Below are 57,671 nucleotides of genomic sequence, written 5' to 3' on the forward strand. Positions count from 1 at the left end.
ACACCCTCCAGGTCCGGCAGGTCGACAAGGCCGACAACAAGTCCGAGCCGGTCTCCTACACCTTCCACGCCGGCCCCGGCGGCTTCGTCCAGCCCAGCGAGGGCGAGCGCACCGCGCGCCGTCTGCCCCTCGTCGCCGAGGCCGACGGCGCCAGGTACGACCAGGTGTCCTTCTCCTGGCGCCGCTCCGAGGCCGACCCCTGGCAGCAGATCCCGGCCGGACAGGTCACCTCCGGCGGCACCGCGCTGACCGCCTGGCCCGTCCCGATGACCGGCGGCAGGAACGCGCCGCTGGTGTGGAACGCCACCGACACCGTCGACCCCGACGGCACGGTTCAGATCAAGGCCGACTTCACCGGCCCCAACTCCGCCACCGGCAGCACCCAGCCCCTCTCCGTCGTCGTCGACCGCAGCGCCTCCGGCGCCGCCACGGACGAGATCGGCCCGGGTTCGCTGAACCTGCTCACCGGTGACTACAGCCTGTCCGCCACCGACACCACGCACTTCGACCTGTCGGTGTCCCGCACCGCGTCCTCCCGCAAGCCGGACGCCGGGGCGCAGCAGACCGGTCAGGCGGCCATCTTCGGCGAGGAGTGGGTGTCCGGCACCGCCGCCGAGGCCACCGACTCCGACTACTCGCACCTGCGGAGGATCTCGGACACGGCCGTGGCCGTGGTGGACCTGGAGGGCGAGGAGACCTCCTTCACCGCGAACGCGGCGAGGAACGGCTGGATACCGGAGCCCGGCTCGGAGGAGCTGACGCTCACGGGCAGCGTGAGCGGTTCCTTCACCCTCTCCGACACCGAGGGCACGGTCACCGAGTTCACCAGGCCGGACCCGGCCGCGACGACCTGGCAGGTCTCCAGCGCGCTGCTGAACGGCATGGCGCAGACCACGACGACCGTCGTCTCCGAGACCGTGAACGTCGCCGGCAAGACGCTGGCCCGCCCCAAGCGGGTCATCGCGCCGACGTCGGCCGCGTCCGCCTCGACCTGCACGGCCACGCCCGCCACCAAGGGCTGCCGCGCGCTGGAGTTCGTGTACGCGACGGCCACCACCGCGACCGCCTCGGCGCTCGGCGACTTCACCGGACAGGTGAAGGAGATCCGCCTGTGGTCGACCGAGCCCGGTGCCGCCGCGGCGACCTCCAAGGCCGTGCAGACCTACCGGTACGACGACGCGGGACGGCTCATCGAGACGTGGAACCCGCTGATCAGCCCCGCGCTGAAGACGCAGTACGCCTACGACTCCGCGGGCCGCGTCACCCAGGTCACCCCGGCCGGCCAGCTGCCGTGGACGTTCACCTACGGCAGGGCGGGTTCCAGCAGCGCGGCCGGTGACGGCATGCTGCTCAAGGCGTCGCGGCCCGCGCTGCGACAGGGCACCCTCGACGTGGTCGAGGGGACGGCCGCCACCAGCGTCGTCTACGACGTGCCGCTGACCGGCACCGCCGCCCCGTACAAGATGGGCGCCGCCGACGTGAAGGCGTGGGGTCAGACGGACGCGCCGACCGACGCGACCGCCGTGTTCCCCGCCGACGCCGTCCCGGCGTCGAACGCCGGCGGTGCCCTGACGGCCGCCTCCTACCAGCGCGCGGACGTCACCTACATGGGCGCCTCGGGCCGCGCGGTGAACGCCGCCACGCCCGGCGGGCACATCACCACCACCGAGTACGACCGCTTCGGCAACGCCGTCCGTGAGCTGACGGCGGCCAACCGGGCCGTGGCGCTCGGCACGACCGCCGCGGACCGTGCCATGCAGGCGGAGCTGGGCATCGCCGCCCTGGCCCCGTCCGAGCGCGCCGACCTGCTCGCCACCAAGTCCGTCCACAACGCCGACGGCACCCGCGAGCTGGAGGAGCTGGGCCCGCTGCGGCGCGTCGACCTCACCGCGGACCTGAAGTCGGGCACGACCACCCTGGTCGCGGCCGACACCTCGGTCGTGGCCCGCTCCTGGACCGTCAACGAGTACGACACGGGCCGTCCCACCGACGGAACCGCCACGGTCAAGGACCAGGTCACCCGGGTCACCACCGGCGCCCAGGTGCGCGAGCACCCCACCGTCCACGCCGAGAAGCGCGTGGCCGAGACCCAGTACGACTGGGTCAGGGGCCTTCCGACGAAGTCCGTCCAGGACCCGGCCGGACTGGCCATCACGACCACGACCGAGTACGACGCCCAGGGCCGCGTCACCAAGACGTACAACACGGGCAGCACGGGGGCCGACGCGGGCACCGTGGTGACCACCTACTGGTCGGCCACCGGCACCGGTGCCTGCAACGGCCGCCCGGAGTGGGCCGACCTGGTGTGCTCCACCGGTCCCGGGGGCGCGGTCACCGGCGGCGGCTCCCACCCGGCGCAGCTGCCGACCACCACCACCCAGTACGACTGGTGGGGCAACGCCACGGTCGGCACCGACACCGCGAACGGCGTCACGCGGACCACGACCACCACGTACGACGCGGCGGGCCGCACCGTCACGGTGAAGATCGGCGGCGGCAGCGGTCAGGCCGTCCCGGAGACCACCACCGAGTACGACCCGGCCACCGGGCAGGAGATCCGCACGACGTCGCCCACCGGCGGCACCCTCACGCGGGTCTACGACAAGCTCGGCCGGCTCGCCTCGTACACGGACGCCGACGGCGGCAGGACCACGACCGAGTACGACCTGCTGGACCGTCCGGTCAAGGTCGGCGACACCGTCCCGTCCACGGTCACCTTCGCCTACGACCACACCGCCGAACCGCGCGGCCTGGCCACGAAGGCGACGGACTCGATCGCCGGAGTCTTCCAGGCGACGTACGACGCGGACGGCTCGGTCGCCACGGAGAAGCTGCCCGGCGGATACACCCTCACCCAGACCGAGGACACCACCGGCGTCCCGGTCAGGCGCACCTACACCCGTGACAGCGACGGCACCGTGGTCATGTCCGACACGGTCACCGAGTCCGCGCAGGGACAGACGACCAGCCACGCCGGCTGGTCGGACCAGACCTACCGCTACGACGCCGTCGGCCGTCTCGTCCAGGTCGACGACACGGTGGAGTCGGTCTGCACCCGGCGCACCTACGGGTTCGACAAGCACGCCAACCGCACGTCCCTGACCACGGCCGCCGCGGCGCCCGGTCTGGACTGCCCCACCACCGGAGGGACCGGGAAGACCTCGACGTTCGACAGCGCCGACCGCATCACCGACGCGGGCTACGTCTACGACGCGTTCGGCCGCACCACCGCCCTGCCGGGCGGCGTGAGCGTCGGCTACTACGCCAACGACCTCGCCCACCAGCAGACCACCGGCACCAAGCGGCAGACGTGGACCCTCGACGCCGCGCTGCGCTTCCGCGGCTGGACGGTGGAGACCAACAGCGGCGGCACCTGGTCGCCGACCGAGAACAAGCTCAACCACTACGACGGTGACAACGACAATCCGCGCTGGATCGTCGAGAACACCGCCACCGGCGCCCTGACCCGCAACGTGGACGCCCTCTCCGGGAACCTCGGCGCGGTCACCAGCGCCACCGGCGACACGGTGCTCCAGTTCACCGACATCCACGGTGACGTGGCGCTCCAGCTCCCGCTCGCCGTGGACGAGGCGCCGATCGTCCTGGACACCGACGAGTACGGCAACCCGCGCGACGAGCAGCAGGCCGTGCGCTACGGCTGGCTGGGCGGGAAGCAGCGCTCCAGCGAGACGGTGGCCGGCTACGTCCTCATGGGCGTGCGCCAGTACAACCCCGCCACCGGCCGCTTCCTGTCCACCGACCCCGAGCAGGGCGGCAACGCCAACGCCTACGAGTACTGCTCGGCCGACCCGGTCAACTGCTTCGACCTGGACGGCAAGTGGGGCTGGAAGAAGTTCTTCAAGAAGGCCAAGCGCTGGGCCTGGCGCAACAAGTGGGACATCGCGATCACCGCGGCCGGATTCATCCCCGGTCTCGGTGCCGCCGCCTGGGGCTACCGCGCCTACCGCGGTTACCGGGCCCTGCGGGCCGCGCGGACCATCGCCCGGAGCTGCCGCCGCAACTCCTTCCTGCCCGAGACGCCAGTCGTCATGGCCGACGGCAGCACCAAGCCGATCAGCCTGGTGAAGGTCGGGGACCTGGTCCGGGCGGTGGACGAGGTCACCGGCGAGACGAAGGTCTCCCCGGTCACCGACGTGATCGTCGGCAGCGGCACCAAGGACCTCGTCACGCTGTCCGTGGACGCGGACGGCGACGGCCGGTCGAAGGAGATCACCGCGACCGCCAACCACCCCTTCTTCGTCCAGGGACGCGGATGGGTGGACGCGGTCCGGCTGACGCCGGGCTCGCGCCTGTCGGACCCCGGCGGGAACGCGCCCGAGGTCACGGCCGCCCACCGCTCGCAGGCGGTCCGCACCGTCTTCAACCTGACCGTCGCCGGCTCCCACACCTACTTCGTGGTGGCCGACGGGCAGCCCGTCCTCGTCCACAACTGCGCCCGCCGGATTCCCAAGAAGCGGGGCTGGAAGGACCTGCGTACGCCGACGAAGTTCAAGTCGAAGGCGCAGGCGATAGCGGCCGCCCGGCGCGACGCCCGTATGGGCGGCCGCTGCCGATACCGTGGAGTCTGCTCCTCCGGCAACCACGTCCACGTGGACTACTTCAACAGGCGCGGGCAGATCTCGCACACCCGCCACTACAACTGGTGACGGCATGACAGGGCCGGAGACCGGCCGGAGGACCGGAAACGAAGGAAACGGTATCGAGCACATGAGCATCTCTGCCGCGCTGAACGAACTCGTGGCCGCCTTGACCGAACACGCCGAGGTGATGTCCGGACGGGACGTCGCGCCCGAAAGGGCCGCCGATGTCATCGAGCGGGTACGGGCCGCCGCGGCGCGCTACTCCGACGAGACCTTCGAGTCCTCGGGTTGGGGGAGTCCGTTCTCCGACCTGTTCGAGGACGAGGAGGACGGGGACGGGGACGACGACATGGAGGAGAACGGGTCCGGTGACGGCCCGGTCCCCGCGCGTGCCGAGCGCGTCAGCGTCACGGGCCGCTGGGACTTCGTCGTGACGGACCGGGAGGCATGGTTCGCGCACGTCACCCAGGGGCTGGACGACCTCGGTGCCGGCGACTGTGCCGTGGAGCTGAACAGTGCCGCGCAGGCGATGCACGAGCTCCTCACCCACGACGCCCCCTTCCGTGACTACACGCGTCACGGCCTGGCCGACGGCGGCCAGGACTGGGTGATCGAGCAGGTCACCCGGACGCTGTCGGAAACACCGGACGAGGAGCATCGCGACTGATGCGCGCCGGACGTCGACGGCGCCGGAGGACGACGGCGTCGACGTGAGCAGCGGACGGTGGACGTCGGGGCGGCCAAGGTTCCTTGGCCGCCCCGATCCGTGCCGGGCCCCTTTCCGCGCCGGAGGCTCCGGCCCGCCGGACCCGGCGCCCGACCGGGGCCGCGCGCCGGGTCCGGGCGCTCCGCGTGCCCGCCCCTCGTGGAGCGGGAACGGCCGGCGAGGACGGTCCACTACCGTGGGAGCGGCCGGGGTCGCGGTCGGGCCGTCGCCCGCCGGGTCGGCCGACAGGAGTCCTCCCCCGGCGGGGAGGGCAGGAGACGGGGCCGTCCCGCGGCTCCGCGCCGCCGTCGAGGGGAGTGCGCATGGGCGGAATGAGCGCCGGGACCACGATCGGGGACACGGTGATCGCGTACGCGGTCCTGGCCGACGCGAGCAACGACTGCGACGCCGTCGACGAAGTGGTGGTGGCCGCCGACAGCTGGAAATCGGCCACCGACCTCATGCGCGCGTGCGGATACCGGAAGGTTCCCCGGCGTCCCGCCCGCGACACCGTCGACCACGGCGCGGCGGAAGCGGCGTTCGCGATGCCCGGCGTCGTCTTGCGCAAGCGCTTCGGAAGCGACGCGCCGTGGGTCCCGAACTCCCACGGCGGAAAGACGTGATCCTGGGGAACTCTCCGTCGTCCTGGAGCAGTCGGCCCCCGCCCCGTGAAACCGAACGGCGCCGCGCGGACGACGCGCGGCCCGGCCGACCGCGGTCGGGACCGGCACCCGTCGCCGGCACGGCCGGGCGGAAGGCGGAGCGACGGGCGGGGAGGCCGTCGTTCCGGCCCCCGGCGGGCGCGGGCGGGAACAGGAGCGCGAGCCCCCGGAGCCGGTTCCCCTCATGGACGACATCGCGCCACGTCTGGAGCGGTCCGGGGTGCTCCTGGTGCCGCCCGCCGGGGGCCGGGACGCGGCGCGGGACGGCGGGGAGGGCGTGCCCGGAGGCGGGAGGAGGCAGCCCCGTACGACCGGGCACCCAGAGCAACGGGCCCGCCCCGCACCGTACATGGCGCAAACAGACCGCAAGGGGGGCCGTGGGCGCGGCGGGTCTCGGAGGTACGGCCTCACCGTCGGTCCCGTGGTGCACACTTGCTGCCTGGTACAGCGCTCACGGGGAAGGCGGCCTGGCAATGCTGACGGGGATCGAGGAGGTCGACTGGGCCTCGCTGGGGCACGCGTACGGCCCCGCGGACGACGTGCCGGAGCTGCTCCGCGGACTCGCCTCCGCCGATCCCGCCGAACGGGAGTCGGCCCTCGACGGCATGTACGGCGCCGTGCACCACCAGGGCGACGTCTACGACTCGACGCTCGCCTGCATCCCCTTCCTCCTCGAACTCGTCGCCGACCCCGGCGTCCAGGACCGGGGCGGCATCGTCGAACTGCTCACCAGCATCGGCGGCATCGAACTCGGTGACGACGACGAGGAGCTGGACCTGCCCGACGAGGCGGGCGACGGGCTCACCCCCGCCGCCAACTACGCGATGGCCGCCGCCGCCGTCGCCGCCGGGGCCGACGTCTTCCTCGGGCTCGTCTCGGACGCCGACCCCGAGGTGCGGCTCGCCGCGCCGTGCGCGCTGGCCTCGCTGCACCCCGAACCCGCCCGGGTGCTGACCCTGCTGCGGGAACGGCTGACGGTCGAGCGGGACACCGAGGTGCGGCTCGCCCTGGTGGCCGCCGTGGGACGGATCGCCCTGCGGCACGCGTCGCTGCGCGCCGAGACCGTCGACTGGCTCGGCTGGCTCGCCCGCGCCGCCCAGGACCCGGGGCTCCGGCTCGCGGCCCTCGTCCAGCGGGCGCGCTGCGCGCCGGCCGAGATCCCCGACGACGTCGTGCCGCGAGTGGCGGGGCTCCTGGAGGAGATCAGGAGCACGGCGGTCCCCGGATCGGGTCCGGACGCCTTCCGGGCCGCCGCCCCGACGCTCATCGGACAGGTGCGGGAACTGCTCGAGGAGCACGCGGCCGGCCGGCCCGCCCCCTGGACCGAGGAGCTGCTGCGGACGTTGCACGCCGCGCTCGACGACCGCGTGGACGACCGGATCGCGCTGGTCCTGGCCCAGCTGCGCAGCCCCGACTGGGGGCAGCGCTCGGACGCGATCCGGCTGTGCGGCGGGCTGATACGGGTCTGGCGCGGGCGGTACGAGGAGGTCGTCCGGCTCGTGGGCGCCCAGCTCGACGACCCCGAGCCCCGCCTCCGCGAGGCCGCCGTCTCCTTCCTGGAGCGGCTCTTCGAACTGGGCGCGCCCGCCGCCGACGCGCTCGCGGCCCGTCTGGCCCAGGGGCCGCCGCCCGGATGCGCGGGGCGGGACGGGCGGGACGGACGGTCCGGACGGGACGGGCACCCCGGGTGGGACGGGCGGTCCTGGCAGGACGGGCGGTCCGGGTGGGACGGGGCGCTGCTGGCGCTCGCCCGTGCCGGGGACCCCCGCGCGGTGCCGCCGCTCGCCCGCGCCCTGGAGGAGGGCGAGGTGCGGCGGGAGTTGCTGTACGCCGTGGACGGGCTCGGCCCCTCCGGCACGATGCTCACGCCGCCGCTGCGCCGCCGGCTCGCCGGGATCGAGCTCGACGAGCGGCTGTACGACCGGGCGGTTCCGCTGCTGCACGCCCTGGCGGCCGTGCGGGGCGCGCAGGCGCTCCCGGAGGTGTTGCGGGTGCTGCGCGGGGCGCCCGCGGACCGGCGCGACCGGGTGCGGGAGGCGGCCCTGCGCACCCTCGCGGCCTTCGGGCCCGCCGCCCGGGAGGCCGTACCGGAGCTGCGGGAGTTCCTGGACGACGGGTCGGCCGCCGTGGCCGCGGCGGCGGCGCGCGCCCTGTGGGCGGCTGGGGGGAGCCCGGCGGAGGTGCTGCCGGTCCTGGAACGGTGGCTGCGGCCGGGTCTGCCGGGCGCGGACTGGTGCGCCGCCGCCCGGGTCCTCGGTGAGATCGGACCGGCGGCGGCTCCGGCGGCCCCGGCCCTGCGGCCGGGTCTGGCCTCGCGCGACCTGTGGGTCCGGGTCCGGGGCGCGGCGGCCCTGTGGCGGGTGTCCGGCGAGACGCGGACGACCCTGCCGGTGCTGCTCGCGGCCTGGGAGGAGAACCGGCACGCGCGCGTGGACGTAGCGGAGTGCCTGGCGGAGATGGGCCCGGCGGCCTCGGAGGCGCAGCTGGCCGTCCTCACCGAGCTGACGCGGCGGCGCCGTCACAACGCCCGCGAGGGCGCTTCGGGCAGCCACGACATCCACGGGGACGAGAAGCTCCTGACCCTGTGCCGGGCCGCCCTGGCGCGGATGGAGCACGGGGCGTACTGAGCGGTCACCGCCCGGCACGGACCCGCCGCGCGCCACCGCCCGGCACGGACCCGCCGCCCGACCACGGCGGGCCCGGCACCCGGCGCGTCCCGGAAGCCGGACCGCCGGTGACGACGACTGCCCCGGTGACGACGACCGCCCATCAGCCCGGTGACGGCCGTCCGCCCCGCCGCCCCGGTGACGGCCGTCCGCGCGCACCCCCACGCGGCACACCGTCACACAAAAGGGACATACCGCTTACCGCTTGCTACGTTGCGGCCATGACCGCACCGCGAACGGACGCACTCCCGCCCGGGGCGGACGTCCCGAAGCGTCGCGGCGTGGAACTCTCCCTCCTCGTCTGCGCCGTCCTCATCTCCGTCTACGGCTACGCGGCGGTCGGCCTCGCCCGCAGCGGCGCCGTGCCCCCGGACGCCGCCCGCTACGGGGCCGGGCTCGGCCTGCTCGCGCTCGTCGCCCACCTCGCGGTCCGTTTCCGCGCCCCGTACGCCGACCCGCTGCTGCTGCCGATCGCGGTCCTGCTCAACGGCCTCGGCCTGGTCCTGATCTACCGCCTCGACCTGGAGACGCCGGACGACCGGGCGGCGGCGACGCAGCTCGTCTGGTCGACGCTCGGGGTGGCCCTCTTCATCGTGGTCGTGCTGCTCCTGCGCGACCACCGCACGCTCCAGGGGTACGCGTCCGCCTGCGTGGCCGCCGCGCTCGCCCTGATGACCCTGCCGATCTTCTTCCCCGCCGTGAACGGCGCCAGGATCTGGATCAGGGCCGGCGGGCTCTCCTTCCAGCCGGGAGAGTTCGCCAAGATCCTGCTCGCCGTCTTCTTCGCCGCGTACCTCGCCGCCAACCTCGACGCCCTCGCCCACCCGGGGCGCCGCTTCCGCAGGCTGCGGTTCCCGTCGTGGCGGGTGCTCGGGCCGGTCGTGGCGATCTGGCTGCTGAGCGTCGGCGTCCTCGTCCTGGAACGGGACCTGGGCACCTCGCTGCTCTTCTTCGGCCTCTTCGTGATCATGCTGTACGTGGCGACCGGCCGGACCGGCTGGGTCGCGGTCGGCCTGGTGCTCGCCTCCGCCGGGGCCTTCCTCGTCGGCTCCCTCGAACCGCACGTCCACGGCCGGGTGCAGGACTGGCTCGACCCGTTCGCCTCGATCCGGGCGGGCGAGGGTCCGGGGCAGCTCGCGCAGTCGCTGTTCGCCTTCGCCGCCGGGGGGACGTCCGGCACGGGGCTCGGCCTCGGCCATTCCGTGCTCATCGGCTTCGCGGCCAAGTCCGACTTCATCCTGGCCACGGCCGGCGAGGAGCTGGGGTTCGCCGGCCTGACCGCGCTCTTCATCCTGTACGCGCTGCTCGTCGGCCGGGGCTACCGTGCCGGCCTCCGGCTGCGCGACCCCTTCGGGCGGCTGCTCGCGACCGGGCTCGCCTCGATCGTGGCGCTCCAGGTCTTCGTGATCGCGGGCGGGGTGACGGGCCTGATCCCGTTGACCGGCATGGCGATGCCGTTCCTGGCGCAGGGGGGTTCGTCGGTGGTGACCAACTGGGTGATCGTGGCGCTCCTCATCCGGGTCAGCGACTCGGCGCGCGCCCCGCGGCCGGGTCCCGCAGGCGCCGCAACGCTCACGCCGGTGAAGGAGGGGGCCGCGTGATCCGGCGGACGGGGAGGGGCCCGGCGGCGGCCGGGGAGGTCCGGTGATCCGGTACATCCGGCGTGCCGCCGGGCTCTGTCTCGTCCTCCTGGCGGCGCTGCTCGTGAACGCGGGCCGCGTGATGGTGGTCGAGGCCGGTTCGCTGGACGACAACCCGGCCAACCGGCGGATCGCGATCGGCCGGTACGCGCAGCCGCGCGGCGAGATCGTCGTGGACGGGAGGCCGGTGACCGGCTCCCGGGACAGCGGCCAGCAACTGCGCTGGGAACGGACCTACCGGCAGGGGCCGTTGTACGCGCCGGTGACCGGCTACGCCTCCCAGACGTACGGCACGACGCTCCTGGAGCACGCCGAGGACGCGGTCCTCGCGGGGACGGACCCGGTGCTGGCGCCGCTGCCGCTCTGGAACGACCTCACCCGGGGGCGGCAGCCCGGCGGCGACGTGATCACCACGATCCGGGGGTCGATGCAGGAGAAGGCGTACCGGGGACTCGCGGGCAGGCGGGGGGCGGTGGTGGCGGTCGAACCGTCCAGCGGCCGGATCCTGACGCTCGTCAGCTCGCCCTCGTACGACCCCGGGGTGCTCTCCGGGACGGGAGGGAAGGTCGGGGAGGCGTGGAAGCGGCTCAACTCCTCGCGGGGCCGGCCGATGCTGAACCGGGCGCTGCGGCAGACGTACCCGCCGGGCTCCGCGTTCAAGGTCGTGACGGCGGCGGCGGCCCTGGACGCGGGGGTGGTGCGGGACGTGGACGCGCCGACGGACATCCCGGACCCGTTCGTACTGCCGGGCACCCGGCAGGTGCTGCCGAACGAGGCGGAGGGGTGCGGCGGCGCCTCCCTCGCGTACGCCGTGCGGTGGTCGTGCAACACGGTGATGGCCGGGCTCGGGGTGAAGGTGGGCCTGACGGAGATGGTCGACGCGGTGGAGCGGTTCGGCTTCAACGACACGGGGCTCCGGGTCCCGTCGTGGGTGGCGGAGTCCCGCTTCGACCGGGAGATGAGTCCGGACCAGCTGGCCCTGTCGTCGATCGGGCAGTTCGACACGGCGGCGACGCCGCTCCAGATGGCGATGGTGGCGGCGGCGGTCGCCAACGACGGGGAGATCGCCCGCCCGTACCTGGTCGACCGTACGACCACCTCCGGCGGCACGACCGTGGAACGGACCGCCCGCCGCAGCTACCGGCAGGCGATGACCCCCTCGACGGCACTGCGGCTCCAGGAGCTGATGGTGCGGGCGGTGGAGGAGGGCACGGGGACGAACGCGGCGATCCCGGGGGCCAGGGTCGGCGGCAAGACGGGCACCGCGCAGCACGGCTTCGGCAACACCGGCACCCCGTACGCCTGGTTCATCGCCTGGGCGCAGGGCCCCGGCTCCGCGCGGCCGGCGGTGGCGGTGGCGGTGGTCGTCGAGGACGCGGAGGCCGCCCGTACGGACATCAGCGGGGGCGGGAACGCGGCGCCGATCGCGAGGACGGTGATGGAGGAGGCGCTGCGGCTGGAGGCCGCGGAACGGCGGGGCGGGTAGGGGCGGGGGACGGGGGTTCGAGACCGGGGCCCGAGGCCGGGGCCGGGGGTCCGGGGCCGGGGGTCCGGGGCCGGGTCCGGGAGTCCGGGGCCGAGGGGCCAGGGCCGGAGGACCGGGTCCGGGAGTCCGGGGCCGGGGGGCCTACTCCGCCGCCCCCTCCGCGATCGCGGCCGTCACCTCCGCCGCCCGGGCCCGCTCCTCCGCCGCGAAGCGTTCCGCGTCGAGGCGTTCCGCGGCCTCCTCGTCCTGGGTCATCAGCAGGTCCAGGCTGGAGTCGCCGAGGTCGAAGACGCCCATGTCCACGTACGCCTTCTGGAGGCGGGGGCCCCAGAGGCCGATGTCCTTGACGCAGGGGACGATCCGGCTGAAGAGGAGCTTGCGGAAGAGCCGGAGGAACTCGCTGCGCTCGGTCAGCTCCCGGGCCTCCTGGCGCGGGACGCCGAAGTTCTCCAGGACGTCGAGGGGCTTCAGCCGGTCGCGCATGAGGTGGCAGCCCTCGATGACGAACTCCTCGCGCTCGCGCAGTTCGGCGTCCGAGAGCTGCCGGTAGTGATCGCGCAGAGCCATCCGCCCGAAGGCCACGTGCCGGGCCTCGTCCTGCATCACGTACGCGAGGATCTGCTTCGGCAGCGGCTTGTCGGTGGTGTCGCGGATCATGCCGAAGGCGGCGAGGGCGAGCCCTTCGATGAGGACCTGCATGCCGAGGTAGGGCATGTCCCAGCGGGAGTCGCGCAGGGTGTCGTCGAGGAGGCCCTGGAGGTTGTCGTCGATCGGGTAGAGCATGCCGATCTTCTCGTGGAGGAAGCGGCCGTAGATCTCGGCGTGCCGGGCCTCGTCCATGGTCTGGGTGGCCGAGTAGAACTTGGCGTCGAGGTCGGGGGCGGACTCCACGATCCGGGCGGCGCAGATCATCGCGCCCTGTTCGCCGTGGAGGAACTGGCTGAACTGCCAGGAGCAGTAGTGCCGGCGCAGTTCGCCCTTGTCCTTCTCGGTCATCCGCGCCCAGTGACGGGTGCCGTGGAGGTCCAGGACCTCGTCCGGGGTGCCGAGCGGGTCGTACGGGTCGACCTCCAGGTCCCAGTCGATGCGGGTGGCGCCGTCCCACTGCTTGTCCTTGCCCTTCTGGTAGAGGGCGAGGAGGCGGTCGCGGCCGTCGTCGTAGTCCCAGGTGAAGCGGGCGGCGCCGGCGGCGGGCACGTCCCGGACGGCTTCGGCGGGGGCGTTCACATAGAGGTCGTGCGTCGACACCGACGGCTCCTTCTTCCGGCCTGCTTCCGTCCGTCCCCAGCAGGCTCACACGGAGGTGACGGCCCGTCAACAGGTCACGCACGGGTGTTTGCCGACCGGTGTCACACCCGTTCCGACATGCGGTTACCCAGGGTAAGGGGAGGGAGTGCGGCGGTTCTCGGTCCGATACGACCGGAACCCGCGCACGGGGCACACCGCCGGACGATCCGCCGTTACGCTGCGGGCATGACGAGCCCCGCCACCCCCGCGTACCGCAGGCTCAGCGTCGAGCAGCGGCGCGGTCAGCTCATCGAAGCGGCCCTGGGGCTCTTCGCCCACCGGACGCCGGAGGACGTCTCCCTGGACGACGTCGCCGGGGCGGCCGGCGTCTCGCGGCCGCTCGTCTACCGCTACTTCCCCGGCGGGAAGCAGCAGCTGTACGAGGCCGCCCTGCGCTCCTCCGCCGAAGCCCTGAACCGCTGTTTCGCCGAACCGCTCGCCGGGCCGCCGATGGAGCGGCTCGGCCGGGTGCTCGACCGGTACCTGCTCTTCGTGGAGGGGCACGGCGCCGGGTTCAGCGCCCTGCTGCGCGGCGGCAGCGTGGTGGAGACCCCGCAGACCTCCGCGATCGTGGACGAGGTGCGGCGGGCCGCCGCCGAGCAGATCCTCCTCCACCTGGGGGTGGAGCGACCGGGCCTCCGGCTCGACATGCTGGTCCGGACGTGGATCGCCGCCGTGGAGGCCGCCTCGCTCATCTGGCTCGGCGGGGGGAGGCGGCCGCCGGCGGCGGAGCTGCGCGACTGGATGGTGGACCACCTGGTCGCCCTGCTCACCGTGACGGGGGCGGGCGACGAGGAGACGAGGAGGGTCGTCGGACGGCTCCTCGCCCAGGAGAGGCCCGGAGGACCGGTGGCGGCCCTGGCGCACCGGCTGATTCCGGTGGTGGGCGAGGCGGCCCACCTGCTGTGACCGGGGGCGCCGCACGCCCGGCCCCGCCCCGGAACAGGCCGGACCCGGGACGGGCCGCCCCGGGTCCGGCCGCCGCGCACCGGTCCGGCGGGGGAGACTGGAGGGGTGAGAAGCGAGAACACCCCCTTCCGCGGCGGGCCCCTGGACGGCCGGGTCCTGCCGATCCTGCTCGGCCCGACCGGCCACCCGCCGAAGTGGTACGAGGTCCCGGTCCCGGCGCACGACGGACACCCGCCGAGGGTGTACGCGTACCTGCGCGAGCCCGCCGGTCACACGAAGCGGCTCGGACTCCGGCGCGGCTGGGTCTACGTGTACGCCCCCGGAGGACGCGAGCGGCGCGAGCTGAAGTGGCCGTGGTCGAAGCCGGACGGCGGGGCGGAAGGGACGGGGCCGACCGGGTGAGGACGCCGGACGCGCCCCCATCCGTACGGTAATCGCATGGAATGAACCGTCATCATCCCCCTGGAGGTGGTGACGTGTCAGGAAGGCTGCTGCGCACGGTCTGTACGGGAGCGCTCGCCGCGGTGACGGCGCTCGCGGGGACGGCCCCGGCGGCCGGGCGGCCGGTGGACCCGCCCGTGGAGCCTCCGATGGAGGCCCCGATCGCCTGGGCGGACCCGGCGCTCGAACCGGTGGGGCCGGTGGACCCGGTCACGTCCCCGGGGACCCCCCAGGACACCGGAGCACCGGTCACGACGGAGCCGGCGGACGCCCCGGACACCGCGAGCGCCCCGGACGCCACCGACCCGGTCGCTCCGGCCCGCCCCGCCGGTTCCGCAGGTTCCAACGAAACGCTCCCCCCCGACGACGCCGCCGCGCTCCCGCCCTCCGGCGGCACCTCGGTCGCCACCCTTCTCACCCGGCTGCGCACGCTCTACCGGCAGGCGGAGGAGGCCACCGAGCGGTACAACGCCGCCGAGGAGGCGCTGAAGCGCCAGACCTCGGACACGCGCGAGGTCACGGCCCGGCTCGCCGCCGCGCGGGCCGACCTCGCCCGGGGCCGGGCCGAGGCCGGGCGGATCGCCCGGGAGCAGTACCGGGGGAGGACGGAGCTCTCCTCGTACCTGGAGGTGCTCTTCGCGCCGGACCCCGGGTCGGCCCTGGACCGGGGAAGGCTGGTGGCCCGCGCCGGACGGAGCCGGGCCACCGTCGTCTCCCGGCTCGAAGGGGCCGCCAAGCAGGCCGACGCCCTCGCCGGCGCCTCCCGCGAGGCCCTCGGCCGGCAACAGCGCCTCGCGGCCGAGCGGCGGACCCGGCGCGACGAGGTGCGGACGAGGCTGGCGGAGGTCGAGAAGCTGCTGGCCGGGCTCTCGCGGGGACAGCTCACCCGGCTCACCGAGCTGGAGCGCGCGCAGACCGCCGGCGCGCAGCGCGAACTGCTCGGCTCCGGGGTCCTGGACGGCCGCCGCACCCCGTCCCGGGCGGGCGCGGAGGCCCTGCGGTTCGCGGTGGAACAGCTCGGCAAGCCGTACGAGTGGGGGGCCGAGGGACCGGACGCGTACGACTGCTCGGGGCTGACGCAGCGGGCGTGGGCGGCGGCGGGCCGGGAGATCCCCCGGACCAGCCAGGAGCAGTGGGCGACGCTCCCCCGGGTGCCGCTGCCGGAGCTGCGGCCCGGGGACCTGGTGGTCTACTTCCCGGGCGCCACGCACGTGGCGCTCTACCTCGGCGGGGGCCTGGTGGTGCAGGCGCCGCGCCCCGGCGCGAAGGTGAAGGTCTCCCCCGTCGCGGCGAACCCGCTGCTCGGCGCCGTGCGTCCGGACCCGGACGGCACCGCCTTGACCTCGTACGTCCCGCCCGAGCTGCCGGAGGGCGCGAAGGACGGCGGGGACGCGGGCTTCGACCGGGGGTGACGCGCCCGGTCGAAGGACATGCCCGCACGGCCGAACGGACCGGGCCGCCGCCACGACCGCCGAAAACCGGTCGTGGCGGCGGCCCGGTCCGTTCCTCCGTCAGCTCCCGGCGACCGAGGCCAGGTACGCGTCCGCCTTCTCCGGGTCGAAGAAGAAGTTCTCGAAGTCGGACGGGTCGTCGAAGCCGTTGGCGAAGCGGTCCGCGACCGGCTGGAGCTGTCCGGCCGCGCCGAGCAGGTTCAGGACGTGCTCCGGCGGCGGGGCCAGCATCGCGTTCGTCCACTTGGTGACGTGCCGCGCCGTCTGCCAGTAGCGGTCGAAGGCGGAGCGCATCCACTCCTCGTCGAAGGGCTCCTCGCCGCGCTCGACGATCGCGGCGAGGTACGCGGCCGCGCACTTGGAGGCCGAGTTGGAGCCCTGGCCGGTGACCGGGTCGTTGGCGACCACGACGTCCGCGACGCCGAGGACCAGGCCGCCGCCGGGGAGCCGGCCGACCGGGTTGCGGACGGTCGGCGCGTACCGGCCGGCGAGGGTGCCGCCCGCGTCGGTCAGTTCGACCTTCGTGGCGCGCGCGTACTCCCACGGCGTGAACCGCTCCATCAGCTCCAGCGTCAGCGCCAGGTGCTCGGAGGGGTCCTTGACGCCCTTGAAGACGTCGAGCGGGCCGCCCGGGACGCCCTCCCAGAAGAGGATGTCGGCCCGGCCGCCGGTCGTCAGGGTCGGCATGACGAACAGCTCGCCGACGCCCGGGACGACGTTGCAGCGAACCGCGTCGAAGTCGGGGTGCTCGGGGCGGGGCCCGAGGCCGTGGACGTACGCGACGGCGAGCGCCCGCTGCGGCTCGGCGTACGGGGAACGGGAGGCGTCCCGCTCGAACATGGAGACCAGCTCGCCCTTGCCGGCCGCGACGAGCACCAGGTCGTAGTTGCGGGAGAAGTAGTCGAGGTCCCCGACGGCCGCGCCGTGGATGACGAGCTGGCCGCCGCGCTGGGCGAAGGTCTCCATCCAGCCGGCCATCTTCACCCGCTGGTCGACGGACTGGGCGAACCCGCGGAGGCGGCCGACCCAGTCGATCGCGCGGGTGGAGTCGGGGGCGGCGACGGAGACGCCGAGGCCCTCGATCCGGGGGGCCTGGGTCTCCCAGAAGTTGAGCCCGAGGTCCCGCTCGTGCTGGAGGGCGGTGTCGAACATGCACTGGGTGGACATGACCCGGCCGGAACGGACCTCGTCCGCCGTCCGGTTCGACATGAGGGTGACCTCGTACCCCCGCGACTGGAGGCCGAGGGCGAGCTGGAGGCCGGACTGTCCGGCCCCGACTATGAGTATCTTCCGCATGGGTGGTGCTCCTGGCGTGACGGGGGGTTACTCGGGGGTGGCTTCGAGCGCGTGCGCGACCATGGCGAGCAGGGTCTCGACGACGCTGTAGCGCTTGCGCGCGTCCATGATCACCACGGGGACGTGCGGGGGCACGGTCAGCGCCTCCCTGACGTCCTCCGCCTCGAACAGCTCGCTGCCCTCGAAGTGGTTGACCGCCACGACGTACGGGAGGCCGCAGCTCTCGAAGTAGTCGAGGGCCGGGAAGCAGTCGGTGAGCCGCCGGGTGTCGGCGAGCACGACCGCGCCGATCGCGCCGCGCACCAGGTCGTCCCACATGAACCAGAAGCGCTGCTGTCCCGGCGTGCCGAAGACGTAGAGCACCAGGTCGTTGTCGAGCGTGATCCGGCCGAAGTCCATCGCCACCGTGGTGGTGAGCTTGTCCGGCGTGGCGGTGAGGTCGTCGGTGTCCTCGCTCGCCCGGGTCATCAGGGCCTCGGTCTGGAGCGGGGTGATCTCCGAGACCGCGCGGACGAAGGTGGTCTTGCCCACGCCGAAGCCGCCCGCGACCACGATCTTCGTCGCGATCGGGGCCCGGGTGTGGTCGAGCTGCCAGTCCTGCGCGCCGTCCTCGGGGACCGCGTCGGGGACGGACGCCTCCGGGGCCGTCCGTCCGGTCGGGGCGGCCTGGGGCTGCGCGGGGACGCCGGTGACCGCCGGCGATTCGGAGACGGCGGAGGCGTCAGAGACGACGGAGTCCACTCAGCACCCTTTCGAGGAGCGCGCGGTCGGGCCGGCCGGTGTCGTGACCGGTCCCGTACACACGGATCTTTCCCTGGTCGGCCAGGTCGCTGAGGAGGACCCGGACGACCCCCAGAGGCATCTTCAGGAGCGCCGAGATCTCCGCGACCGTCCGCATCCGGCGGCAGATCTCGACGATGGCCCGCATCTCCGGCATCAGACCGCGGGCGCCGGGCCCGCCGTCCGTCAGGACCTTGCGCGCGGCGGGCGCTTCGAGCGCCGCCACGAAGGTCTCGACCAGCAGGACGTGGCCGAAGCGGGTACGGCCGCCGGTCAGCGAGTAGGGACGCACGCGCGCGGGGCGGCGCCCGTCTCCCCGTACCGGCAGCTTGAAGGAGGAGCGGGCCGCGGAAACCGAGGAAACGGACGTCACTGGGCGCTCTCCATCGACTTGCGCAGCTCGCTGCGGACTTCGGGGGTGAGGACGTGACCGGCGCGGCCCACGAAGAGCGCCATGTGGTACGCCACGACGCTCATGTCGCAGTCGGGCTCGGCGTGCACGCCGAGCAGGGAGCCGTCGCTGATCGACATGACGAAGACGCTGCCCCCGTCCATCGCCACCATGGTCTGCTTGACGCCGCCGCCGTCCATCAGGCGGGCGGCGCCGATGGTGAGGCTGCCGATGCCGGAGACGATGGTGGCCAGGTCGGCGCTGGAGCCGCGCGGCCCCCCGGAGCGGCCGGCCCCTTCCTCGGCCGTGGCGCCCTGCCCGGTGGCCGGGTCCGACGAGAGCAGCATGAGGCCGTCCGAGGAGACGACGGCCACCGACCGGACCCCCGGCACCTCCTCGACCAGATTCCCCAGCAGCCATTGCAGGTTGCGGGCTTCCGTACTCAGTCCGAACGTTCCCGTCGCGGTCAACTGCGTGCCTCCTCGACTGTGTCCCCCGTCTTCTCCTCTGTACGTGCGGGTGGTGCGTTCTCCGTCCGTCCCGTGCCCACCTCCGCCTCGACGTCGCGGCGCCCGGCCTCCGCTCCCCGGTGGAAGCCGCCGAGCCTGCGGCGCAGGGCCTCGGCGTCCACGCCGCCCTTGCGGGGGGTGGTGGCGGGACCGGCCTGGCGCACCACCTGGGGGGTGCGCTTGGGCAGGCCCTTGTCGGTGACCCGCTCCCACTGCGCGGGGCGCGGGCCGGGGACGGCCTGGTCGGGGGCGGTCCGGTCGGGAACGGGCCGGTCGGAGACGTGCTGGTCCCGGGCCGGGCCGCCGGGGGCCGGTTCCGGGGCGTCGGCGGTCGGGGCCGGTACGTCGGCGGTCGGGGCCGGTACATCGGCTGTCGGGGCCGGGACGGGCGCACCGCCGGCCGGCGGTGCGGTGGGCCGGGCCGCCGCCGGGGCTTCGGGAGCGGTGGCCTGCTCGGCCGCGCGCTCGTGGGCGTCCGGCTCCGGCTGCGGAGGGGGCAGCCGGACCTGGAGGGTGGTCTCGGAGAGGGACTCGCCGAGAGGGATGGAGTGGTTCCGGGGCGCGGCCTCCGGGGCGTGCGCCTCCTCCGGAGCGGGCTGCGGGGTCCGCTCCCGCTCCGCCTCCGAGAGCGACCGCTCCGCCGCTTCCACGAGGGGGTCGCGGGTACGGGACGGCAGGGTGTTGGAGTTGGCCTCCGCGACCGAGCCGGGCAGCTGGAGCGCGGGAGCCGTGCCCCCGGCCCGTACGGGCTCCGGGACGGCCGCGGGCGGTGCGGTGGGCAGCAGGGACGGCGGCAGGACCACGACGGCCGTCGTGCCGCCCGGCTGCTGCTCGCGCAGTTCGACGCGGATGCCGTGGCGGGCGGCGAGCAGGGAGACGACCCGCATGCCGAGTCCTTCGCCCTCGAACGCCTCCGGGTCGGCCCCGGCCAGGCGCGCGTTCAGCTCGGCGGAGCGGGTGGGGGTCATGCCGATGCCCGTGTCCTGCACGGAGAGCATCACCTCGCCGGTCTCCAGGAGCCAGCCGGAGAGCTGGACCTCGGCGTCGGGCGGCGAGAAGGAGGTCGCGTTCTCCAGGAGTTCCGCGATCAGGTGGCTCAGGTCGTCCGCGGCGAAGCCGGCGACCTGGGTGTGCGGCGGCAGGGACTGGATGGTGACCCGCTCGTACCGCTCGATCTCGCTGACGGCGGCGCGCAGCACGTCGACCAGCGGGACGGGCCCGGCGTGGCCGTGGACGTGCTCGTGGCCGGCGAGGACGAGGAGGTTCTCGCTGTGGCGGCGCATGACGGTCGCCATGTGGTCGAGCTTGAAGAGGGTGCCGAGGCGGTCCGGGTCCTGCTCGCGCTCCTCCAGCTTCTCGATGACGCCGAGCTGCCGCTCGACCAGGCCGAGGTTGCGCAGGGAGAGGTTGACGAAGGTGTGCCCGACGGAGTCGCGGAGCCGTTCGAGGTCGGCGGTGAGGAGGGCGACCCGGCCCTGGAGTTCGGCGCGCTGGGCGGCGAGGTCGGCGGCCAGGGTCTCCTTGGCGGCGGCCAGGCCCGCCCGCTCGTCGGCGAGGCGGTCGGTGTGCGCGGCGAGGTCCGAGAGCCGGGCGTGCAGGGTGTTGAGGGAGCGGACGGCCTGGGCGAACTCGTCGTTGCGTCCGGTGAAGCGGACCGGTTCCTCGGTGTGCGGCGCGGGGGCGGCGGCGAGCCGGGCGGCGCCGATGCGCAGCGCGGCGAGCGGCCGGGTGAGGGAGCGGGCGACGTAGGTGGAGACGCCGACGGCGAAGAGGAGGCAGCCGCCGAGGAGGGCGAGGCGCAGCTCCAGGGCGGTGACGTCGTCGTCGCGGAGCGCGGCGAGGCGTTCGACCCGCTGGGCGGCGAGGGTGGACTCGACGCCGCGCATCTGCTCGACGCGGGCGGAGAGGGTGGCCTCCAGGGCGGCCGGGTCGGTCCTGCGCTCGGCGGTGGTCAGCCGGGGCTGGTCGGTGAGGGAGGCGAGCGACCGTTCGGCGTTCTTGACGTCGGGGCCGGCGACGGTGCCGGCGAGGGAGTCGCGGGCGGCGGAGCCGGCGGCCTGGTCGAAGTCGCCGAGGGCGGCGAGTTCGCGGACGCGCGCCTGCTGGGCCGCGGCGGTGAGGCGGTCGCGGGCCCGGTCGGCCTCCGCCGCGCCCGCCGGTTCCTCGGGCACGTCGGTGCCGGTCGTGGGGTCGTAGCGGGTCTCGCCGGTGGGCGCGGGCTGCGGCACGGAGAGGGCGGCGACGAGCAGGCCGCGGGTGGCGGACGCCTGCTCGACGGCGCGGCCGAGGGCGGCGGGGGCGCGGGTGGCCCCGGTGAGCGTGGTGTCGGCGGCGCGGGCCGGGGTGCGGTCGGCCAGCTCGTCGGCGAGGGCCAGGAGCTTGTCGACGACGTCGGAGTACGCCTTGTGGGCCTCCAGGGCCGTGCCCTTGCCGGTGAGGGCGGCACGGCGCAGGGAGGGGACCCCGGCGAGGTCGCGGCGGAGCTCGGGGGAGGCGGTGGGGCGGATCTCGTCGATCTGCCGGTCGACCCGGGTGGAGCGCACGCTGGTGACCTGGCGCTTCTTCCTGGTCTCGCCGGTCTGGGCGTCACGGCCCGCGGCGATGTACGCGACGACCTCGTCACGCTCGTCGGCGAGCGAGTGGGCGAGGGTGACGGCCTGCCGGTCGAGTTCGGCGAGGGTGACCAGGCGCTGGGAGTCGGTCAGCTCGGCGGAGGCGGTGAGGATCGCGGGGGCGCCGGCGGCGAGGACGGCGACGCCCACGAGGGCGACCCCGGCGACGAGGCGGTTGCGGACGCGCTTGGAGCGGCCCGCGGGTCCTGCCGGGTCGGGCGGCGCGGAAGGACCGGCGACGGGCTCGGCGGAGCCCCCCGCGGGTGCCTCGGCGGCGCCGTTCGGGGACGGCGGTGTGCCGGGGATCCGGCCCTGCGCGCCGTTCTTGCTCCGAGGCCGCTTCATCTGCACCGGTGCTCGCATTCTTGACTCGTCCACCCACAAAGCAGAGGTGACGGCCGGTCACATGGAGCGCCCCCACCCCTGTTACGGCTTCCGACCATTCCAGCGCTTTCGGGAAGGGGGCGGGCATCGGCCGCTCCGCCACCCGAACGAGTGAACAACACTCCCGAGTTGGCGAACAACTCCTCCGGACGGTCCCCGGGGGCCTCCGACGGCCCCCGGTTGGATCTTCCGGGCGGCCTTTGGCAGGATGCCCGCCCGCAGGTCCGCAGAACCTTCCGTTCCGCTCCGCACACCGCTCCCCCGCCTCTGGTACAGGCCATTTTCCGTCATTTGCAGGTTCCGTGAAGGAGCGCGCCGGGGCGGGCAGACTGGGCGCCATGCGCAGCGACGTCGCCTCTTTTCCCGGCAGTCCCGAACGCCCCAACGAGGACTGGGTGGCCACCGCCCTGCCCGCGTCGGGGGCCGGGGGGACGCTCGTCCTGCTCGACGGCGTCACGCCGCCCGCCGGTGATGACGGTTGTGTGCACACCGTGCCGTGGTTCACCGCCCGCCTCGGCGGGGCTTTGACCGAACTGTCCGCTTCCCGTCCCGACGTGCCCCTGTCCGAGATTCTCTCGCGGGCAATCCGGCGCACCGCGGAGGCCCACGGGGGCACCTGTGACCTTTCTCACGTAAGGACGCCTCAGGCAACCGTCGTGCTGGTCCGCTGGGACGGGGCGGTGGTCGAACACCTCGTCCTCTCCGATTCGGTGCTCCTCCTGGAGCGGCCGGACGGGACGGTGCGGGCGGTGCTCGACGACCGGCTCGACCGGGTGCCGGCCGAGGTGCTGCGCTCCGTGACGGCGACGGACCGGCTGCGGAACCGGGAGGGCGGTTTCTTCACGGCGGCGGCCGATCCCGCGGTCGCGGACCTCGCGGTGACCGGGACGACCCCGCGCGCGGGGGTGCGGGCCCTGGCGGCCCTCACGGACGGGGCGAGCCGCTGGGTGGACCTGTTCGGCGAGGGCGACTGGACGGACTGCTTCGGGATCCTGCGGACGGAGGGTCCGCTCGGCCTGCTCCGCCGGGTGCGGGAGCGGGAGGCCGAGGAGGCGCGGGCGGGCGGCGTGCGGCGCCGGAAGACGCACGACGACGCGACGGCGGCGTACGTGGAACTCGCGGCGTACGGGGGGACCTTGGCGTGAGGGGGCCCGCGGCGTACGGGGGATCCTGGCGTGAGGCGGGCCCGCGGCGTACGGGGAGCCCCCCCGGCGCGCGGGCGGGCGGCGGCGGTCCGGGTCCCCCGGCCCCGGGTCGGCCCCGGCTCCCGGCGCCACCCCGGGGAGGAACCGGTCCGCACGCCGTCCCGCCCTCAGCCCTCCGCGCGCACGTTGAAGTGGTTCAGGAGCCGGGCCAGTTCGGCGACCTCGGCGCGGTCCCAGTCCGCGAGCTTGCGGACGTAGCGTTCGCGCCGGGCATCGCGGACGCGGCGGAAGCGGTTGCGGCCCTCCTCGGTGAGGCGGACGAGCGAGGCGCGGCCGTCGGCGGGGTCGGGGTCGCGGGCGACGAGTCCGAGGTCTTCGAGGGCGCGCAGCTGGCGGCTCATGGTCGCCTTGCCGACGCCGAAGTACCCGGCGAGTTCGGTGGCCCGCTGGGGTCCGGCGTCGTCGAGGCGGACGAAGAGGCCGTAGGCGGCGGGTTCCAGTTCGGGGTGGACCTCACGGGCCATCTCGCCCGACTGGGCACGGGCGCGGCGCAGGAAGACCGCGAGTTCGCGTTCGAGGGCCAGGAACTCCCGGTCCACGGCCGCCGGGGCGGGCCCGCCTTCACTTCCCGTTCCGCTTTCGCGCACGTCAGCACCTTCCGCGTGTCCTCTGTGGCGCGCCGTCGCCGCACCGGCCGCTTTCCGGCCGCTGAAAGTTTCTTCCGGGCGCGGCCGTTTCCGCAGCTCTTTCAGTATTTCGCAGGCGTAGACCAACGGCGGTGACCGGCTCCCCTTCCACGAGCGGTTCTACGTGCGTAGCGTCGTTCCCGGCACCCCCCATGACATGTCCACACCAGGACTTGTCCTCCCCTGCCGTCTCCCCACGAGCCTTTCGGAGGCACGCGATGCGTGTGCACAGATCCGGAACGACCCTCATCGGCGCCGCCCTCGCGGCACTCGCCCTCCTCGCCCCCCTCGCGGGCTCCGCCGGGGCCGCCCCCGACCCGGACGCCCGGCGGGTCCCCGCCCGCGGCACCGCGAGCATGGGCATGGGCGTCCTCGCACACGACGGGCGCGACGGCGCGCCCGCCGGCACGTCCGTCCAGGCCGTCCAGGCCGTCCAGACAGAAGGCGTGGACGTCTCCGGCCACCAGGGGAACGTCGCCTGGTCCACGCTGTGGAACAGCGGCGTCCGATGGGCCTACGTCAAGGCGACGGAGGGCACCTACTACAAGAACACCTACTTCACGCAGCAGTACAACGGCTCGTACAACATCGGCATGATCCGGGGCTCGTACCACTTCGCCACCCCGGACACGACGACCGGCGCGGCCCAGGCCGACTACTTCGTCAACAACGGCGGCGGCTGGTCGAAGGACGGCAAGACCCTGCCGGGCGTGCTCGACATCGAGTGGAACCCGTACGGCGCGGCCTGCTACGGCAAGACCCAGGCCGGGATGGTGGCCTGGATCCGCGACTTCCTGGGCCGGTACAAGGCCCGCACCGGACGGGACGCCGTCATCTACACGGCGACGAGCTGGTGGACCCAGTGCACCGGCAACTACTCCGGCTTCGCCGCGGCCAACCCGCTGTGGATCGCGCGGTACGCGTCGACGGTGGGCGAACTCCCGGCGGGGTGGCTGTACTACACGATGTGGCAGTACACCTCGTCCGGCCCGACGGTCGGCGACCACAACCACTTCAACGGGGACCTCTCGCGCGTGCAGGCGCTCGCGAACGGTTGAGCCCCTCACGTACGGCGGGCCGTGCGCCCGCGCGGCGTTCCCCGTGCCCGGCCGCGTTCCCCGGCGCCGGGGAACGCGGCCGGGCACGCCTCAGGAGGCGGACGGACCGGGCGGGAAGAGGGCGGTGAGCCGGGGCAGGGCCCGTCCCTCCGGCCGGAACGCCCCGCGCTCCTCGTCCTCCTCCGCCTCCCCCTCCTCCTCGTCGACGATCCCGGCCGCCTCCTCGACGGCGTCGAGGAACGCCTCCCCGTCGTCGTCCGTCCGGCCGGTCAGCTCGTCGTACGCGTCCTGGGCGACGTAGTCGAGCTCCTCCCACTCGGGCCACTCGTCGTCGCCCCACTCCTGGTGGTGCCGTCCCACGAGGGCCCGCACGCCGGGCACGTCGGCCAGCGCGTCCGGGTCGGCGAGCACCGACTCGTACACCTTCCGGCCCTGGCCCACCAGCCAGAGCGTGAAGTAGTGGAAGCCGTCGTCGGTGCAGAGGCCGCCCTCGATCCTGTCCGCCGCGGCCCGCACCGCACGCGTGCCGGCGGCGTCGCACGCCCTCTCCAGGCGCACCTGGAACGCCACGGCCCCGGCGGCCGGGCGCCGCGTCAATTCCCCCTCCAGCCAGTCCAGCTGCTCGTCCCGGTGACCGGGGCGGCGGCTCAGCTCGTCGATGAGGGCCCAGAAGGCGTCTTCGTTCATGGGTACGAGCATGACAGCACGGACGGACACCGGGAACCGGTGTCCGGAACGGCCCCGGGCACGCCGGAGCGGGGTGCCCCCGGAGGGAACACCCCGCTCACCGCGGGGAAGGACGCGCGACGGGAGGGCCGCGGCCGGGATCAGGCAGCCACGCCCACCGGCACCTCCGCCGGGGCGAGGGCGATCTCCAGGACCTGCCGGACGTCCGTCACCGGGTGGACCTCCAGCTTCTCCAGGACCTCGGCCGGGACGTCGTCCAGGTCGGCCTCGTTCCGCTTGGGGATCACGACCGTCGTGATGCCCGCCCGGTGCGCGGCGAGCAGCTTCTGCTTCACGCCGCCGATCGGGAGGACCCGGCCGGTGAGGGAGACCTCGCCGGTCATGGCCACGTCCGTGCGGACGAGCCGGCCGCTCAGCAGGGAGGCGAGGGCGGTCGTCATGGTGATGCCCGCGCTCGGGCCGTCCTTGGGGACCGCGCCCGCCGGGAAGTGGATGTGCACGCCCCGGTCCTTGAGACCGGTGACGGGCAGTTCCAGCTCCGCGCCGTGCGAGCGGAGGAAGGAGAGCGCGATCTGCGCCGACTCCTTCATCACGTCGCCCAGCTGTCCGGTGAGGGTGAGGCCGGCGGCGCCGGTCTCCGGGTCGGCCAGGGACGCCTCCACGAAGAGGACGTCGCCGCCCGCGCCGGTCACCGCGAGCCCGGTGGCGACGCCCGGCACGGACGTCCGGCGCTCCGCCGGGTCCTGTGCCGACTCCGGGACGTGGTGCGGACGCCCGATCAGCTCCCGCAGGTCCTCCGGCCGGATCGTGAACGGCAGTTCGCGGCTGCCCAGTTCGTGCTGGGCCGCGACCTTCCGCAGCAGCCGGGAGACGGACCGCTCCAGGGTGCGGACGCCCGCCTCGCGGGTGTACTCGCCGGCCAGCTTCCGCAGGGACGCCTCTTCGAGGACGACCTCGCCGGGTTCCAGACCGGCCCGCTCCAGCTGCCGGGGCAGCAGGTGGTCGCGGGCGATGACGATCTTCTCGTCCTCGGTGTAGCCGTCGAGCCTCACCAGCTCCATCCGGTCGAGCAGGGCCTCCGGAATGGACTCCAGGACGTTCGCGGTGGCCAGGAAGACCACGTCGGAGAGGTCGAGCTCGACCTCCAGGTAGTGGTCGCGGAAGGTGTGGTTCTGCGCCGGGTCGAGGACTTCGAGGAGGGCCGCCGCGGGGTCGCCGCGGAAGTCGGAGCCGACCTTGTCGATCTCGTCCAGGAGGACCACCGGGTTCATGGACCCGGCCTCCTTGATGGCGCGGACGATCCGGCCGGGCAGGGCGCCGACGTAGGTGCGGCGGTGGCCGCGGATCTCCGCCTCGTCCCGCACGCCGCCGAGGGCGACGCGGACGAACTCGCGGCCCATCGCGTGCGCGACCGACTCGCCGAGGGAGGTCTTGCCGACGCCGGGCGGACCGACGAGGGCCAGGACGGCCCCGCCGCGGCGCCCGCCGACCACACCGAGCCCGCGCTCGGCGCGCCGCTTGCGCACCGCCAGGTACTCGGTGATCCGCTCCTTCACGTCGTCCAGGCCCGCGTGCTCGGCGTCCAGGACCTCGCGGGCGCCCCTGATGTCGTACCGGTCCTCGGTGCGCTCGTTCCAGGGCAGTTCGAGGACGGTGTCGAGCCAGGTGCGGATCCACGAGCCCTCGGGGGACTGGTCGCTGGCCCGCTCCAGCTTCTCGACCTCCTTGAGGGCGGCCTCCCGCACCTTCTCGGGCAGGTCGGCGGCCTCCACGCGGGCGCGGTAGTCGTCGGACTCGTCGCCCTCCGACTCGCCGTTGAGCTCGCGCAGCTCCTTGCGGACGGCTTCGAGCTGGCGGCGGAGCAGGAACTCGCGCTGCTGCTTGTCGACGCCCTCCTGGACGTCCTTGGCGATGGTCTCGGCGACGTCCTGCTCGGCGAGGTGCTCGCGGAGCTGGGCGGTGGCGAGGCGGAGACGGGCGACCGGGTCGGCGGTCTCCAGGAGCTCGACCCGCTGCGCGACGGTGAGGAAGGGCGAGTACCCGGAGTTGTCGGCGAGGGCGCCGACGCCCTCGATCTGCTGGACCCGGTCCACGACCTGCCAGGCGCCGCGCTTCTTGAGCCAGCTGGTGGCCAGCGCCTTGTACTCCTTGACCAGCTCGGTCACGGCGCCGGGCAGCGGGTCAGGCAGGGTCTCCTCGACGACGGTCCCCTCGACCCACAGGGCGGCGCCGGGACCGGTCGTACCGGCACCGATGCGGACGCGGCCGCGACCGCGCACGAGCGCGCCGGGGTCGCCGTCCGACAGGCGTCCGACCTGCTCGACGGTGCCGAGCACGCCGGTCCCGGCGTAGGTGCCGTCGACGCGGGGCACGAGGAGCACCCGCGGCTTCCCCTCCCCGGGACGCGCGGCGGCCTGGGCGGCCTCGACGGCGGCCCGTACCTCGCTGTCGGACAGGTCCAGCGGCACCACCATTCCGGGCAGCACGACCTCGTCGTCGAGCGGCAGCACGGGCAGAGTGAGCGGCACGGACGCCATGGACTCAGAAGCCATGATCTCCCTTTCGGCAGTGAAGTTGAGCTGTACTGACTCAATGCTCGTGAGCCCGGAGATGTTCCCGGCACTTTGTTCGCTCCGAGCGAACGAACGGGGGCGCGCGTCGCCTCCGCTCGGCGTCATGCCTCGAGGGGCATGACGGCCATCGCACCGGCGCGGGCGGCCGGGCGGCCCCCTCCCCCGACGGCCCGGCTCGCCGGGCCGGGAGCACCGGGGACCGCTCGCCGGAACCGTCCGGAGGGAGGAGGGCACCCGACGGGAGGGCCGCCCCGGCGGACCGATCGGCCAGGTGGGCGGAACCGGGCGCTCCGGCTGCGGACGGGCGCGCCCGGGGGCATGCTCCTCCCATGAGACGAGGCGTACGGGGAACGTGGTGCGGGGCCCTGCTGCTGGCGGCGGTCCTGGTGGGCGGCGCGACCGGCTGCGGCTCCGGGTCCCCTCCCGGGCCGGGATCGCCCGGTCCGGCGGGCACGTCGAGCACGCCGGGCACGTCAGGAACGTCGGACACCCCGGGCACGCCCGGCGCCACGACGGAGCCGGGCGCCCCGCCGTCCGACTCCCGGCCGGGCCGGGTCCTGGTCGAGGTGGTCGTCACCGGCGGCTTCGCCGGCGTGCGCAACCAGCTCGTCGTGCGCCAGGACGGCGGCTGGACCGTCCTCTCCGGCACCAAGCCGCCCCGGACCGGCCGGCAGACCCCCGCCGAGACCGCCGAGCTGCGCGCGGCCCTGGAGGACCCCGCGTACGCCCTCGTCCCGGCGCGGCCGACCGGCAGGCCGGTCGCCGACGGCTTCCAGTACCGGGTGACGTACCGCCACCGCCTCGTCGTCGCGGACGACGGCGACCGCCCGCCCGCCCTCCGGCGCGTCTTCGCCGCCCTTCCGGGAGGCGGCCCGCCGACGAGCCCGTGAGCGGCGGTACCCCCACGTGAGGAGCGGGACCGCGAGGACGTGAGCGGCCCCCGGGTCCGTGTGCGACGGCCCGGGGGCCGCTCCCCGCGTTCCGCTCCGGGACGTCCCCTCCGAGGCGTCCGGCACGGGCCCGGCCCGGGAGTGCGGGGCGCCGACCCGGGCCCGGGTCGAGGGGTTCCGGGAGGGCCTCGGCGGGGAAGGGGCGCGGACCTCCACCACCCGTTCCCGTCAACGGGTTTGGCCCGGTCGCGGGTGTCCGGCCAGGATGGCCCGGACCGTCCGCCACGGCGGCGGGACGGCCCGACGACGAGAGCGGAGTGACCGACGATGCCCAGCCCCGTGACCCTCGACCGCCGCGAAGGACCCCACGGAGAGGTCGTCCTGCGGCGCCGCGACGAGCACTACGAGATCATCGCCAACGGCACCTTCCTGATGGACACCTCCGACGGGCGCTCCGAGCGGCTCCTGATCGACGCGGCCCTCGACGCCCTGCCCGAGGAGCGCAGGGCCGGCGCCTCCGTCCTCGTCGGCGGCCTCGGCGTCGGCTTCTCCCTCGCCCACGCCACCGCCGACCCGCGCTGGGGCCGGATCACGGTCGTCGAGCGCGAGGGGGCCATCATCGACTGGCACCGGCGGGGCCCGCTCGCCGCGATCTCCGGGGCCGCGCTCGCCGATCCCCGGACCGTGATCCTGCACACGGACCTCGTGGACCACCTCCACCACTCCACCGACACCTACGACGCCCTCTGCCTGGACATCGACAACGGCCCCGACTGGACGGTGACCGAGGACAACCGATCCCTGTACTCCGCCGAGGGGTTGGCGGTGTGCGCGGCCCGCCTCGCCCCCGGCGGAATCCTCGCCGTGTGGTCCGCGCGACCCTCCGGTGATTTCGAAGGAACCTTGCGGAATGCCGGTTTCAGCGGGGTACGGACGGAAGAGGTACCCGTTGCCCGGGGCGTCCCGGACGCGGTCCACCTCGCGGTCCGTCCCGCCTGACGCCCGGATGGCCGGGACGCCCCCGGTACCTCTAGGCTGCTTCACCGACATCGGCGACGCGAGGCGGGGCAATGGAGCAGACACACACCACTCACCACGGTGCGGCGGCCACTCCGGGGCCCCAGCGGCGCGTCCTGGTGGTCGAGGACGACACGACGATAGTGGAGGCGATCTCCGCCCGGCTGCGCGCCGAGGGCTTCCTCGTCCAGACCGCGGCCGACGGCCCGGCCGCCGTGGAGGCGGCCGAGAGCTGGCAGCCCGACCTGATGGTCCTGGACGTGATGCTGCCCGGCTTCGACGGCCTGGAGGTGTGCCGCAGGGTCCAGGCGCAGCGGCCCGTGCCCGTCCTCATGCTGACCGCCCGCGACGACGAGACCGACATGCTGGTCGGGCTCGGGGTCGGCGCGGACGACTACATGACCAAGCCGTTCTCGATGCGCGAGCTGGCCGCCCGGGTGCACGTGCTGCTGCGCCGGGTCGAGCGGGCCGCGCTCGCGGCGGTCGCCCCGCGCGGCGGCATCCTGCGCCTGGGCGAGCTGGAGATCGACCACGCCCAGCGGCGGGTCAGGGTCCGGACGGAGGACGTGCACCTGACCCCGACCGAGTTCGACCTCCTCGTCTGTCTGGCGAGCACCCCCCGCGCGGTCCTCTCCCGCGAGCAGCTGCTCGCCGAGGTGTGGGACTGGGCGGACGCGTCGGGCACCCGGACCGTGGACAGCCACATCAAGGCGCTGCGCCGGAAGATCGGGGCCGAGCGCATCCGCACGGTCCACGGCGTCGGTTACGCGCTGGAGACCCCGGCGCAGTGAGCCGGCGCGGGCCGGAGGGGCCGAGAGGGGCGGAGGCGTCGCACCGGGCGGAGGAGCCGGGTGGCGGGCGGCGGGTCCGCAGGATCACGGTCTCGATCAAGACCAAGCTGGGCGCGCTGGTCGTCGGGGCGGTCCTGCTGACCTCCGGCCTCGCCCTGGTGGCGATCCGCACCTCCACCGAGTTCCGCTACATCACGGTCTTCGCGATGATCGCGACCCTGCTGATCACCCAGTTCGTGGCCCAGTCCCTGACGGCGCCGCTGGACGAGATGAACACGGTGGCGGGCGCGATCTCGCGCGGCGACCTCTCGCGCCGGGTGCGGGGCGCCGACCGCCGGGACGAGCTGGGCGACCTCGCCTCCACCATCAACCGCATGGCGGACGACCTGGAGGCCGTGGACCGGCACCGCAAGGAGCTGGTGGCCAACGTCTCGCACGAGCTGCGGACCCCGATCGCCGCGCTCCGGGCCGTCCTGGAGAACGTCGTGGACGGCGTGTCCGAGGCCGATCCGGAGACGATGCGGTCGGCCCTGAAACAGACCGAACGGCTGGGCCGCCTGGTGGAGACGCTGCTCGACCTGTCCCGCCTCGACAACGGTGTCGTCGCCCTGCGGACGACCCGCTTCGAGGTCTGGCCGTACCTGTCGGGGGTGCTGCGGGAGGCGAACCTGGCCGCCTCCCAGCGCGGCCTGTCGTCCACCTCCGGGCTGCACAACCGCACGGACGTCCACCTGCACCTGGACGTCTCGCCGACCGATCTGGTCGCCCACGCGGACGTGGAGCGGCTGCACCAGGTCATGGCGAACCTGATCGACAACGCGGTGAAGCACTCGCCGCCGCACGGCCGGGTCACGGTGCGGGCCCGGCGCGGCCCGTGTCCGGACTCGCTGGAGCTGGAGGTCGAGGACGAGGGCCCCGGCATCCCCGAGGCGGAGCGGCACAAGGTCTTCCAGCGGTTCAACCGGGGCTCGGCGTCGCGCCGGCAGGGGCCCGGCAGCGACGGCGGGACGGGGCTCGGGCTCGCGATCGCGCGCTGGGCGGTGGATCTGCACGGCGGCGGGATCGGTGTGGCCGAATCATCACGCGGCTGCCGCATCAGAGTCACTCTTCCGGGCAGTCGACCACCGAGAGATTGACGTAGGGTTCGAACCGGAAGGGCACGTTCTGCGTGTACGTGGGCAGGACGTGAACAGGGGTGCGGTCGAAGGGGGCCGCGCTCGCGCTTTCCCGTACCCTGACACGCGCGAAACCACGGTTGTTTCCCGCCATTCAGGGCTCCGAAACACCTCGTCAAGTGTGACTTGCGCGACGTTGGAGTGCCCGGCCTGCACCTCCCGGCCGGACAGGCGTAGCCTTTATTTCCGCTGTCCATCACCTTGTGAAGCGGAAGAGGGCGGTTGCCGCCGTGTCGTCTCAGTCCCCCAGTACCCCGAGCTCCCCGACCGACCAAGGCGGGCAGGGCCAGAACCCTGCGACCGCCTTCGGTGCCAATGAGTGGCTCGTCGACGAGATCTACCAGCAGTACCTCCAGGACCCGAATTCGGTCGATCGTGCCTGGTGGGACTTCTTCGCCGACTACAAGCCCGGAGCGTCGGAGACCCCGACCGCCCCGGCGCCCACCACGCAGAGCACGCCCGCCGCGCCGCAGGGGGGCCCCGCACAGGCCGCGCCTGCCGCTCCGGCCTCCGTGCCCGCTCCCGCCCAGGCTCCGGCTCCGGCCGCCAAGCCCGCCGCGGCCCCCGCTCCGGCCCCCGCCACGGTGAAGCAGGCCCCGGCCAAGCCCGCGGCCGCCAAGCCCGCGGCCGCCCCGGCCGCCGAGGCGCCGGCCGGTCCCGAGCTGATCACGCTGCGCGGCCCCGCCGCCGCGGTCGCGAAGAACATGAACGCCTCCCTGGAGGTGCCGACGGCCACGTCCGTCCGCGCCGTCCCGGTGAAGCTGCTCTTCGACAACCGGATCGTGATCAACAACCACCTGAAGCGCGCCCGGGGCGGGAAGATCTCCTTCACCCACCTCATCGGCTACGCGATGGTGCAGGCCATCAAGGCCATGCCGTCGATGAACCACTCCTTCGCGGAGAAGGACGGCAAGCCGACCCTGGTCAAGCCGGAGCACGTCAACTTCGGCCTCGCGATCGACCTGGTCAAGCCCAACGGCGACCGCCAGCTCGTCGTCGCGGGCATCAAGAAGGCCGAGACGCTCAACTTCTTCGAGTTCTGGCAGGCGTACGAGGACATCGTCAAGCGCGCCCGCGTGGGCAAGCTGACGATGGAGGACTTCTCCGGCGTCACGGTCTCCCTGACCAACCCCGGCGGCCTCGGCACCGTCCACTCCGTGCCGCGCCTGATGCCCGGTCAGTCGGTCATCATGGGCGTCGGCTCGATGGACTACCCGGCCGAGTTCCAGGGCACCTCCCAGGACACCCTGAACAAGCTGGGCATCTCGAAGGTCATGACCCTGACCTCGACCTACGACCACCGGGTCATCCAGGGCGCCGCCTCCGGCGAGTTCCTGCGGATCGTCGCGAACCTCCTCCTCGGCGAGGAGGGTTTCTACGACGAGATCTTCAAGGCCCTGCGCATCCCCTACGAGCCGGTCCGCTGGCTCAAGGACATCGACGCCTCGCACGACGACGACGTCACCAAGGCCGCGCGCGTCTTCGAGCTGATCCACTCCTACCGGGTCCGCGGCCACGTCATGGCCGACACCGACCCGCTGGAGTACAAGCAGCGCAAGCACCCCGACCTGGACATCACCGAGCACGGCCTCACCCTGTGGGACCTGGAGCGCGAGTTCGCGGTCGGCGGCTTCGCCGGCAAGTCGATGATGAAGCTCCGCGACATCCTCGGCGTGCTGCGCGACTCGTACTGCCGCACCACCGGCGTCGAGTTCATGCACATCCAGGACCCCAAGCAGCGCAAGTGGATCCAGGACCGCGTCGAGCGTCCGCACTCCCGCGTGGAGCGCGAGGAGCAGCTGCGCATCCTGCGCCGCCTGAACGCGGCCGAGGCGTTCGAGACCTTCCTGCAGACGAAGTACGTCGGCCAGAAGCGCTTCTCCCTGGAGGGCGGCGAGTCCGTCATCCCGCTGCTCGACGCGGTCATCGACTCGGCCGCCGAGTCGCGCCTCGACGAGGTCGTCATCGGCATGGCCCACCGCGGCCGGCTGAACGTCCTGGCGAACATCGTCGGCAAGTCGTACGCGCAGATCTTCCGCGAGTTCGAGGGCAACCTCGACCCGAAGTCGATGCACGGCTCCGGCGACGTGAAGTACCACCTGGGCGCCGAGGGCACCTTCACCGGCCTGGACGGCGAGCAGATCAAGGTCTCGCTCACCGCCAACCCCTCGCACCTGGAGGCGGTCGACCCGGTCCTGGAGGGCGTCGTCCGCGCCAAGCAGGACGTCATCAACAAGGGCGGCACGGACTTCACCGTCCTGCCGATCGCCCTCCACGGCGACGCGGCCTTCGCCGGCCAGGGCGTCGTCGCCGAGACGCTGAACATGTCGCAGCTGCGGGGCTACCGCACCGGCGGCACGGTCCACGTCGTCATCAACAACCAGGTCGGCTTCACCGCCGCCCCGGAGTCCTCGCGTTCCTCGATGTACGCGACCGACGTGGCCCGCATGATCGAGGCGCCGATCTTCCACGTGAACGGCGACGACCCGGAGGCCGTGGTCCGCGTCGCGCGGCTCGCCTTCGAGTTCCGCCAGACGTTCAACAAGGACGTCGTGATCGACCTCATCTGCTACCGCCGCCGCGGTCACAACGAGGGCGACAACCCCTCGTTCACCAACCCGCAGATGTACAACCTGATCGACAAGAAGCGTTCGGTGCGCAAGCTGTACACCGAGTCGCTCATCGGTCGCGGCGACATCACCCTGGAAGAGGCGGAGCAGTCGCTCCAGGACTTCCAGGGCCAGCTGGAGAAGGTGTTCGCGGAGGTCCGCGAGGCCACCACCGCCACGCCGTCCTCGGTGCACGTCCCGGACGCCCAGGCCGAGTTCCCGGTCGCCGTCACCACCGCGGTCTCCCAGGAGGTCGTGAAGCGGATCGCCGAGTCCCAGGTCAACGTCCCGGACCGGATCAAGGTCCACCCGCGTCTGCTGCCGCAGATGCAGCGCCGCGCCGCCTCCATCGACGACGGCACCATCGACTGGGGCTTCGGCGAGACCCTCGCCATCGGCTCCCTGCTGATGGAGGGCACCCCGGTCCGGCTCTCCGGCCAGGACTCCCGCCGCGGCACCTTCGGCCAGCGCCACGCGGTCCTGGTGGACCAGGAGACCGGCGAGGACTACACCCCGCTGCTCTACCTGACCGAGGACCAGGCCCACTACAACGTCTACGACTCGCTGCTCAGCGAGTACGCGGCGATGGGCTTCGAGTACGGCTACTCGCTGGCCCGCCCGGACGCCCTGGTCATCTGGGAGGCCCAGTTCGGCGACTTCGTCAACGGCGCGCAGACCGTCGTCGACGAGTTCATCTCCTCCGCCGAGCAGAAGTGGGGCCAGACCTCCGGCGTCACGCTGCTCCTGCCGCACGGCTACGAGGGCCAGGGCCCGGACCACTCGTCCGCGCGCCCGGAGCGCTTCCTCCAGATGTGCGCCCAGGACAACATGACGGTCGCCATGCCGACGCTGCCGTCGAACTACTTCCACCTCCTGCGCTGGCAGGTGCACAACCCGCACCACAAGCCGCTCATCGTCTTCACCCCGAAGTCGATGCTGCGCCTGAAGGCCGCGGCGTCCACGGTGGAGGAGTTCACCACCGGCGGCTTCCGCCCGGTGATCGGCGACGGGTCGGTCGACCCGGCCGCCGTCCGCAAGGTCGTCTTCTGCGCGGGCAAGGTCTACTACGACCTGGAGGCCGAGCGTCAGAAGCGCGGCGTCACGGACACGGCGATCATCCGTCTGGAGCGCCTGTACCCGCTGCCGGGTGCCGAGCTCCAGGCCGAGATCGCCAAGTACCCGAACGCCGAGAAGTACCTGTGGGCCCAGGAGGAGCCGGCGAACCAGGGTGCCTGGCCGTTCATCGCGCTCAACCTGATCGACCACCTCGACCTGGCGGTCGGCGCGGACATCCCGGCGGGCGAGCGCCTGCGCCGGATCTCGCGTCCGCACTCCTCCTCCCCGGCGGTCGGCTCGGCCAAGCGCCACCAGGCGGAGCAGCAGCAGCTGGTCAACGAGGTCTTCGACGCCTGACCGACCGTTCCGTACGCGTACGGAAGGAGGCCCGGCACCCCTGGTGGGGTGCCGGGCCTCCGGCGTTCCGGGGTGCTCAGAGGTTGGCCTCGAAGTCCCAGTAGGGCCGGTTGCGCTGGCGGGCCGACAGGGTGTGCGGGTGCTGGGCCCCCAGGGAGCGGGAGAGGGCGAGCAGGGCGTCCGCCTCCAGCTTCCCGGCCTCCTCCGTCTCGCGCAGGCCGCGCAGGTCGGTGGCGAGCGCGATCTGGCAGGAGAGGGTCAGCGGGTGCTCGTGGCCCATGGCGTGCCGGGCCCGGCGGAGGGTCTCCCGGCTGAGCTCCGCGGCCTCGGCCACGCGCCCGTTGAAGTTGCGGGCGGCGCTCGCGTTGAGGGCGCAGCCGAGCACCCAGGGGTGGTCGGGGCCGAGGGTGGCGGTGAGGCCGGCGAGGGCGGACTCCAGCATCGTCATCGCCGCCGTCCGCTCCCCGGACGCCTGCATCACCAGGGCCGTGTTGGCGAGGACGCCGGTGGAGACCGGGTGGGCGGGGCCGAGGAGGGCGCGGTAGCCCGCCTCCGCCTCGGTGATGAGCTCCCTGGCCAGGTCGAGGTCGCCGTGCTCGCGCAGGAAGTTGGCGTAGTTGGTGACGGCGGAGAGCGTCACGTAGTGGTCGCGGCCGTACGCCTGCTCCAGGTGTTCGAGGACACCGGCCATCATGGCGCCGATGTCCTCCTTGAAACCGCCCTCCCGGCGGCGGCAGAGCGCCAGCTGGCTGCGGGCGTAGAGGGTGTGGAGGTGCTGGGGGCCGAGGATCTTGACGTGCAGCCGGACGTTGGCCTCCTGGCGGGCCAGTGCCTCGCGGTAGCGGCCGAGCAGGCGCAGGTCCTGGGCGACGGCGTTGTTGGAGTTGAGGGTGGAGGCGTGGCGGGGACGGAGGATGTTCTCGCAGCGGGCGAGGGTGTCCACGTCCTGCTCGTACGCCTCCTGGTAGCGGCCCAGCATGCGCAGGACCACGCCGAGGTTGTGCCGGGCGACGAGGGTGAGGCTCTGGGCCTCGCCGAGCAGGCTCCGGGCCTCCTCCAGGGCTTCGCGCTGGAGCCCCTCGGACTCCTGGTAGTGGCCGAGGAAGCGCAGGTCGCGGGCGAGGGAGATCTTGGTCTGGAGTGCGCCGAGTTCGTCCCTGACGGGGGCGGCGGCGAGCCGGTCGCGCTGGACGAGGTCGAGTTCGTACGCCTCGCGGAAGCGTCCGTACCGGCGCAGGATGTCCCCCTCCAGGGTGGTCAGTTCCTGCATGTGCGGGGCCAGCGGGTCCATGAAGGAGGTCCACTCGTTGCGGATGCGCCGGGCCAGCCGGACGCCCGCCTTGTACTCGCCGCTGCGCTCGCAGAACCGCAGGCAGTTGAGGACGGCGACCTGGATGCGGGGGTCGGTGCTGCGCAGTGCCCCGGAGGGTTCGAGGTGGGGCAGGAGTTCGGAGTAGCGGGGCCAGTGGCGGCTGTCGGTGGGGTTGCCGGGGTCGGCCTCGGCGAGCAGGGTGCGGACGGCCTTGCGGTGGGCGTCGCGGTGCTCGCCGTCGGTGAGCCGGGAGACGATGTCGTGCACCAGGCGGTGCATGTGGATCGACTCCTGGTGGGGGCCGATCTCGTCGCTGTTGACGGGGCCGCGGGACTCGCGGGTGAGGACGGAGTAGTTGACGAGGGTGTCGAGGGCGCGGGTCCAGGCGGGCAGGTCCGTGGCCATCCAGCGCAGGTCCTCGGGCAGCTGCGCCTGGGGGTAGGCGCGGACGATGCCGAGCGGGATGCGGCCGGGCGCGAAGGAGGCGCACAGGCTGAGGATGTCGATGGCCTGCGGCTGGGCGCGGCGGAGCCGGTTGATCAGTATCGACCAGGAGGTGAGGGAGGCGTTGGGCACGCCGTCGCCGGCCGGGGGCTCGTCGACGCTGGAGAGGCGCCCCTCGCGGACCATGCGCAGGTACTCGGGGGCCTCCATGCCGGACTCGCCGAGCCAGGCGGCGGCCTGGACGAGCGGCAGGGGCACGTCCCCGAACTCGGCGGCGACCTCGTCGGCCTCGGCGGCGGTGATGTGCGGGGCGCGGCGCATCAGGTAGCCGGTGGACTCGGCGCGGTCGAAGCCGGGGATCTCCAGGACGTCGGTGTGCTCCCGCCAGGCGCGGTTGCGGGAGGTGATGAGGACGTGGCCGGGGCCCTGCGGGAGCATGACCTCGACGCCCTCGGTGGCGTCCCAGCCGTCGAAGACGACGAGCCAGCGGGAGTGCGGGTCGCCGCGGCGGAGCGCTTCCCGTACGGCGCGGATGCGTTCGCCCGGTTCGCTGCCGGTGGGCAGGGAGAGTTCGACGGCGAGTTCGCCGAAGCGGTCGCGCTGGACGTTGCGGTCGTCGGAGCTGACCCACCAGATGACGTCGTAGTCGGGGCTGAAGCGGTGGGCGTACTCGGCGGCGATCTGGGTCTTGCCGATCCCGGACATGCCCAGGAGGGTGCACGCGGCGTTGCCGCGCTCGGCGTCCATGAGGCGTTCCTGGAGTTCGGTGAGGAGGTCGTCGCGGCCGGTGAAGCGGTGGTTGCGGCGCGGGACGTCGCCCCAGATCTCCGGCGGGGTCTCCGGGTAGCGGGCGGGGGTGCCGGGCGGGGTGCGGCGGCCCGCGCGGCGGGGTTCGACGGCGAGCCTGCTGAGCAGCCGGGCCTCGGCCTCCTCCTCGCCGACGCCCCAGAGGCCGACGGGTTCGAGGACGGCGGTGGCGGGGAGCAGGGTGCGGTTGGTGAGGTTGACGGCGGCGAACCGGTCGGCGTGGGCGGCGACGAAGCCGCGCAGGACGTCGTTCCACTCGCCGGCCGGGCGGGGGCCGAGTTCGAAGAACCAGTCGTTGAGGACCAGGAGGACCTGTCCGCGGGCGAGCAGCAGGTCGCCGAGGGAGTCCTCCAGGGGAACCTCGCGGGGCGGGTCCCAGCGCTGGAGGGTGGCGCGCACGCCGTGGGCTTCGAGGCGCTGGGCGATCCAGGCCGCCCAGGGGCGGTGGTAACCGGGGAAGACCACCAGGACGTGCTCGGGGGCGGACCTGCCGCCGTGGTTCTCCCCGCCTCCGCCCGACCGCTGTTCCGCCATCTGTACGTCTCCCGTCCCGCTCGCGCGCAACGCAGTGTCATGTTCCGTGGGCACAGTGTTACCCACGGGCCTTCGGACTCGCGCCGAGGCTCGCGTGGAGCCGCCGCATGTGTCGGGCGAACTCCCGCCCTTCGTCCGTCAGTTCATCGGATTCAAGCAGGATCGTCAGCGCGTCGCCCACCTGATCGTGGATGTGGTCGAACTGCTGCGCGGCCCGGGTGCGCCACGCCCGGGGCGCGCCGGGGGCGTCCCGCGCCCGGCGCCACAGATCGGCGAGGGCCAGGTGCGCGTAGGCCCCCTGGAACACCCCGGAGACCGGGCGCGCGTCGCCGCGCCAGCCGACCCGGTGGAGCGCGGCGTCCCCGGGGCGGTAGAGCGGGACCAGCTCGTGGAGGGTGGAGAGCTTGCTGTGGTGCAGCTCGTGGACGAGGGTCTCGGCCATGTCGCAGGCGCCGGCCGAGGGGGTCATCAGGACGGCTCCGGGGGCGACGCTCAGGGTGGCGCCGACGGAGCGCGGCCCGTACGGGCGCAGGGGCACGAGCGCGCCGACCGTGCGCCCGACCTCCGCCGCCCGCTCCCGGTCGGTGCGCCGGAGCAGGTCCCGGGCGGCGCGCCAGTGTCCGGACCAGACGGCGTGGTCGACGTCGGCGCGCTCGGCCGCGTGCCGGGCGGGGGTCCCCACCCCGCCGGGCGGCACCCGGTACGGGTCCAGGTCGTCCAGGCGGGCGGCTCCGCCGGACAGCCGGCGCAGGCCGCGCCAGCCGGGGCCGCTGCCGGTCAGGGTGCCGGAACGGGCGTCGGCGAGCCGGAGGATCGCGGCCGGGGCACCGGGGGCGTCCTCGGCGTGGACGCGCACGACGTGGGAGCGGGAGGCGACGCGGACCGGCCCGGGCCCCGTCAGGACGCTCCCGACGCCCGGCAGCGACAGGACGCCGCCGGGGGCGCGGACGACGAGGTCGAGCGGTCGGCCCGCGCGCAGGGCGGCGGTGGTGGCGACCGGCTCCAGGCGGGCGAGGTGGCCGTCGAGGGCGGGGCCCGGGGGCGCGGTCAGGGCGGCGGCGAGCCATGATCCGGTGGTCGGGTAGTCGAGGACGGCGCGGACGGCGGCGGGGTGGGAGCGCTCGGTCCGTTCGAGGAGCCGCCACGCCTCCTCGAAGCCGCGCAGGGTCGCGGGGGCGATCTCCTCCCGGTGGCGCCGCACCCGTACGAGGAGGGCCTTGAGCAGCAGCAGCCGGCGCGCGTGCGCACCCGACCGCAGGAACGCCGCGCCGGCGGCGGCGGGCCGGGTGGACGCCAGCGCCTCGAAGGCCGCGGCCCGCGGCGACGCGGCGATCACACCGGCCCCCGGGTGGCGACCGGCCGACGGGGCGTACGGGGGGCGGGGGCTCCGGGCCGGCGGGGCGTACGGAGGACGGGGACTCCGGGCCGGCAGGGCGTACGGAGGACGGGAACTCCGGGCCGGCGGCACGTACGAGTGATCGCGGCAGCCGGTCCGCCGCTTCCGCGGGGGGCGGGGTCCGTCGGCCGGTCACCAGCGGCGCATTCGGCCGGAAACGATCGGTCGGCACGGGCGCCGGACGGTCGCGGACGGGCGGCGGAGGGCCCTCCGGGGTCAGTCGAGGACGGCGTCCTCGGGCCAGGAGACCACGAGGTCCGAGGGGTGCCGCAGCACGTGCTCGACGGCGGCTCCGAGGGCGGCGTCGTCGGTGACGCGCAAGGTCCGCAGGTCAACGGCGGCGAGGTCGGGGAGTCGCGGCGGCCGGCCGGCCCCGCGGCCGACACCGGTCGCCCACTCCGTACGCTCGAACACTCTCGGCTCCTCCTCACCGGCGCCTGTCCCCCACGGTCGTAGCGGCGCAGCGGTTCTTCCCGACGCCACCGGACCGGAAACCCTTTCGATTCAACTGCGGCCATGTGCGCCCCCGTCGTCCGGCCGTCCGGGAGGGGCCCGCCGGACGGCGTCCCCGCGACCCCCTCACGTGGCACCGCCCCAGGCCCACCAGGGCGGCATGACGGCGCGTCGCTCCTCGTCGGACCTCCTCCCGTGCCCCCCGTCCGTCGTCCTCCCGGCCTCCTCCAGCAGGCTCCTGGTCCGCTCCACGTCGGCCCGGTCCACCTCCACGAGGAACCCCGCGAGCCGGCTCCACCGTGCGGCGGCGGTGCGCAGCGCGGCCCTGGCCCGGCCCGGACGGTCCATCAGGAGGAGGACGGCTCCCTGCCCGTGGAACGCGCGGGCGCCCGTGACCGTGCCCGGATCGTCGCCGTGGGCGGCGCGGGACTCCTCCCCCGCGTTGCGGTAGGCGGCGAGCGCGTCGCCGATCACGCCGTCCCGTCCCGTTTCGGCCAGTTCGAGCCTCACCCGTCCGAGCTGCAGCCAGATCTCGGCACGCTCCCCCGGGTCGGCGGTGCCCCGCAGGGCCTGTTCCAGGAGGTGGCGGCTCTCGAAGAGGTCGGGCAGGAAACCGGCCCGGTGGAAGCGGAGGGCGAGCACGCTGCCGATGAGGGCCCGGGCCCCGGCCCGTTCGGGCGCGTCGGCGGGCAGCCGGGTGAGGGCTTCGCGCAGGACCCCCTCGGCCCGGTCGACGGGGCCCGTGCCGGTGTCGGCGGTGGCGCGGCGCAGCAGGGATCCGCCCCAGGTCAGCAGGGTCAGGCCGCGTTGTCCGCTGTCGGCGGGGGCGAGCAGGGTGGCCTCCTCGTACGCCGCGTCGGCGGCGGCCCCGTCACCGGCCGCGTCGTACAGCCGGGCGCGGGCGGTGGTGAAGCGGAGCCGCAGGGCGCGTCCGTCGCCGAGGAGGTGTTCGGCGCGGTCGAGGACGGGGGCGACGCGGTCCGGCCCGGCCCCGGCGAGGCGCAGGGCGTCGGCGAGGTCCAGGAGGACGACGGCGCTCTCCCGGAGGCCGAGGGCGGCGGTGAGCTCCGCCGCGGCGGCGTCGCCGTCGCCCCGGGCCAGGAGCAGCCGGCCCCGGCGCAGGTGGAGGGTGTGGCGGGTGGTCCCGGGCCAGCGCTCCGGAGGCTCCGCGAGGGCGGCGAGGGCGGCGTCGAGGTGGCCGGGGTCGTCGGTGTCGCGCCACAGCGCGTGGTGGACGACGGCGAGTTCCAGCCGGGCCTCGGCCCACGCCTCGTCGCCGGGTACGGCCAGTTCCCCGGCCCGTACGAGGGTGTCGGCGGCCCGTCCGAGGAGTTCCGCGCGCCGGCCGGAGCGCCGGGCGGCCGCGGTGTCGGCCTCCGCGAGGAGGACGCGGGCGAGGACGATCCGGGCCTCGACGGGTTCGGCGGGCAGGGCGGCCTCGGCGCGCTCGCGCGCGTCGGTGAGGAGGGCCGGGTCGGACTGGCCGCGGCCCTGTCCGAGGAGGCGGCGGGCCTCGGTGAGCGGGTCGGGGGTGATCAGGTCGGGGTGGTAGAAGCGGAGCACGCGCGCGGGGATGCGGGCGAAGAGTTCCGTCTCGACGCCTTCGGGGCCGGGGGGTTCGTCGGTCGCGTCGGGCGGGGCGGGCCGTCCGGGGCCGTGCCCGGTCCCGGCCTCCGGGGCCTCCCCGGCCTCCGCCCCGGCCAGGCGGGCGGCGGCGAGCGCCGGGAAGTTGCGCGTGCCCTGGCCGAAATTGCGCTCCACGTAGGCGGAGCAGTGTTTGAGGACGAGGGCGGCGGCGCTGGGGTCGAGCGACCCGAGGAGGTGCCGCTGGATGCCCGGCGGATAACTGAAGCAGGGGTACGGGGTGGGGCCCGGCAGGCGGCGCAGGAGCCCGCTGAGCAGGACCTCGGCCAGTTCCATGGGGCCGGTGTCCGGGAGCATGGCGCGCTGCACGAGCTGCATGACGGGCAGGGACAGGGGCGCGGCGGCGAGGTGGACGGCGAGCCGGAGCGCGCCGGGCGAGGCGCCCGCCCGGAAGGAGCGGAGGAGTTCTTCCTCGCCGCGCGGCGGGCGGGGGGCGCGCGCGCCGGCCGTTCCGCGCGCCCCGGGGGTCTCGGGATCGAGCCAGGCGGCCCAGCCGCGTACGGCGTCGCCGCCGTGGCCGGTGTGGAGCCGGGTCCAGGAGTCGAACGCCTCGGGGGTCGGGGTGAGGACGGGGACGGCGCGGCGGCCGGGGTCGGGGGCGGCCCAGGGGTCGTCGTCGGAGCGGAAGGCGGGGTGGCCGCCGGGGGTCGCGGAGCGCCGGAAGGTGCCGGGCTCGGCGGGGAGCGCGGTACGGGGCCAGAGGCGCGGCGGCAGGGGCTGGACGAGGGCGAGCGGGGTGTGGCGGGGCCACTGGCGCAGGAGGCGCTGGGCGGCGCCGCGCTGCCAGAGGGGCCCGACGCAGTCGCTGACGACGAGGGTGAGCCGGCGGCCCGTGGGGTCGTGGAGCTGGTCGACCGGGCGCAGCCGGGGCCGGCCGTCGGCTCCGGAGGTGGTGGTGACGAGCGGGGGCCCGTCGCCGGTGTCGTACAGGCGGTGCACCTGGACGTCCCGGAAGGCGCCGGACTGCTGGCACGCCTGGCGGAGTTCCTCGACCATCCGGCTCCAGACGACCATGGCGGGCCCGGTGTCCATGAGGAGCTGGATGTCGGGGCGGCGGCCGGCGGCGGGGCGCAGGACGGGGGTGAGGATGCCGGCGGCGGCGCTGCGTTCGGCGGTGGCCTCCTCGTCCAGGGTGCCCTCGCCGGGGCGGTGCGGCGCGGGGGCGTAGCCGCGCAGGGGACGCAGGGCCTTCTGGAGGCCGAGGAGTCCGGGCAGGGCGTTGGCGCCGGGGGCGCGGACGGGCAGGACGGCACCGCGTTCCGCGCGCACCGCGCCGCCGCGCGCGCCGGGGGCCCCGGCCTCCATGTGCAGCGCCACGGAGTCGCGGGCGGGGCCGGGCCGGGTGTCCTCGCCCGGGGCCGTCCCGTCCTCCCGGGCCCCTCCGCCCGCCTCCCCCGGGGGATCGCCCCTCGTCGCGGAACCGTCCGCGTCCCGTGCCGCCGGCGGCTCGTTCCGGTCGCCGGCGCCGTCCTCGCGCGCCCCGGGCGGCGGCGCGGCCTCGTCCGGGGTGCCCGGTGGGGGCCCGGGAAGCCAGCGGGCCAGCCAGAGGGCGTCCGCGATGTCCTCGGCGGTCGGTTCCCGGCCGCCGGCCCGCAGTCTGCGGGCGAGTTCCTCCAGGTGCGGCCGGCGCATCCGGTCATCACCTCGGCTGATCGAGCGGTTGCATGAGCATGTCCGCGATGCGTTCCCTGGTGACCCGTTCGGCGCGGGAGGCGTGCTGGGTCAGGTAGAGGGCGTTGAGGAGCTGGTCGGTGGCGATCACCTCGCCGGGCTCGCGGTCGAGGAAGCGCCGGACGAGGTTCCGCTCCCCTTCGCCGGCGGCGGCCTCGGCACCGAGGTGGGCCTCGATCATGGCGCCGAGCTGCTCCTCGCCGGGCGGTTCGAGCTCCAGGCGGATGCAGCGGCGCAACAGGGCGGCGGGGAAGTCCCGCTCGCCGTTGGAGGTGAGGACGATGAAGGGGAAGGTGGTGCAGCGGACCCGGCCGCCGAGGACGCGCACCTTGCGCCCGTCGTCGCTCAGGACCTCGACGACGGGCTCCCGGTCGGCGAGCCGCTCCAGCTCGGGGATGGCGAACTCGCCCTCCTCCAGGGCGTTCAGGAGGTCGTTCGGCAGGTCGAGGTCGCTCTTGTCGAGTTCGTCGATGAGCAGGACGCGGGGCTGTTCGGAGGGGAGCAGCGCGGTGCCGAGCGGTCCGAGCCGGATGTACGACCCGATGCCGGCCGGGGTCGCGGCGGCGGAGCCGGTCGATTCGGGCCGGGCGCGCTCCAGCTGGACGTCCTGGAGGCGGCCGATGGCGTCGTACCGGTAGAGGCCGTCCTGGAGGGTGGTGCGGCTGACGATCGGCCAGCGGAGCACGCGCCCGAGGCCCAGTTCGTGGGCGACGGCGTGGGCGAGGGTGGACTTGCCGGTGCCGGGGTTGCCGGTGACGAGGAGCGGTCGCCGCAGGTACAGGGCGGCGTTGACCGCGTCGGTCTCGGCGGGCCGGGGGTGGTGGTTCTGGACGAGCCTGCGGCGGACGCCGAGCCTCCGGTCGGAACCGGCCAGGGTGTCGTCCGCGCCACCAGCCGAGAAGTCGCGCCAGGGCGGCGGGGCGGGCAGGCGCCGTATCCCGTCGTGCGGGAGACCGGCACCACGGTAGATCCGCCAATCGTTCACGATGGACTCCTCCTGGCTGTGGTGTCGATGCCGGGCCCGTCGAAGGTACCGTCCGGGGGCGGTCCCTGCCGGTGCCCGTTCCGGACGGATCGCGGTGCCGTCGTCCCGCTGTTCGCCGCGGTCACTGTTCCCCCTCGCCGAGCAGGGGCGGGGCCTCCAGGCGTCCGCCGTGCGGGGGCCGGTCGGGCGGGTCGAGGAGGACGGCGATGTTCTCGGCCCACGCGTAGGCGGCCCGTGCCTCGGGTCCCGCCGCCCGGTCCGGCGCGCGGGTGCGCAGGGAGCGGACCGGGCCGCACACGCCCCGGGCGGTGGCGGCGTCCGCGAGCAGCCGGTCGGCCCGCTCGTGGAACTCCGCGCAGTCGGTGTGGTCGTGGGCGCCGGTCCGCCAGAGGGCCAGCGGATGGCCGGCGGCCAGGGCCGCGTTCATGGCCATGAGCCCGTCGCCGCTGCCGACCGGGCCGCAGTGGACGGGGACGGCGCCGCCCTCGGCGTCGCGCAGCCGGTCGTACGTCTCCGCCCAGGTCTCCCGGCGTACGCGGGCGGTGTGGGCGTCCGGGCCCGCGCCGGGCACCTCGGCGCGCAGCGGAACCGCGCGCAGCGGCCCGCGCTCTCCCGCCGCCCAGCGCTCGCGCCATTCGGGGGCCGGTTCGCGGCCGTGGCGGCGGGCGTCGCGGATGACCACGATCCGGCGCTGTCCGAGGGTGGTCGCCCAGGCGTCCTCGGGCCCCTGGGGCGGTTCGAGCCGCCAGGTGTCGAGGGGTTCGTCGAAGAGTTCACGCGGCAGCACCGCCTCCACGGCCGCCAGGTGCGGCCCGCTGTCGCCGCGCCGCAGGGCGTCCGCGAGCGGTTCGCGCAGGGTCTCCCGGAGCGCGGCCCGCTCGACGCCCCGGTCGTCGCAGTGGAGCGGGCTGACGGTGTGTCCGTCCAGGAGGAGCTTGACCCGCCACGGGTAGCGCCGGTCGTAGCGGGGGGTGTCGATCTCCAGGAGGACGTCGGCACGCGCGCGGGGTTCGCGTACGGAGAGGGGCGTCCGGCGGCCGGGGCCGACGAGCCCCTGGATCTCGCGCCGGAGGTGGCGGTCGGCGTCGCCCGACTCGTCGACGATCCAGCGGGTGAGGGCGGTGGTGTCGGCCCGCTCGCCGTACCGCTCGGAGACGTGCCGGACGACGTGGGCCGCGTACAGGAGGACGGCGTCGAGGTCGAGGTCGCGGACGCCGTCCCCGCGGGGCGTGCGCAGGCCCCGGAGGAGTCCGGCGCCCTCGCTCCAGGTGCGCGGGTCGTCCTCCAGGGCGTCGGGCAGGTCGTCGTCCCTGATCCACGCCTTGACCCGGTCGATCAGGTCCATGATCTCGCCGGGCGCGGTGGGGGCGGGGAGCTCCGCGAAGTGTCCGTACAGCTGGGTGCGCAGACCGGGGCTGACGCCGTGGGGGACGGGCAGCAGCCGCTGCGCGCGGGTCCAGTCGGGGCGGTCGTCGAGCGAGCGGTACCGGGCGAGGTGGTGGCGGTCGTGGGCGCGCAGCGCCTCGCCCATGGCCTCGCCCCCGGGGAGGTCGTGGAGCCGGCGCAGGGCGGTGACGGGGACGACGGCGCCGCCGTCGCGCCCGCGTCCCTTGTTGAGGCCGACGACGGCGCCCTGGGCGAGGTCCACGACGGGGCCGCCGGAACAGCCCTCGACGGGCATGACCCAGTCGGTGACGAGGGCCTGTCCGTCGCTGCCGATCAGGGTGCCCCGGACGTGGCGGACGCCGAGCTCGCCGGTCTCCCGGGACCAGCCGTGCAGGCCGACGGCGGCCGGCGGGACGGGCGGGCGTTCGCCGAGGCGCACGCAGGACGCCTTCTGCGTGCCGGGCACCCGGAGCAGCGCGACGTCGGGGAAGGCCCACCGGTCGGGCGGGTCCTCGGGGCGGTCGGGGCGCGGCAGGGCGAGCACGACGGTGCCGGTGGCCTCGTGGGTCTTCTTCCCGTCCTCCCACGTGATGCCGACGGCCGGCTCGCTCCTCCACACCGCGCTTCCCCCCTCGGCCACGACATGGGCGCAGGTCAGCACCCAGCCGGGGGCGATGAAGAAGCCGGTGCCCCAGTACCGGTCGCCGTGCGGGTCATACCCGTCACCGGGCGCGGCGATGCGTACCAGTGCGGGGCGCACGAGAGCGTCGAAGGCGCTCATGCCGGCCCGTCGGCCGCCGGACGCGCGCGCGGAGCGCTGTCGGGGGAGGTGTCCTCCGCGTCCGGGGTGCGGGGCGGCGGGACGGCCGGGGGCGTGCGCGGGGCGGGGGGCACGGGTGGCGCCGGGGGCGCGTCCGGCGTCCGGCGCGCGGGTGCGGCGCCGGTGCCCGTGGCGGCGGGGCGCGTTCCGGTTTCCGGCGCGTTTTCCGGTGCGGCTCCCGGTGCGGCTCCCGGTCCCGGTTCGGTCCAGGTGAGGGAGACGTTGACGGAGGCGGTGCCCGACCCGTCCGCGAGGACCCCGATCACCTTGCCCGACTGCGCGGACAGTTCGATGCCGAAGCTGACGGCGACCTCCACGGGGCCCCGGGGTTCGAGCCCGGCGCGCAGCGAGCCGACCACCCCGCGCACGATGTCCGTGAGCCCCCCGGCCATCGAGACCACCCGGTCCCTGACGCCGGTGTCCTGGAACCCGCCGCCCCTGCCGAGCTCCTCCGCGTCGCGGACCCGGGCCCACACGGGCGTGCCGTCCTCCAGCCGAATCCGAGCGATCCCATGTGCCACAGCGGCCCCCGCTCCCCGAAGCGATGTTGGATCCAGAAGGCTAATCGGTGGGTCCGACGGGCGACAGGGGGACGGCGGGGACGGTGGGGCCACGACCTATCCTGATCGCATGTACTTCACCGACCGTGGCATCGAGGAACTGGAGAAGCGGCGAGGCGAGGAGGAGGTCACCTTCGAGTGGCTCGCCGAGCAGCTGCGGACGTTCGTCGACCTCAACCCCGACTTCGAGGTGCCCGTCGAGCGCCTCGCGACCTGGCTGGCCCGTCTGGACGACGAGGACGAGGACGAGTAGGGGCGAACGGGCACCCGCCGGACGCGCCGGGCGGCGATGACGGCTTCCCCGCCGTACGGCCGCCGCCGCGTGCCGGCGGGCACGGTCCGGGGGCTCGCGGTCACCGCTCCCGCAGCCGGCCGCAGGCGAGTCCGGCGGTCACCGCTCCCGCAGCCGGCCGCAGGCGAGTCCGAGCGCGCCGTGGACGACGAGCAGGGCACCGGCCGTCGCCCATCCGCCGCTGCGCCGGGCGGCTCCCCAGAGCAGCAGCGGCACCCCCGCCACGAGCTGCGCCCCGCCCAGGAGGCGCGCCCCGGGGCCGCGCGGGTACGAGCCGAGGGGCCCTTCCTCCATCGCGTCGAGTTCGGCGCGCACGGCGTCGCTCCTCCGGACCCCCGGTCTCGTCCGGGTGGAGGAGGAACCGTCGGCGGGCCCTCCGAGCGGCTCGGCCCCGTGCGCGAGGGCGACGGAGCGGAGCCGGTCGGCGCTGTCGCCGGGGGTGAGGCCGGCGGGCAGGTCGAGTCCGGTGCGGGCGAGGACCGCGACGACCCCGACGAGCCTGCGGTGGGCGTCGGCCTCCGGGTCGGGCTCGGTGAGCGGTTCGAGCGCCTGCACGTCGAGGACGGGGTCGAGGGCGAGCCGGGCGGCGAAGGTGCGCATGGCCTCGTCCTCGCCGACGGGGGTGCCGTCCGCGAGCCAGGTGTAGCCGACCGTGCGGCGGAAACCGGCGGCGAGGGTGAATCCGGCCCGGTCGCTGTCCCACCACAGCGCGACGACGGGCCAGGCGACGGCCGAGACGGCGAGGGCGGTCGCCCAGCCGGTGACGACCCGTTCGACGGGTTCCCCGCCGTGCAGCCAGGGCTTCCCCTCCGGTACGAGCACGCTCCAGCCCGCGCCGGCGGGGGTGAGGAGCACTTCTTCCCGGAGCAGCCGGGCCGGGGGCCTGGCCGCCGGGGGATCGGCACGGCAGAGCAGCAGCGCCCCGGCGGGGCTCGGTCCGGACGTCGCGTTCATGTCCCCAAACTAGGACAGTTCACCCGCTTGAAGGGGTGATTGACCCTCCCGCCTCAGGGAAGAGTCGGGGTTGACTTCACCGAACCGCGATATATCGTGTCCATCGAGAAACGCGATATGTCGCACCGCCGATACGGGAGGTCAGCACCATGACAGAGTGGTCCGTCACCGAGCCGACGAAACTGACGCCGACCGACCCCGTGACGCGCCTGCGGGTCCGCATCGTCAACGGCACGGTGAACGTGGTGGGGACGGACGAGGACTCCGCCCGCGTGGAGATCTCGGAGATCGAGGGCCCGCCGCTGATCGTGACGCAGGACGGCTCCACCCTGACCGTGAGCTACGAGGACCTCCACTGGAAGAACATCCTCAAGTGGCTCGACCGCAAGGAGCACCGGCGCCGGGCCGTCGTCTCCGTCGCCGTCCCCGCGGGAACCGACGTCGAGGTGGGCGTGGTCGGCGCCGAGGCCGTCGTCTCCGGCGTCGGCGGGCGTACGGAGGTGCGGGGCGTCAGCGGAGACACCACCCTCCTCGGCCTCTCCGGCCCGGTCCGCGCCGAGAGCGTCTCGGGGAACCTGGAGGCGCAGTCGGTCACGGGCCCCCTGCGGGCCAACTCCGTGACCGGGGACGTGACGGTGATCGAGGGCGCCGGCGGCTCCGTGAAGGCGGAGACGGTCAGCGGCGACATGGTGGTCGACCTCGGCCCGGCCGGATTCGACGGGCCGCCCGCCGACATCCGGCTCACCAGCGTCTCCGGCGAGGTCGCCGTCCGGCTTCCGCACCCGGCCGACGCCCGGGTCGAGGCGAGCACCACGAGCGGCTCCGTGTCGAACGCCTTCGAGGACCTGCGCGTGGGGGGCCAGTGGGGGGCCAAGACCGTCACCGGCACCCTCGGTTCGGGCCGGGGCACGCTCAAGGCCACCACCCTCTCCGGCTCCATCGCCCTGCTCCGCCGGCCCGAGTCGGACGAGGACGCCTACACCGCCGCTTCCTCCACGCCTTCCCCGGATTCCCCCGCTTCCCCCGCTTCCCCGACCGGAAAGGTGCTCTGACATGCCGCCCGTCTTCGCCCACGGCCGCCTGCGCCTCTACCTGCTCAAGCTGCTCGACGAGGCGCCCCGCCACGGCTACGAGGTGATCAGGCTCCTGGAGGAGCGATTCCAGGGGCTGTACGCCCCCTCGGCCGGCACGGTCTACCCGCGCCTGGCCAAGCTGGAGGCCGAGGGCCTCGTCACCCACGCCAGCGAGGGGGGCCGGAAGGTCTACTCGATCACCGACGCGGGCCGTGCCGAACTGGCCGGGCGCGGCGCCGAACTGGACGACCTGGAGCGGGAGATCCGCGAGTCGGTGTCGGAGCTGGCGGCGGAGATCCGCGACGACGTGCGCGGTGCGGCCGGCCGGGTCCGCAGCGAGATGCGCGCGGCGGCCGGCCGGGCCCGGACGCCCGAGACCTCCTCGTTCGCCGACACCAAGGAGGAGCTGCACCGGATCAAGCAGGAGTGGAAGCGGCAGGCCCGCGAGGCCCACGAGGAGGCCCGGTCGGCGCGCCACCAGGCGAAGGAGTTCCAGCGGATCGCCCAGCAGGTCCAGAAAGAGGTCCAGGACCGCTTCTCGCGGGGCGACTGGCCCACGGGGGTCTGGGAGGGCGTCTCCACCATCACGGCCCAGCTCGGTGACCTGGTGACGGGCACGACCCACCCGAAGGCCGCCGCCCCGGGGACCACCGCGCCGGAGCCGCCGTCCACGACGGTCCCGGCCGACGCTCCCGCCGACGGCCGGGCCGGCGAGGTGCCGGAGTGGGCGCGGGACACGGAGGGCACCGGTGACCCGGTGCGCGACCTCGACCGGCTCCTCGACCGCTTCCGCGACGAGATCCGGGACGCGGCCCGCGACCACGGGGTGTCCGGGAACCAGCTGGCCGAGACCCGTCGCCACCTCTCGGCGGCGGCGCTCCGGATCACGGACCTGCTGCGCCCCGGAGCGAAGAAGTGAGGAGACCGGCCGGGCCCCGGGTCAGCGCCGGGTGACCGTGACCGTCACCCGGGCGCCCGGGGCCGCGAGGACCCGGGCCCTGCCCTTCTCCTCACGGAGGACGAGGGCCGCGCCCCCGGCCGTCACCCGCCAGTCGCCGGGCGGCAGGGAGAGCTCGGTGACCCGGGAGCCGCGCGGCCCGGCGGCGTCGTACGACAGGCGGTAGACCCCGGCCTCCCGGTCGTACGCGGTGGAGCGAATGCGGCCCGCGACCGCCTCGGCGTACGGCTCGGCGGTCAGCTCCTTGTTGGTGCGGAAGGCCCCGGAGCCGTCGACCGCGCAGTAGCCGCCGCCGTAGCACCACACGTAGCCCGCCCAGCCGGAGCCGTACCGGCCGAGGGAGGCCATCGCCTCGCGGTAGAAGCGGTTCATGTGCGGCAGGGTGTTGTTGAGCGGGCCCCACTCCCCCACCACCACGGGCACCTTGTACTCCTTGGGGTACAGGGTGACGGCCCGCTCGTAGGTCTCGATCCAGCCGGCGGCGGGGTCGTAGTCGGCGCCCGCCTCCATGCCGGTGTTGTAGAAGTGCGGGGCGTAGACGACCTTCGGGTCGTGGATCCGGCCCAGCCCGGTGGGCACGCCCTCGCCCACGATCGGAGTCGGTTCGACGAAGATCCAGGCGTCGCGGTCGGCCCGGCGGACGGCGTCCGCGAGCCGGTTGTACAGGGGAGTGAGCTGGTCCCGTTCGATGCGCCGGGCCGCCGTCGCCAGGTCCTCGCCCTCCCGGACCTCCCCCATCGGCTCGTTGATCAGGTCGTAGCCGAGAACGGCCGGATGGTCGCCGAAGCGGTCGGCGAGCAGCCGCCACATGCGGGCCTGGGCGCGCCTGAGGTCCTCGTCCTCGTACAGGTGGGTGAAGGCCCGCTGGACGGCGGGCTCGAAGTACTCGGAGAACCAGTCGTCCGGGCGCGGGGTGAAGGGCAGCCCGTCGGTCCTGGTCGCCCAGGCGGGGATGCCGCGGTGACCGAACGCGGGGCCGAAGACGTCCTGGTGGGCATCGAGGAGGACCTTGACGTCGTGCTTCTCGGCCCAGTCCAGGATCCGCCCGATCTTCCGCAGGTAATCCTGGCTGTACCGGCCGGGCCGGGGTTCCAGGTCGTCCCAGAAGACCAGGAGGCGGGCGAAGTTGAAGCCCTTGGCCCGCATGTCGCGGAAGTGCTTCTCGGTGACGGCGGAGAGGGCGGCGTCGCCGCGGTTCGCCTTGTCCTCGACGTTCCAGCCGCGCAGGGTGAGGACGCGGCCGCGGTCGTCGGTGAGGACCGGTATCCCGTCCGCCGGGGACTCCCCGGCACGAGCGGCGGTGCCGGCACGAGCGGTGGCGGTGGCGCCGGCATGGGCGGTGGTGGGGGCGAGCAGGGCGGCGAGGACCACGCCCGCCGCCAGGATCGAGCGGCGGACGGGAAGCGCGCGGCGTGAGGGGCGCGGGGAGGGCGGGGGAGACGACGGGGGTGCGGGAACCACGGGGAGCACGGGAAACCTCCGGCACGACGGTGTGTTCGCGGTGCCGGAGATCCCATCAGTCGGCCCGACGGCACATCAAGAGGTCGTGAGCACGATCTTTCCGAAGAGTTCGCCGGAGGCCATCTTCTCGAAGCCCTCCCTGGCCCGGTCCAGCGGCAGGACCTCGTCGATCACCGGCCGGACGCCGGTGGCCGCGCAGAACGACAGCAGGTCCTCCAGCTCGTCCTTGGAGCCCATCGTGGAGCCGACGACCTTCAGCTCCAGGAAGAAGATCCGGGTCAGCTCGGCGTGCGAGGGGCGGTCCCCGCTCGTGGCGCCCGAGATGACGAGCGTGCCGCCCGGACGCAGCGACTTGACCGAGTGCGACCAGGTCGCGGCGCCGACGGTCTCGATGACCGCGTCCACCCGCCGGGGAAGCCGCGCGCCCGGCTCGTACGCCTCGACGGCGCCCAGCTCGACGGCCCGTTCGCGCTTCGCCTCGTCCCGGCTGGTGGCGAAGACCCGCAGGCCGGCCGCCTTGCCGAGGACGATCGCGGCGGTGGCCACGCCGCCGCCCGCGCCCTGCACGAGGATCGAGTCCCCGGGCCGTACCCCGGCGTTGGTGAAGAGCATGCGGTAGGCGGTCAGCCAGGCGGTGGGCAGACAGGCGGCCTCCTCGAAGGAGAGCTGCGCGGGCTTGGGCAGCACGTTCCAGCGGGGGACGGTCACCTGCTCGGCGAAGGTGCCCTGGTAGCGCTCGGTGAGGATGGACCGGGGCTCGTCCGGGCCGACGCCGTGACCCGTCTGGCCGATCACGGAGTGCAGGACGACCTCGTTGCCGTCCTCGTCGATGCCCGAGGCGTCGCAGCCGAGGATCATCGGCAGCTTCTCCTCGGGCAGCCCCACCCCGCGCAGCGACCACAGGTCGTGGTGGTTGAGCGAGGCGGCCCTGACGGTGACGGTGGTCCATCCGTCCCGTGCGCCGGGCGCGGGGCGTTCGCCCAACTCAAGTCCGTTCAGCGGCTGGTCACGATCGATTCGGGCAGCATAGGCAGCGAACATGGCCCCGACCCTAGGGGGCCGCGGGCCGACGGGGGAACCGCCCTCCGGTGTGACCCGTGTCGCCCGTCCGCCCCGAACGGCCGGCCCGGTGCGGCCCCACGCGCCCGGAGACCCGGACGGCACACACCCGGACAACCCCTGACGCGCGCCCGGACCACCCCGGCACCCGTCCGCCCATGCGCCCGTCCGGGCGGCCGGGCCGCGCCTCCGGCCGGACCGGGCCCCGCGTACCCGAAAGGGCCCTGCCCCGATCCGCGGAACGGATCGGAACAGGGCCCTCCGGCGTGCGGGCGGCCGTACCCGCACCGCGCCGTCGCCGGTCCGGTTCCGGAACCCGTACCCGTACGCGCACACGTACGGATACCGGCCCCGGCGCCGGAGACGCGTCAGCGGCGGGCGACGCCCTCGGCGCGGGCGGCGGCGGCGACCGCGGCCGCGACGGCCGGGGCGACCCGCTCGTCGAACGGCGACGGGATGACGCAGTCGGCGGCGAGCTGGTCGCCGACCACGTCCGCGATCGCGTCGGCCGCGGCGATCTTCATGCCCTCGGTGATCCGGGAGGCCCGGACCTGGAGCGCGCCGGCGAAGATGCCCGGGAACGCGAGGACGTTGTTGATCTGGTTCGGGTAGTCCGAACGGCCGGTCGCCACGACGGCCGCGTACTTGTGCGCGACGTCGGGGTGGACCTCGGGGTTCGGGTTGGCCATGGCGAACACGAAGGAGTTCGGGGCCATGGCGGCGACCGCCGCCTCGGGGACCGTACCGCCGGAGACGCCGATGAAGACGTCCGCGCCGGCCAGGGCGCTCTCCAGGGAGCCGGTCAGGCCGGCCCTGTTGGTGAGTTCGGCGATCTCGCGCTTGACGTCCGTGAGGTCCTCGCGGTCGCGGCTGACGATGCCCTTGCGGTCGGCGACGCAGACGTCGCCGAGACCGGCCTCCAGGAGGAACTTCGCGATGGCGACCCCGGCCGCGCCGGCGCCGGAGATGACGCCGCGCAGGTCTCCGAGGGTCCGGCCGGTCAGCTTCGCCGCGTTGCGCAGGGCGGCGAGGGTGACGATGGCGGTGCCGTGCTGGTCGTCGTGGAAGACCGGGATGTCGAGGCGCTCCTGGAGCTTGCGCTCGATCTCGAAGCACCGCGGGGCCGAGATGTCCTCCAGGTTCACTCCGCCGAAGGACGGGGCGAGCCGGACGACGGTCTCGACGATCTCGTCGGTGTCGGTGGTGGCGAGGGCGAGCGGGACCGCGTCCACGCCGCCGAACTGCTTGAAGAGGATGGCCTTCCCCTCCATGACCGGGAGGGATGCCTCCGGGCCGATGTCGCCGAGGCCGAGCACCGCCGTGCCGTCGGTCACGACCGCGACGACCTGGGACTTCCAGGTGTAGTCGTTGACCAGCTCGGGCTGCTCGGCGATCGCGGTGCACACCTTGGCGACGCCGGGCGTGTACGCGAGGGACAGGTCGTCCCTGTCCCGCAGGGGGACGGTGGCCTGCACGGCCATCTTGCCGCCCCGGTGGAGGGCGAAGACAGGATCGAAGGGCTCTTCGGGAGCTCCTTCCGTACCGCTGTCATTGCGAGGATTGACGATCTCCGCTGCCATTGGGTTGACCCCTTAAGTCTGTTTCATTTGAGGGTGGCCGCTCCCGGTTGAGGAGGGGTGGGGAGGCACCGCAGCCGCCTTGTCGGGCAGCCGCTCGGGCACGCCGCACAACGCGCCCTGAGCCCCGGATGAGGGGTGTAAGGGTCCTTCTTACCGGACGGACGGCGCCGCGGACGAGTCCATGACCGCTCGGTGACGCGACTCATACCGAGTGCATCCGGACGGGGACGGAGAGCGACACGTCACACGATGTCCCGATAGATGCGCTCCCTCTCCGATTGACGCCTTTCCTCTCGTCCGGATAGCGAGATGGAAAGGAGATTCTTCGGCATGGAGAGAGATGTCCCGAAGAAGATCCGGCCCGGAGGGACCGGCCTGTCGGCTTCCGGGGGTCACCCGTTATCCGATTTTGACATCCGAGGCCGCCTTTTCGGGGCAGTCCGAATGGCAAGATGCCGTAATCGCACAAGGCCACGACACTCAAAGGTGAGTACGTGGCCGTCTGGCACCCCCCTCACACGCCGGAGGAACCCGACCATGACCGCACGCTCCACGCGCTGTACGACCGCCGCCAAGACCCGCACCTCCCGTCTTGCCGCGGTCACCGCCCTCGCGGTCGCCGGCTCCATGCTGCTGACCGCCTGCGGTGACCAGACCGAGAGCGGTACGACGAAGGAGGGCGGCTCGTCCTCCAACGCGGCCCCCCTCTTCTCGAAGCTGCCCGAGAAGATCCGGAAGGCCGGCGTCATCAAGGTCGGCACGGACGCCTCCTACGCCCCGATGGAGTTCACCGAGGGCGGGAAGATCGTCGGTGTCGACCCGGACATAGCCCAGGCCCTCGGGAAGCAGCTGGGCGTCAGGTTCGAGTTCGTCTCGGGCACCTTCGACGGCCTGATCACCTCGATCTACTCCGGCCGCCAGGACCTGGTCATGTCCTCGATGACGGACAACAAGAAGCGCCAGGAGGGCCTGGACGACAACGGGAAGAAGATCGGCAAGGGCATCGACTTCGTCGACTACTTCAGCTCCGGCGTCTCCCTCCTGGTCAAGAAGGGCAACCCGCAGGGCGTCAACTCCCTCGACGACCTCTGCGGCAAGACCGTGGCCGTCCAGCGCGGCACGATCTACGAGGACACCTTCAAGGCGCAGGCCGCCAAGTGCGGCGACAAGAAGCTGACCATCCAGGCGTTCGACAGCGACGCCGAGGCGCAGACCCGCGTCAAGGCGGGCGGCGCGGTCGCCGACCTGAACGACTACCCGGTCGCCGCGTACATCGCGAAGACCTCGGGCGGCGGCAAGGACTTCGAGGTCGTCGGCAGCCAGAGCGACGTCGGCCTCTTCGGCATCGGCGTCTCGAAGGAGAACACCCAGCTCCGGGACGCGGTCAAGGAAGCGCTCGACGCGATCATCAAGGACGGCTCCTACGCGCAGGTCCTGAAGAAGTGGGACGTCGAGGACAGCGCGGTCAAGTCGGCCACGATCAACGCGGGCAAGTGACCGCCCCGCTCCACTGCCTCCCCGCTCCACTGAAGGGCAGTCGTCATGACTGACAAGATCCGCAAGGACCCGGCCGCCGCTCCGGCCGGGTCCGGCGCCACGGGCGTCCCGTACGAGGCGATCAAGGCCGTTCCCGTACGGCACTACGGGCGCTGGGTCAGCGCCGTGGTGGTCGTCGCCCTCCTCGGCTGGCTCGCCTACGCCTTCTCCCAGGGCAACATCATCTGGGCCACGGTGTGGGACAAGCTGTTCGACACCTCGGTCCTCAGCGGCCTGTGGTCCACGGTGCTCATCAGCGTCGCCTCCATGGCACTGGGCCTGGTCCTCGGCGTCCTCTTCGCCGTGATGCGGCTCTCCAGGAACCCGGTCACCGGTGCGGTGGCCTGGCTCTACATCTGGTTCTTCCGCGGCACGCCGGTCTACGTGCAGCTGCTCGTCTGGTTCAACCTGTCGCTGATCTTCCAGTACATCGACCTCGGGCCGGTCTACAAGAACGAGACCGTGGACGTCATGACGCCGTTCATGGTGGCCCTGCTCGGCCTCGGCCTGAACGAGGGCGCCTACATGGCGGAGATCGTCCGGGCCGGCATCCAGTCGGTGGACGAGGGCCAGACCGAGGCGGCGCACGCGCTGGGCATGTCCCAGGCGAAGACGATGCGCCGGATCGTGCTGCCGCAGGCCATGCGGGTGATCGTGCCGCCGACGGGCAACGAGTTCATCAACATGCTCAAGACCTCGTCGCTGGTCTCGGCCGTGCAGTACACCGAGCTGCTGCGGGCCTCCTCGAACATCGGCAACACGGCCGGCGCCGTGATGGAGATGCTCTTCGTCGCCTCCCTCTGGTACCTGGCGCTGACCAGCGTCTTCAGCGTCGGCCAGTACTACCTGGAGCGCCGTTTCTCCCGCGGTTCCACGCGCAG

At 74.0% G+C, this 57,671-nt stretch carries 41 protein-coding genes (1 of these 41 running past the window's edge); 21 read left to right on the top strand and 20 right to left on the bottom strand.

Translation table 11 applies throughout. From position 1 onward, the window contains the following. From ACFYZY_RS25005 to ACFYZY_RS25030, 6 genes are all read left to right on the top strand, one after another. Positions 1-4,667 (top strand): polymorphic toxin-type HINT domain-containing protein (locus ACFYZY_RS25005; protein WP_388698081.1); only part of this gene is annotated, 4,667 nt, incomplete at its 5' end. Positions 4,668-4,728: 61 nt separating this feature from the next. Then, entirely contained in the window at positions 4,729-5,268 is a 540-nt protein-coding gene (locus ACFYZY_RS25010; RefSeq protein WP_388698084.1) for a hypothetical protein, read from the top strand. A gap of 362 nt (positions 5,269-5,630) precedes the next feature. Continuing rightward, the gene (locus ACFYZY_RS25015) at positions 5,631-5,930 is read left to right on the top strand and encodes a hypothetical protein (protein WP_388698087.1); all 300 of its coding nucleotides are present in this window, start codon (positions 5,631-5,633) and stop codon (positions 5,928-5,930) included. A 512-nt stretch (positions 5,931-6,442) separates the two neighbouring features. Next, a complete protein-coding gene (locus ACFYZY_RS25020) occupies positions 6,443-8,596 on the top strand; it encodes a HEAT repeat domain-containing protein (RefSeq protein ID WP_388698089.1) in 2,154 nt (717 codons plus the stop codon). 260 nt (positions 8,597-8,856) lie between these two features. Continuing rightward, positions 8,857-10,236 carry an FtsW/RodA/SpoVE family cell cycle protein gene (locus ACFYZY_RS25025; RefSeq protein WP_388698092.1) on the top strand — a complete coding sequence of 460 codons (1,380 nt, stop codon included), beginning with the start codon at positions 8,857-8,859 and terminating at the stop codon, positions 10,234-10,236. A 43-nt stretch (positions 10,237-10,279) separates the two neighbouring features. Then, positions 10,280-11,761 carry a penicillin-binding transpeptidase domain-containing protein gene (locus tag ACFYZY_RS25030; protein ID WP_388698095.1) on the top strand — a complete coding sequence of 494 codons (1,482 nt, stop codon included), beginning with the start codon at positions 10,280-10,282 and terminating at the stop codon, positions 11,759-11,761. Between the two features lie 141 nt (positions 11,762-11,902). Here the strand turns inward: ACFYZY_RS25030 and ACFYZY_RS25035 are convergent, their stop codons facing one another. Further along, positions 11,903-13,009, bottom strand: coding sequence for a diiron oxygenase (locus tag ACFYZY_RS25035; protein ID WP_388698098.1), 1,107 nt, complete (start codon positions 13,007-13,009; stop codon positions 11,903-11,905). Between the two features lie 225 nt (positions 13,010-13,234). Here ACFYZY_RS25035 and ACFYZY_RS25040 point away from each other — a divergent pair, with 225 nt between their 5' ends. The 3 genes from ACFYZY_RS25040 to ACFYZY_RS25050 all read left to right on the top strand — a co-directional run bounded on the left by ACFYZY_RS25040 (position 13,235) and on the right by ACFYZY_RS25050 (position 15,810). Beyond that, positions 13,235-13,957: a TetR/AcrR family transcriptional regulator gene (locus tag ACFYZY_RS25040; protein ID WP_388698101.1), complete on the top strand. Its 723-nt coding sequence runs from the start codon at positions 13,235-13,237 to the stop codon at positions 13,955-13,957. 105 nt (positions 13,958-14,062) lie between these two features. Then, on the top strand, positions 14,063-14,359 hold the full coding sequence (locus ACFYZY_RS25045; RefSeq protein WP_388698103.1) for a hypothetical protein: 297 nt from the start codon (positions 14,063-14,065) through the stop codon (positions 14,357-14,359). A gap of 74 nt (positions 14,360-14,433) precedes the next feature. Beyond that, positions 14,434-15,810 carry an NlpC/P60 family protein gene (locus ACFYZY_RS25050; protein WP_388698106.1) on the top strand — a complete coding sequence of 459 codons (1,377 nt, stop codon included), beginning with the start codon at positions 14,434-14,436 and terminating at the stop codon, positions 15,808-15,810. Positions 15,811-15,909: 99 nt separating this feature from the next. Here ACFYZY_RS25050 and ACFYZY_RS25055 read toward each other — a convergent pair whose 3' ends face one another. Genes ACFYZY_RS25055 through ACFYZY_RS25075 form a run of 5 tightly spaced genes read right to left on the bottom strand, consistent with a single transcriptional unit; the run spans position 15,910 to position 21,800 of the window. After that, positions 15,910-17,145: a styrene monooxygenase/indole monooxygenase family protein gene (locus ACFYZY_RS25055; protein ID WP_388698108.1), complete on the bottom strand. Its 1,236-nt coding sequence runs from the start codon at positions 17,143-17,145 to the stop codon at positions 15,910-15,912. A 27-nt stretch (positions 17,146-17,172) separates the two neighbouring features. Continuing rightward, the gene (locus ACFYZY_RS25060; RefSeq protein WP_388698110.1) at positions 17,173-17,886 is read right to left on the bottom strand and encodes an ATP/GTP-binding protein; all 714 of its coding nucleotides are present in this window, start codon (positions 17,884-17,886) and stop codon (positions 17,173-17,175) included. Then, a complete protein-coding gene (locus tag ACFYZY_RS25065; protein ID WP_388698113.1) occupies positions 17,867-18,298 on the bottom strand; it encodes a DUF742 domain-containing protein in 432 nt (143 codons plus the stop codon). Before ACFYZY_RS25065 ends, ACFYZY_RS25060 begins: the two co-directional genes overlap by 20 nt. Continuing rightward, positions 18,295-18,786, bottom strand: coding sequence for a roadblock/LC7 domain-containing protein (locus ACFYZY_RS25070; protein ID WP_388698116.1), 492 nt, complete (start codon positions 18,784-18,786; stop codon positions 18,295-18,297). The genes ACFYZY_RS25065 and ACFYZY_RS25070 overlap by 4 nt, the downstream gene beginning before the upstream one ends. Next, the gene (locus tag ACFYZY_RS25075; RefSeq protein ID WP_388698119.1) at positions 18,783-21,800 is read right to left on the bottom strand and encodes a nitrate- and nitrite sensing domain-containing protein; all 3,018 of its coding nucleotides are present in this window, start codon (positions 21,798-21,800) and stop codon (positions 18,783-18,785) included. Before ACFYZY_RS25075 ends, ACFYZY_RS25070 begins: the two co-directional genes overlap by 4 nt. Positions 21,801-22,159: 359 nt before the next feature. On the opposite strand from ACFYZY_RS25075, the gene ACFYZY_RS25080 reads away from it, so the two are divergent. Next, positions 22,160-22,966 carry a hypothetical protein gene (locus tag ACFYZY_RS25080; RefSeq protein ID WP_388698121.1) on the top strand — a complete coding sequence of 269 codons (807 nt, stop codon included), beginning with the start codon at positions 22,160-22,162 and terminating at the stop codon, positions 22,964-22,966. A gap of 167 nt (positions 22,967-23,133) precedes the next feature. Here ACFYZY_RS25080 and ACFYZY_RS25085 read toward each other — a convergent pair whose 3' ends face one another. Beyond that, positions 23,134-23,613: a MarR family winged helix-turn-helix transcriptional regulator gene (locus tag ACFYZY_RS25085; protein WP_388698124.1), complete on the bottom strand. Its 480-nt coding sequence runs from the start codon at positions 23,611-23,613 to the stop codon at positions 23,134-23,136. Positions 23,614-23,870: 257 nt separating this feature from the next. Here ACFYZY_RS25085 and ACFYZY_RS25090 point away from each other — a divergent pair, with 257 nt between their 5' ends. Next, positions 23,871-24,710 (top strand): lysozyme, encoded by an 840-nt coding sequence (locus ACFYZY_RS25090; protein ID WP_388698126.1) that lies wholly within the window; start codon positions 23,871-23,873, stop codon positions 24,708-24,710. 90 nt (positions 24,711-24,800) lie between these two features. On the opposite strand, the gene ACFYZY_RS25095 is transcribed toward ACFYZY_RS25090, so the two are convergent. Together ACFYZY_RS25095 and lon are read right to left on the bottom strand one after the other, a co-directional pair. Continuing rightward, positions 24,801-25,397, bottom strand: a complete 597-nt coding sequence (locus tag ACFYZY_RS25095) for a DUF4240 domain-containing protein (RefSeq protein WP_388698128.1) — start codon at positions 25,395-25,397, stop codon at positions 24,801-24,803. A 140-nt stretch (positions 25,398-25,537) separates the two neighbouring features. Next, entirely contained in the window at positions 25,538-27,949 is a 2,412-nt protein-coding gene (gene lon / locus ACFYZY_RS25100) for an endopeptidase La (protein WP_388698130.1), read from the bottom strand. Positions 27,950-28,299: 350 nt separating this feature from the next. On the opposite strand from lon, the gene ACFYZY_RS25105 reads away from it, so the two are divergent. The 5 genes from ACFYZY_RS25105 to ACFYZY_RS25125 all read left to right on the top strand — a co-directional run bounded on the left by ACFYZY_RS25105 (position 28,300) and on the right by ACFYZY_RS25125 (position 35,865). Then, positions 28,300-28,860 (top strand): hypothetical protein, encoded by a 561-nt coding sequence (locus ACFYZY_RS25105; protein ID WP_388698132.1) that lies wholly within the window; start codon positions 28,300-28,302, stop codon positions 28,858-28,860. 327 nt (positions 28,861-29,187) lie between these two features. Beyond that, positions 29,188-29,859 (top strand): spermidine synthase, encoded by a 672-nt coding sequence (locus ACFYZY_RS25110; protein ID WP_388698134.1) that lies wholly within the window; start codon positions 29,188-29,190, stop codon positions 29,857-29,859. A gap of 71 nt (positions 29,860-29,930) precedes the next feature. After that, complete coding sequence (locus tag ACFYZY_RS25115) at positions 29,931-30,668, top strand: response regulator transcription factor (RefSeq protein ID WP_388698137.1); 738 nt, start codon at positions 29,931-29,933, stop codon at positions 30,666-30,668. Continuing rightward, positions 30,665-31,804 (top strand): sensor histidine kinase, encoded by a 1,140-nt coding sequence (locus ACFYZY_RS25120; protein ID WP_388698140.1) that lies wholly within the window; start codon positions 30,665-30,667, stop codon positions 31,802-31,804. Before ACFYZY_RS25115 ends, ACFYZY_RS25120 begins: the two co-directional genes overlap by 4 nt. A gap of 269 nt (positions 31,805-32,073) precedes the next feature. Beyond that, positions 32,074-35,865: a multifunctional oxoglutarate decarboxylase/oxoglutarate dehydrogenase thiamine pyrophosphate-binding subunit/dihydrolipoyllysine-residue succinyltransferase subunit gene (locus tag ACFYZY_RS25125; protein WP_388698142.1), complete on the top strand. Its 3,792-nt coding sequence runs from the start codon at positions 32,074-32,076 to the stop codon at positions 35,863-35,865. 76 nt (positions 35,866-35,941) lie between these two features. On the opposite strand, the gene fxsT is transcribed toward ACFYZY_RS25125, so the two are convergent. The 7 genes from fxsT to ACFYZY_RS25160 form a co-directional block, all read right to left on the bottom strand. Next, the gene (gene fxsT, locus ACFYZY_RS25130) at positions 35,942-38,962 is read right to left on the bottom strand and encodes an FxSxx-COOH system tetratricopeptide repeat protein (protein ID WP_388698145.1); all 3,021 of its coding nucleotides are present in this window, start codon (positions 38,960-38,962) and stop codon (positions 35,942-35,944) included. A 58-nt stretch (positions 38,963-39,020) separates the two neighbouring features. After that, a complete protein-coding gene (locus tag ACFYZY_RS25135; protein ID WP_388698147.1) occupies positions 39,021-40,298 on the bottom strand; it encodes an HEXXH motif domain-containing protein in 1,278 nt (425 codons plus the stop codon). Between the two features lie 276 nt (positions 40,299-40,574). Then, a complete protein-coding gene (locus ACFYZY_RS25140) occupies positions 40,575-40,772 on the bottom strand; it encodes a hypothetical protein (protein WP_388698150.1) in 198 nt (65 codons plus the stop codon). A 165-nt stretch (positions 40,773-40,937) separates the two neighbouring features. Further along, positions 40,938-44,087, bottom strand: a complete 3,150-nt coding sequence (locus ACFYZY_RS25145) for an SAV_2336 N-terminal domain-related protein (RefSeq protein WP_388698152.1) — start codon at positions 44,085-44,087, stop codon at positions 40,938-40,940. 7 nt (positions 44,088-44,094) lie between these two features. Next, positions 44,095-45,111 (bottom strand): AAA family ATPase, encoded by a 1,017-nt coding sequence (locus ACFYZY_RS25150; protein ID WP_388698154.1) that lies wholly within the window; start codon positions 45,109-45,111, stop codon positions 44,095-44,097. A 121-nt stretch (positions 45,112-45,232) separates the two neighbouring features. Then, positions 45,233-47,278, bottom strand: a complete 2,046-nt coding sequence (locus ACFYZY_RS25155; RefSeq protein WP_388698157.1) for a trypsin-like peptidase domain-containing protein — start codon at positions 47,276-47,278, stop codon at positions 45,233-45,235. Next, the gene (locus tag ACFYZY_RS25160; protein ID WP_388698159.1) at positions 47,275-47,838 is read right to left on the bottom strand and encodes a CU044_2847 family protein; all 564 of its coding nucleotides are present in this window, start codon (positions 47,836-47,838) and stop codon (positions 47,275-47,277) included. The genes ACFYZY_RS25155 and ACFYZY_RS25160 overlap by 4 nt, the downstream gene beginning before the upstream one ends. Before the next feature lie 109 nt (positions 47,839-47,947). Between ACFYZY_RS25160 and ACFYZY_RS25165 the strand changes: the two genes are divergently transcribed. After that, positions 47,948-48,130, top strand: coding sequence for a DUF6104 family protein (locus ACFYZY_RS25165; protein WP_003961784.1), 183 nt, complete (start codon positions 47,948-47,950; stop codon positions 48,128-48,130). 138 nt (positions 48,131-48,268) lie between these two features. Here ACFYZY_RS25165 and ACFYZY_RS25170 read toward each other — a convergent pair whose 3' ends face one another. Continuing rightward, positions 48,269-49,123, bottom strand: coding sequence for a hypothetical protein (locus ACFYZY_RS25170; protein WP_388698162.1), 855 nt, complete (start codon positions 49,121-49,123; stop codon positions 48,269-48,271). A 149-nt stretch (positions 49,124-49,272) separates the two neighbouring features. Here ACFYZY_RS25170 and ACFYZY_RS25175 point away from each other — a divergent pair, with 149 nt between their 5' ends. Next, positions 49,273-50,175 carry a DUF4097 domain-containing protein gene (locus ACFYZY_RS25175; protein WP_388698165.1) on the top strand — a complete coding sequence of 301 codons (903 nt, stop codon included), beginning with the start codon at positions 49,273-49,275 and terminating at the stop codon, positions 50,173-50,175. 1 nt (position 50,176) lies between these two features. Then, positions 50,177-51,115: a helix-turn-helix transcriptional regulator gene (locus tag ACFYZY_RS25180; RefSeq protein ID WP_388698168.1), complete on the top strand. Its 939-nt coding sequence runs from the start codon at positions 50,177-50,179 to the stop codon at positions 51,113-51,115. Between the two features lie 21 nt (positions 51,116-51,136). On the opposite strand, the gene ACFYZY_RS25185 is transcribed toward ACFYZY_RS25180, so the two are convergent. The 3 genes from ACFYZY_RS25185 to ACFYZY_RS25195 form a co-directional block, all read right to left on the bottom strand. After that, positions 51,137-52,510 carry a cellulase family glycosylhydrolase gene (locus tag ACFYZY_RS25185; RefSeq protein WP_388698306.1) on the bottom strand — a complete coding sequence of 458 codons (1,374 nt, stop codon included), beginning with the start codon at positions 52,508-52,510 and terminating at the stop codon, positions 51,137-51,139. Between the two features lie 180 nt (positions 52,511-52,690). Beyond that, the gene (locus ACFYZY_RS25190) at positions 52,691-53,656 is read right to left on the bottom strand and encodes a zinc-binding dehydrogenase (RefSeq protein WP_388698171.1); all 966 of its coding nucleotides are present in this window, start codon (positions 53,654-53,656) and stop codon (positions 52,691-52,693) included. Between the two features lie 386 nt (positions 53,657-54,042). After that, entirely contained in the window at positions 54,043-55,254 is a 1,212-nt protein-coding gene (locus ACFYZY_RS25195; RefSeq protein ID WP_388698173.1) for an NADP-dependent malic enzyme, read from the bottom strand. Positions 55,255-55,791: 537 nt separating this feature from the next. On the opposite strand from ACFYZY_RS25195, the gene ACFYZY_RS25200 reads away from it, so the two are divergent. Beyond that, positions 55,792-56,751 carry an ABC transporter substrate-binding protein gene (locus tag ACFYZY_RS25200; protein WP_388698176.1) on the top strand — a complete coding sequence of 320 codons (960 nt, stop codon included), beginning with the start codon at positions 55,792-55,794 and terminating at the stop codon, positions 56,749-56,751. A gap of 45 nt (positions 56,752-56,796) precedes the next feature. Next, positions 56,797-57,671: the 5' portion of an amino acid ABC transporter permease gene (locus tag ACFYZY_RS25205; protein ID WP_388698179.1), read on the top strand. It continues 73 nt past the right edge of the window; 875 of the gene's 948 nt are visible here — the first part of the coding sequence; it begins with the start codon at positions 56,797-56,799; its stop codon lies off the right edge, out of view.

This window comes from Streptomyces sp. NPDC001744, assembly GCF_042892575.1.
In the GTDB taxonomy this organism is placed as follows: domain Bacteria; phylum Actinomycetota; class Actinomycetes; order Streptomycetales; family Streptomycetaceae; genus Streptomyces.

Bases quoted from the DNA above. Each gene is read 5' to 3' on its own strand.
- ACFYZY_RS25010 (WP_388698084.1), top strand. From the start codon at position 4,729: ATGAGCATCTCTGCCGCGCTGAACGAACTCGTGGCCGCCTTGACCGAA.
- ACFYZY_RS25015 (WP_388698087.1), top strand. From the start codon at position 5,631: ATGGGCGGAATGAGCGCCGGGACCACGATCGGGGACACGGTGATCGCG.
- ACFYZY_RS25020 (WP_388698089.1), top strand. From the start codon at position 6,443: ATGCTGACGGGGATCGAGGAGGTCGACTGGGCCTCGCTGGGGCACGCG.
- ACFYZY_RS25025 (WP_388698092.1), top strand. From the start codon at position 8,857: ATGACCGCACCGCGAACGGACGCACTCCCGCCCGGGGCGGACGTCCCG.
- ACFYZY_RS25040 (WP_388698101.1), top strand. From the start codon at position 13,235: ATGACGAGCCCCGCCACCCCCGCGTACCGCAGGCTCAGCGTCGAGCAG.
- ACFYZY_RS25055 (WP_388698108.1), bottom strand. From the start codon at position 17,145: ATGCGGAAGATACTCATAGTCGGGGCCGGACAGTCCGGCCTCCAGCTC.
- ACFYZY_RS25075 (WP_388698119.1), bottom strand. From the start codon at position 21,800: ATGCGAGCACCGGTGCAGATGAAGCGGCCTCGGAGCAAGAACGGCGCG.
- ACFYZY_RS25080 (WP_388698121.1), top strand. From the start codon at position 22,160: ATGCGCAGCGACGTCGCCTCTTTTCCCGGCAGTCCCGAACGCCCCAAC.
- ACFYZY_RS25090 (WP_388698126.1), top strand. From the start codon at position 23,871: ATGCGTGTGCACAGATCCGGAACGACCCTCATCGGCGCCGCCCTCGCG.
- ACFYZY_RS25095 (WP_388698128.1), bottom strand. From the start codon at position 25,397: ATGAACGAAGACGCCTTCTGGGCCCTCATCGACGAGCTGAGCCGCCGC.
- lon (WP_388698130.1), bottom strand. From the start codon at position 27,949: ATGGCTTCTGAGTCCATGGCGTCCGTGCCGCTCACTCTGCCCGTGCTG.
- ACFYZY_RS25105 (WP_388698132.1), top strand. From the start codon at position 28,300: ATGAGACGAGGCGTACGGGGAACGTGGTGCGGGGCCCTGCTGCTGGCG.
- ACFYZY_RS25110 (WP_388698134.1), top strand. From the start codon at position 29,188: ATGCCCAGCCCCGTGACCCTCGACCGCCGCGAAGGACCCCACGGAGAG.
- ACFYZY_RS25115 (WP_388698137.1), top strand. From the start codon at position 29,931: ATGGAGCAGACACACACCACTCACCACGGTGCGGCGGCCACTCCGGGG.
- fxsT (WP_388698145.1), bottom strand. From the start codon at position 38,962: ATGGCGGAACAGCGGTCGGGCGGAGGCGGGGAGAACCACGGCGGCAGG.
- ACFYZY_RS25145 (WP_388698152.1), bottom strand. From the start codon at position 44,087: ATGCGCCGGCCGCACCTGGAGGAACTCGCCCGCAGACTGCGGGCCGGC.
- ACFYZY_RS25155 (WP_388698157.1), bottom strand. From the start codon at position 47,278: ATGAGCGCCTTCGACGCTCTCGTGCGCCCCGCACTGGTACGCATCGCC.
- ACFYZY_RS25165 (WP_003961784.1), top strand. From the start codon at position 47,948: ATGTACTTCACCGACCGTGGCATCGAGGAACTGGAGAAGCGGCGAGGC.
- ACFYZY_RS25170 (WP_388698162.1), bottom strand. From the start codon at position 49,123: ATGAACGCGACGTCCGGACCGAGCCCCGCCGGGGCGCTGCTGCTCTGC.
- ACFYZY_RS25175 (WP_388698165.1), top strand. From the start codon at position 49,273: ATGACAGAGTGGTCCGTCACCGAGCCGACGAAACTGACGCCGACCGAC.
- ACFYZY_RS25180 (WP_388698168.1), top strand. From the start codon at position 50,177: ATGCCGCCCGTCTTCGCCCACGGCCGCCTGCGCCTCTACCTGCTCAAG.
- ACFYZY_RS25190 (WP_388698171.1), bottom strand. From the start codon at position 53,656: ATGTTCGCTGCCTATGCTGCCCGAATCGATCGTGACCAGCCGCTGAAC.
- ACFYZY_RS25195 (WP_388698173.1), bottom strand. From the start codon at position 55,254: ATGGCAGCGGAGATCGTCAATCCTCGCAATGACAGCGGTACGGAAGGA.
- ACFYZY_RS25200 (WP_388698176.1), top strand. From the start codon at position 55,792: ATGACCGCACGCTCCACGCGCTGTACGACCGCCGCCAAGACCCGCACC.